Consider the following 45,191-nt stretch of genomic DNA (forward strand, 5'->3'; position numbering starts at 1 on the left):
GATCGAACCCACCGCCGAAGCTTCGTTCGCGGCAATGCGCGAGCGCAGCAGGTTGGGAATGGCGATCGCGGCGATAATCAGGATGATTGCCACCACAATCAGCAGCTCGATCAATGAGAAGCCTTTCTGTTTACGCATGGAGTGTCCCTTTCTTCGCCTTAAATGGTCTCAAATGTCCTGGCGCTGTCACGATAGTAACGGCACGTGGGCTGCCAGAACCTCCGAAAGCGGTGCCTAAGTAGGCTCGGGCGAAAAGGTGCTGATTTCCAAGCCCTTCCAGGTGCCAGATTGGAATTGTAAGGACTGCTTGGGGCGATATGGGACGCCAGGCGTCGGATGTATGACAATTTATGTCACCGAGATACCGCATTTTTGCCACTGGTGGTGCAAGTTGAGACGACAGTGCGCCGCATGAGACGGGTGAAATCTCGGCTACAATGAGCTGACCGCTCCTCATAACTGGAATCGTCCCGGATGTCGTCGCATCAGGCCGCCTTATCCAAGCCGCGTTTCTCCACATCTTTGTTGGTCGGTATTTTGCTGGCGGCCACGTTTCTGGTTTATCTGGGGACGCTGCAGTTTGAGTTTGTCTACGACGACTTGGGGCAAATCGTCGCCAACCCCGCCATCCAGGGCTGGAAGTTTTTTCCGCTGTATTTCCGCGCCAACGTGTGGATGCAGCAGTTCGCGGTGGGAAATTACTATCGGCCGGTTTTCCTGGCGTGGCTGCTGATTAACCACAGCCTGTTCGGGCTGCATGCGCCGTTGTGGCACCTGACGACGGTGCTGGCGCACGTCGGAGTGACGGCGCTGGTGTTCGTGCTGGCGCTGCGGCTGACGAGGCGGCGGCGAATCGCCGCAATGGCCACGCTGCTGTTCGGATTGCACCCGGTGCATTTGGAAGCGGTGGCATGGGTTTCCGGGGGTACGGAGCCCCTGCTGGCGCTGTTCCTGATACCGGCGTTTCTGGCTTATCTGAATTATCGCGAGCGCGGGCGAAGCGCGCACTGGATTCTGGTCTCGCTGGCACTGTACGCACTGGCACTGCTCTCGAAAGAGACGGCGGTGGTACTGCCGGCGCTGGTGATGGCCTACGAATGGCTCTTCGCGGCTGCCGGCGACAAATGGAGGGCACGGCTACGGTCGGCGGCAGTGGCGGCGCTCCCGTTCGTGCTGGTAACAGGGGCGTACCTGGCGGCTCGCAGCCTGGCGCTGCACGGCGTCGCGCACAAGACGGTGGAGCTGCCGGCAAAGATCGCGCTGCTGACGATCCCGTCGGCGCTGTGGGCGTACATCCGGCTGCTGCTGGCGCCGGTGGGCCTGAGCGTGTTTTACGACACGCCTTATGTGACGCACGTCAGCATGAGGTATGTAGGATTACCGCTGATCGGCATCGGAATGGCAATCGGGTTGCTGGTGTGGTGGTGGCGCAAGTCACGATCCGCGGTGGTGGCGTTCGCGTCGGTGTGGCTGGTAACGCCGATTTTGCCGTTGCTGTATCTGTCGGTCCTGCCGATGGGAGATTTCATCCATGATCGCTACCTGTACCTGCCCTCGGTGGGATTTGCGCTGCTGGTCGCGATGGCACTGGCAGAACTGGACGCGGTTAAAGTGCTGGCGCGGCCGGCAGGACAGTTGGTGGCGCTGGCGCTGGGCTTCCTGATGGCCTTCGCCACCGTGGCGCAGAGCGTTCCGTGGGCGAATGACCTGTTGCTCTACTACCACGGCATGGCGGTGGCGCCGAATAACGACCTGCCGCGCAACAAACTGGCGGCGTCGCTGGTGCAGCGCGGCATGTACGCCGAGGGAAGCAAGCTATACCAGGTGGTGCTGGCGAGCGATCCCGACTACTGGTACGCCAACTATCGCATGGGATTCGCGCAGTACAAGCTGGGTCGCTACGCCGAGGCCGAGCGCTATCTGGCGCGCGCCACGCAGTTGCACGGCACCCCCGATGAGTACTATTACCTTGGGTTGGCGCAGATGAAACTGGGACACGATGACGCTGCCGGAAAATCGCTGGCAGAAGCAGTTCGCCTGCAACCGAATGCCCCGGAATACCAGGAAGCACTCGCTACGGTGAAGCGGCAGCATCGATAAAGGAATCGCACACGCATGGCAACGGAAACCACAGAGGCATCGAGGCGAGAACCACAACCTGCAGTCCGGCATGCACCCGTGGCCCCGTGGTGGACAGCCCATTCAGACGGTCTCCTGCTCCGCCTCGCGTTCCTGCTTACTTTTGCGGCCTACGCGCGCACCATCGTCTTTGATTTCGTCTTCGACGACCACCTCCAGATCGCACTGAACCCCTGGGTGCAAGCCTGGCAATTTGTGCCCCATTACTTCACCGGACACGTGTGGAATTTCCAGCAACCCGCCTGGGCGGGGAACTACTACCGGCCATTGTTCCTGTTGTGGATGCGGGTCATGCACGCCGTCTTCGGACTGACGCCCGGGTGGTGGCATCTGATGAGCATCGCCCTGCATTTGGTAGCGACTTGGCTGGTGTACCGTCTGGGACTGCGCTTGCTGGGTTCGCGACGAGCTGCGGCGGTCGCGGCCATGCTGTTCGGCGTTAACCCGGTCCATATCGAGGCGGTGGCGTGGATCTCGGGAAATACCGAAACCCTGGTGGCGATCGCCTGCATGGCGACGTTCCTCGCCTACCTGAACTGGCGGGACGGCGGGACAAAGCGCGCCTGGTGGCTCACCGCCTCGGTGATGTTATACGTGGTATCCGTACTGCTGAAAGAAACCGGGGTGGTTATGCCCGGGGTCATTCTGGCGTACGAAATTCTTGCGCCCGACGAGAACGCCGGCCGGCGAACCCGGTTCAACTTGCGGCGAACGGCGCTGTTATTGGCGCCGTATGCGGTGATCACGCTCGCTTACCTAGGGGCGCGCGGCGCGGTATTGCGCGGGGTGGTCAGCCCCATGCATCACCGCCCGCTGGCATCGGTGGTGCTGACTTGGCCCAAGATTCTATGGTGCTACTTGCAACTCCTGGCTTGGCCGTTCCGGCTCAACGCCTACTATGACGATTTCGACCTGGTGAAGTCGTTCTGGTCGCGTGATTTCGTGTTGCCGACCCTGGGGATCGTGGCGCTGACCGGCGCATTTATCGTGTTGTTCCGGCGCTCGCGGCGCATGCTGTTTGGCGGCGTCGCCATTCTGTTGCCATTGCTGCCCGTCGTGGTCGGCTCAGTCGTATTCCAGATGCACGATTTCATCCACGACCGCTTCCTGTATGTCCCATCGATTGCCCTTGCCTTCATGCTGGCAAGCGCCTTTCTGCCGGGGAAGGCACCGGACAGAGTCGTGGGCAGGAAGTCATCGGCGGGGGCGAGAACTGAGACGAGCGGCTGGCTTGGAACGACGGCGGCAGTCGCTCTCGGCTTGACGCTGACGGTGGCCACCGTCGTGCAAAGTTTGCCCTGGGACAACGATATTGCGCTGTTCACGCACGCCCGGCAACTCGCGCCGCACAACGTGCGCGCCACCGAAGGACTTGCCGAAGCGTACGGCATGGTCGGCGATCTGGACGCCGCGCTGCGCGTCCAACGCGAAGCCACCATCGAGAAGCCCGACTACTGGGCGGGGTTGTGTAACCTCGGCATTTACTACTACCGCGCCGAAAACTATGCCGAAGCAGAACGGACGCTGATGCGCGCCATTGCCGCCTGGCCTCCGGAGATCCAGCCGATGAGCGGCAGCCAGTTTTACTATCTCGGAATGGCCCGCTTAAACATGGGGCACTTCGCCGAGGCGGAGGCCCCGCTTCGTCGCGCCGTCGAGTTGCGACCCGACTCTCCGGGATATCACTTTGGGCTGGGCACAGTGCTGAAACGACTCGGTAAAGTACAGGAAGCGGAGGTGGAGTTCCGCGCCGAAGCGGTGAATCGCAAAAGAATTGACCAACAGATGAAGATCCTGGGATTGAACGCGGTACCGTAGATCAGGCCACCAGCTGATCGCGGGAGATCTTCAGCCCGTTCAGATTGCCCAGCACGGTGACGGCGATAGACTCCGGCTTGAAGAATTCGTTGGCCAGCGCGATCAGTTCCTCCGACGTGACCTTTTCGATGCTGTTCACGATTTCGTCGAGGCCGATGAAGCGGTCGAAGTACATCTCCTGGCGCGCCAGGTTCGACATACGCGCGGTGGACGACTCCAGGCTGAGCATCAGGCTGCCCTTGAGCTGGTCCTTGGCCCGGCGCAGTTCCTCTGCCGGAATCGCTTCCGCCTTCAGGTTCCGGAATTCCTGCACCACCAATTGCACCACCTTGGGCGCCGATTCACGCGAAGTGCCGGCATAAATGGACAGGCACCCGGTATCGCGGTAAGGGTTCAGTTCGCTATAGATCGCGTATGCCAACCCCTGGCGCTCTCGGATGTTCTGGAAAAGGCGCGAGCTCATGCCGCCGCCCAGCAGCGTGCTCAGGATGTAGCCGGCGTAGCGCTGCTGGTGGCCCACGGGATGCGAGGGCACACCAACACAAATCTGCACCTGCTCCAGTGCTTTCTTGTTGCGCATGATGATGCGCGCGGAAACCTTTGGCGTGGCTTGGAGGAAGCCGTTCTTGCCCGCCAGCAGTCCGGAAAACTTTTCCCGCACCAGCTTGACGATTCGCTCGTGGTTCAGGTTGCCGGCGGCGGAGATGATCATGTTGTTGGGGATGAAGAACCGCCGCCAGTAGTTGAATAGCAGTTCCTGCTCGAATCGGCGCACCGTCTCCTTGGTGCCCAGGATGGGCTTGCCCAGGGGTTGGTCCTTCCAGAAATTCTGGGTAAAGATCTCGTGGACGAGGTAGTCGGGGTTGTCCTCGTCCATCTTAATCTCTTCCAGGATCACTCCGCGCTCGCGGGCGATGTCCTTGGTGTCGAAGACGGGGTTGAGCACCAGGTCGCTGAGCACGTCCATGGCGATGGGCAGGTGCTCGTCCAGGACTTTTATGTCGAAGGAAATGCATTCCTTGGCAGTGAAGGCATCGAGGTTGCCACCGATCGAGTCCACCTGCCGGGCAATGTCCTCGGCGGTGCGGGTCTTGGTGCCCTTGAACACCATATGCTCGACGAAGTGGGAGATGCCATTCGACTCCGGGTCTTCATGGCGCGATCCGGTCTTAATCCAAATGCCAATCGATACGGACCGGATGTGCGCCATCTCCTCGGTCAGCACAATCAGACCGTTCGGCAGCATTTCGCGCCGAATGCTACGGAGTTCTTCGACCATGACTTGTCCCACTCAACCTGAACCGCGCCTGGGAACGGCTCGGAGGCCCTAACAAGATTCTTACATACCGCGGGCAGCCGCGTGCACAAACATTCGCCGTGCAGAATCAATCACTTACAGTGATTCGTTGAAGCGATGCCGGGAACCGCCGCCGGCTGCCCCGCAGCGGATAGAATGGGCATATCCGTCTGTCGCTGCCCCTTTTGGATGCAATGAGAGAAGCGCCGCATGACGCACTTTTAGGCCGTGACCTTCAGGAGCTTGCCGCCCTGGCAGTGAATGCCGGCCAGCCTGCCTATCGAGGGCGGCAACTGTTCGACGCTCTATACCGGCAGCGGGTCGAAGCCCTCGACCACATCACGGCGCTGCCGCAGTCTTGGCGTGCGCAACTGGCGGAACAATATGTGGCCGGGATTCCATCCATCGAGAAGAAATTCGTTTCCGTCGACGGTACCGTGCGCTATCTGATTCGCTTCGCCGACGGGCAGAGCGTCGAGACCGTGTGGATGCCGGAAGGCGACGACGGCGAGCAGGGCGACGGCAGCGAGGCCGGCGAGGAGGAACTGCGGGGTGCCGCACCCTTGTCTTGCCCGCCGGAGCCTGTCCCGAAGCGAAGCGAGGGAGCGAGACGGGGCGGGCCCAAACGCGCCACCATCTGCGTTTCCAGCCAGGCGGGCTGCACAGTCAATTGCCAGTTCTGCATGACCGCTCTGCTCGGTCTGCCGAGAAACCTGACCGCGGGCGAAATTGTCGGCCAAATACTGCGGGTCCTGCAGGACCAGAACGTCTCCCTCGAATTCGAGCGGATCAACGTGGTTTTCATGGGCCAGGGCGAGCCTTTCCTCAATTACGACAACTTCATCAAGGCCGTGCGCCTGCTGGTTGCTGGAGTCGGGATCCCGGAATCAAGGATGACGGTCTCCACGGCGGGCATCGTGCCGCGTATCCGGGACTTCGGTGCCGAACTGGTCCGCCCCAAACTTGCCATCTCGCTCAACGCGTCCAATGACGCCCTGCGCGAGCAGGTCATGCCCATCAACCGCAAGTGGGACCTCACGCAACTGATCGCCGCCGCACGCCAGTTCCCGCTGCGACCTCGCGAGCGCCTGACGTTCGAATACGTGCTGCTCAACGGCGTCAACGACAGCGTGCAGAACGCGCGCGAGGTGGTGGAGTTGATTCGTGGGCTCAAGGCTAAGGTCAACCTGATCGCGCTTAACCCCGGACCGGAAATCCCATTCTCGACGCCCGCCGATGAGCGCGTACATACTTTCCAGCAAACGCTGATCCGCGCCGGCACTCCCACCTTTATTCGGCGTCCGCGAGGGCGCGACATCTACGCCGCCTGCGGTCAACTGAAGCGCGCGGAAGTCGTCCAGATTCGCGCATAGTCCCGCACCCCGATGATCCTGGCTCCAGCGCTTCTTTGTCCACCACGCAGCCTGATACGCTGAAGGTATGCCCGCACGCCGCGAGCCGAAAAGCTCGCCCATCAGCCTGCGCGACTACCGTTCCGACGACTTCCGCCGCCTGTGGGAAATCGACCAACAGTGCTTCGCCGGCGGTATCGCCTACTCGCAGTGCGAGCTGGCGCACTACATCGCGCTGCCCGGCGCGTTTGCCATCGTCGCCGAAAGTGCCGGCTCGGGAATGAAAGAGAGCGGGGCAGGGAAGCGGCGCATCGTCGGCTTTTTGGTGGGGCAGAGACTTCCCCGCGGCCTCGGGCACATTGTGACCATCGACGTTGTTCCTGAAGCCCGCCGCGCCGGAGTGGGCTCGCTGCTGATGGACGAATGCGAGCAGCGCCTCCGCAACGCGGGTTGCACCAGCATTTACCTGGAAACTGCGGTGGACAACAACACGGCGCTGCGGTTCTACAAAGCTCGCGACTATTCCGTTTTGAAGACCATCCCGCGATATTACCTGGACAAACTTGACGCTCTGCTGATGGGCAAGAAACTGTGATGAAAGTGCGCCCGTTCTGAATAATCTGGTGCGGGCGATACGCCGAACGTTGTACAAATTCGTAAGCAGCTCCACGATTTCGGCAGACTGGCCGCCGGACACTGAGTACTCTGTTATGAAAGTTGCCATCCAGGGCGAACTCGGCTCCTTCAGCGACGAAGCGGCGCGTACGTTTCTGCCCGGCTCCTCGGTCGTGCCCTGTGTCACCTCGTCTGAGGTGTTCGACCGCCTCGATTCCCACAGCGTCGCCGCGGCGCTGGTTCCCATCGAAAACTCGCTCGCCGGGCCCGTGGCGCAGCACCTTGACCTACTGCTGGCGCGCGATACGTTCATCCAGCGCGAATTCCGGCTACGCATCCGCCACAACCTTATCGCCGCTCCCGGCGTGAAGCTGAAAGACGTCGAGCGCGTCTTTTCCCATCCGGTCGCACTGGAACAGTGCCGCGAGTTCTTTCGCCGCCACTCCCAGGCGCGCCCCGAATCCTTCTACGACACCGCCGGCAGCGTTCGTCACGTCGTCGAGGAGAACCTGCGCAACGCCGCCGCCATCGCCGGCAGCCGCGCCGCCAGCGTGTACAAGGGCCGCATCCTGCAGCGCGGGCTGGAAGACGACAAACAGAACTTCACTCGCTTTTTTCTCGTCGGCCGCACTCGCCGCATGGTGCGCGGCGCCAACAAGACTTCCATCGCCTTCGCGCTGAAGAACGCGCCCGGAGCCCTATTCAAGTCGCTCAGCGTCTTTGCCCTGCGCGATATTGACCTCAGCAAGATCGAATCCCGCCCTCTCCGCGGCCGCTTGTTCGAGTATGTCTTTTTCATTGACTACCAGCGCGGTGACGACGAAGCGGCCCGCAAGGCGCTCGCCCATCTCCAGGAAATAGCCGAATTCGTGAAGGTGCTCGGCATCTATCCCGCGGCGTGAACTGGGTTCGATGGAGTAATCTGCTGGTCGCGAGGTGAGAAATGAAAGCTGCCGTCCTGATGTTTGCGGTGTTGCTCGGCTCCATGTCGTTCGCACAGCAAGCGGAGCAGAAGCCGGAAACTCCCGCCGCCAACCCCGCCGACGTGAAATCCATCGACAGCATCGTCAGCGCGATCTACGACGTGCTCTCCGGACCAGCCGGGCAGAAGCGCGATTGGAACCGCTTCCGTTCGCTGTTCTGGGCGGGCGCGCGCCTGATGCCGCTGGCCGCGACGCCGGCTAAAACCGGCTACGCGGCGCGTCTGCTCAGCGTCGAGGACTATGTCACCCGCACCGAACCTTTTTTCGCCAAGGAGGGCTTCTACGAAAGCGCCGCAGCCAACCGCGTGGAACAGTGGGCGCAGATTGCGCAGGTGTTCAGCACCTACGAGTCGCGCCATGCCAAGGGCGAGAAGCCGTTCGCCCGCGGCATCAACAGCATTCAGCTCTTCAACGACGGTCAGCGCTGGTGGGTGCTCAACATACTGTGGCTCAATGAATCCGAGCAGAATCCGTTGCCGGAGCGCATGCTCGGGCCGCCGGGTGGCAAGCCATAACGCTCCGTGTTGCTTTTTTCCTCCTCAGGCTCATGACCGTGTGTGTGCCGCATGATCACAGGCAAGCCAGTCGTCGCTCTCGTATTTCTGGTGTCGCTGGCGGCGTTCGCCGATCCGCGCCCCTACAATCCCGACCGCGGGCCGCTGCGCGTCCTTACCATTGACGAACTCGTCCTGCACGACTCCGCGCGCGACAAGGATCTGCGGCTGAAGATCTACTATCCCGAAGGCCCGGGCCCGTTTCCCGTCGTCATCTTTTCGCACGGCGCGTTCGCTTCGCGGGAAGCGTATTCCGCCCTCGGTCAATACTGGGCCAGCTACGGTTACGTCAGCATTCATCCTTCGCACGCCGACTCCAGGCAGGACAGCGGCTACCGGGGAACTCTGCGTCAGGTCCTGCTCGACTCCCGTCTGTGGCGCAGCCGCCCGAAAGACATCTCCTTCGTTATTGACTCGCTCGCGCAAATCGAAAGACTCGCGCCCACGCTGAAAGGCAAGCTCGACCGCGCGCGCATCGGCGTCGGCGGTCATTCCTACGGCGCCTACACGGCGGTCGCAATCGGCGGCGCCACCGTGCTGATGCCCGGCGCCAAGGCCCCGCAGAGCTTCGCCGACAAACGGGTACGCGCGATCGTTGCGCTCTCACCGCAGGGCGAGGGCGAAATGGGCCTGACCTCGCGCTCGTGGGAACACATCCGCGTGCCCATGCTGGCGATGTACGGATCGCGCGACTTCGGCACCCAGCGCCGCACTCCGACTTGGCGCAGCCAGCCTTTCAACGGCGCTCCCGAGGGCGACAAGTACGACGTGGAACTCCAGGGCGCCACGCACTTCACCTTCGTCGGCCCCTTCCGCCGCCGCGCGATCGAAACCAATCTGTTTAAGTGCGCCAAGCTGGAGACCATCGCCTTCTGGGACACCTACCTCAAAGACGACGAAGCAGCCCGCGAATACCTCGCCTACGAGGGCCTGAAGACCTTCTGCGGCGCCGACGCCCGCCTGGACCGCAAGTAGCGGATTTGCGCCGGAGCCCATGCTGCGGCTGCAAGCAGTCGGAGAGGCACACAGTCAGGCTTGCCTTTGAGCAATCTGGCCGCGCACGAACGCCCCATCGATGTTGGCGATGATCTGGTCGCGCACCCGGCGGAAAACGCCGAGCCGTTCCTCGTGGGTTCCTTCGGCGGCGGCCGGGTCTTCCAGACTCCAATGGACAAACTTCCAGGTACCAGGAAATATCGGGCAGCGCTCCCTGGCGTTGTCGCAGACCGTAACCACGTAAGCGACGGACTGGCCCAGGAGGCTGACGACGTCCTTGGAAGTCTGGTGGGATATGTCGATGCCGGCCTCACGCATGGCCTCGATCGCCAAAGGATTGAGTCCTTTGGGCTCAATGCCGGCGCTCATGGCCTCGAAGCGATCGCCGGCGACATGACGCAGATAGCCTTCTGCCATCTGGCTGCGCGCTGAATTACCCGTGCACAGGAACAACACCTTCGGCTTCACGAACGCCTCCAAGGCGGATCACTTTCGACGGTGCCTCGCATCACAGCCTAGCATACTAGCATACATGTATACGTGTATGTGAATATCAGTGGTAGAATCACAGCGGAGACTTCGCATGGAAGATTTGGAGCGGTTATTCAAGGGGCTCGCGGATCAGACGAGGCTTAGGATTCTCAACCTGCTTCTCCACGGCGAGCTCTGCGTCTGCGACATCCAGTACGTGCTGGCTTCGCCGCAACCCAACATTTCGCGCCATTTGATTTACCTCAAGCACGCCGGCCTGGTCACGGACCGGCGTGAAGGCGCGCGCATGTATTACCAACTGGCGCAGCCGGCAAAGCGCCTGCACCGCACGCTCTTCGTTTTCCTGCGCCACGCTTTTGCGGCTTGTCCCGAACTGGCGCAGGACTCGCGCCGGCTGAGGAAGGCCATTCAATCCGGCTCGTGTACCGTCGGGGAGTGGCATCCATTTTCGGCTATTTATTCAACTTCTTGATGTAGGAGCTCTCATGAAAATCACCGTGTACGGACCGGGATGTGCGCGCTGCAAGCAGACGGAAAAAATCGTGCGCTTGGCGGTTGAAGCCCCAGGTGTCGAAGCCGAGGTCGAGAAAATTTCCGATTTTCCGGCCATGGCCAAAATCGGCGTGCTTTCCACGCCCGCAGTCGCGTTCGATGGCGTGGTGAAGAGCAGGGGCGCATTCCCACCGAGGACGAAGTCAGAGGCTGGCTGCAAGCGGTTATGAGTTGCCGGTCGTAAGCACGACCCGGAATCGCGCCTTGCCGCTCATCATGCGCTCGTACGCTTCCGCCGCGCGCTCCAGAGGATAGACCTCGGTCATCGGACGCACGCCTGTGAGCGCGCCGAAGGCCAAGGTATCTTGCGAATCCGCCGAGGTGCCCGAGGGCCAGCCCTGAAGCGACTTCCGCCCGCCGATCATCTGCAGGACGTCAACCGCTAGCGGTTCGTCGGCCGCGCCCACGATGACGAACCTCCCGTCCAGGCCGAGACCGGACAGGGCAGCCGTCATAGCGCGTCCGCTGGTCACGGTGGCGAGGATTACTTTCGCTCCGCCCAGTGCCTGCAGCTTCTCGCCGACGTTTTCCTTCTGGCTATCAATGTAGTGATGCGCTCCCAGTTGCCTGGCCAGCGGCCCCTTGTCCTCGCCGCGCGCGATGGCCACCGTGTCGAAACCCATCCTGACCGCAAACTGCACTCCCAGGTGCCCGAGACCCCCCAGCCCGAGGATCGCCACCAGATCGCCGGCGCGGGCGCCGCTGTGACGCAGCGAGTTGAAGGTCGTAATCCCGGCGCACATCATGGGACCGGCATCCACCGGCGAGAACGCTTCGGGAATCGCCGCCAGCGCTTCGAAGGGCACGACCACGTACTCCGCGTATCCGCCGTCGTAAGTAATGCCGGGTATCTGCCCGTTGCGGCAGGTGATGAAATCTCCGCGCCGGCACGATGTGCAGTGGCCGCAATGTCCGCCATGCCAGCCAATGCCGACGCGCTGCCCCGGCTTCCACTCCGGAACATCACGGCCGATGGCGTCGATCAGGCCCGCCATCTCGTGCCCGGGAACGCGCGGGTACTGAATTCCCGGCCACATGCCTGTCTTGGTGAAGGAGTCGCTGTGGCACAGGCCGCACGCCTGCACTTTGACGCGCACCTCCCGCGCCCGCGGCTCCGGCAGCGGACGCTCGACCAATTCGAAGGGACCATCAGGGCGGGGAACCTGCACAGCGCGCATCGTGGCCATCGTTCTCTCCGTTCAACGGCTGCGGTTTGGATTGTTTACCACTGCGGTTTTGGATGCGGCGGCGCCGGAGGAAGTCGCGTATCTGCGACACCGGCAATTTTGATAGGATAGAGGTGGCCGCCGGAGAGGCGGCTTTTTGTAGACCACTCGATTTCCTTCCTATTTGGCGCGGAGAGGTGCGTGAGTGGTTGAAACGATCCGCCTCGAAAGTCGAGGCGCTTGGCGGGCGTGAGGCGCGCAGCGCCGTGAGCCCGTCGCCGAGATCCTGAGCGGGAAGCGAAGGACCTCTACAATTCGAAATGCGATTCCGGTTGCCGCTGCCGGATTCGTGGCGCGGAGAGGTGCGTGAGTGGTTGAAACGATCCGCCTCGAAAGCGGACATACCTTGACGGGTATCGGGGGTTCGAATCCCTCCCTCTCCGCCAGCAAAACAGCTGTTGTGGTGCGGACCCTTCGATTTCCGCCCAAAACAATGCACGCAACAAGAGTAGTCAAGGAAGCCGTTGTGGGCACTACTAGCCGCCCGTGAGTATGCGGTACTGCTCCTCCGTCAGGGGAACCACGGATAGCCTGCCCTGCTTCAGCAGCGGCGAGTCCCGGAACTCCGGGTTGGCCTTGATTTCCGCCAGCGATGTCGCGGTCGCCAACTCCCGCCCGGCCTTGATTGTCACCGCCGGTGTCTTCGGATCGGCTAAATCCACGCTGACCACGGAAGCTGTGCCCACGGTCCGCCGCTCTTCGCCGGTGTGATAAATGATCAGGCCGTCTCCCGGCTTGGTCGCGCGCAGGTTCTTGAGGGCTACCGGATTGGTCACTCCGTCCCAGACAGTTACTTTGTCTCGCTGCAAATCGGCGAAGGAATATTCGGAAGGCTCCGTCTTCAGCAGGTAGTACATAGCGCGATTTAGCCTCGTTGCTCTTGTTTTTCGAGCTCTCATCTGGGATGCGGATGGGGCGCATGCTTGTAGCTTCGTGCTGCCGGCTCAATGGCGCGCGAAATCGTTCCGGACCACCGTGCCGCCCTTCATGACAAAGCGAACGTTCTCCAGCACCTTGACGTCGGCCAGCGGATCGCCCTCAACCGCGATCAGGTCGGCGAAGTGGCCTTTCTCCAGCGTCCCGACCTGGTCACTCCAGCCAAGCAGGTCGGCGGCGTTGATGGTCGCGGCCTGGATAGCATCCAGCGGCTTCATGCCCCACTCCACCATCTTGGCGAACTGCTTCGCGTTGTCGCCGTGAGGATAGACGCCGGCGTCGGTGCCGAAGGCCATCTTCGCTCCCGCCTGAAATGCCTTGCGGAAATTCTCGCGCTGCAGCCGCCCAATCTGCTTTTCTTTCGCGATGGATTCGGGAAGCATGCCGGACTTCTCCCCCATGGCGAGAATGTAGTCGTCGTTGTAGATGTCAAAGACGAGATAGGTCCCATGCTCCTTGGCCAGGCGAATGCCTTCGTCGTCGATCAGACTGGAGTGTTCGATGGAATCAATGCCGGCGCGAATGGCGTCCTTGATCGATTCGGCGCCGTGCGCGTGCGCGGCAACCTTGCGCCCGAGTTTGTGCGCTTCGGCGGCGATGGCCTGCATCTCCTCCAGCGTGTACTGCGGCGCGGCAGCCTGGTCGCCCTTGCTGAGCACGCCGCCGGAGGCGCAGATCTTGATCAGGTCGGCGCCGTACTTGATGACCTCGCGGACTTTCTGGCGCGCCGCCCAGGGACCGTCGGCTACGCCCTCCGCGGTGCGGTGATACTCGAAGGGCAACAGGTTGTCGTCGCAGTGGCCGCCGGTGATGCCCAGCGCCGGGCCGGAGACCAGCATGCGCGGGCCTTCGATATCCCCGGCATTGATGGCGTCGCGCACGGCAACGTCGGTGAAGCCGTCGGCGCCGACGTTGCGCAGAGTGGTGAAGCCGGCGCGCAGCGTAATCCTGGCGTTCTTCACGCCGATGGTGGTTTCGCGCGGAATGGAGATGCCGAGGGCGCGGTAACCGTGCATTGTGGCGTCGCCGGTAATGTGCGTGTGCACGTCAATCAGTCCGGGAAGACAGGTGGCGTTCGGAAGGTCGATCGTTGATGTGCCGGCGGGACCGATCGAGGTGATCAAGCCGGAGCTGTCGAACGAGACCACCTGATTGGTGAGCACGCGACCCGTGCGAACGTCGAGCAGGCGGCCACAGCGGACACTTCCGGGAGTGACCTCCGCGGACGCTGCGCAGGCCAGAAGAAAGAGGAGGAGCGAGGCAAGTTTGATTTTCATAGAAACCCAGATTGTACCTGACGCGGTCGGAAGCGAGGGCGCCTGCGCCACAATGCCGCACCAGCCGACACAGCCCGGCTATCGGCGCGCGCGGAAGAAACTCTGCAGCAGCTCCTGGCAACGGGCGGCGAGCACGCCTGCGGTGACCTCCATGCGGTGGTTGAGTTGAGGATGGTTGAGCACGGGCACGACGGAATGAACCGCGCCGGCTTTAGGATCGTCGGCGCCGTACACCAGCCGCTTGAGGCGGGCGTGCATCAGCGCCCCGGCGCACATGGCGCAAGGCTCGATGGTGACGAACATCTCGCAGTCCAGCAGGCGGTGATTGCCGACGGTGCGGCCGGCTTCGCGCAGGGCGACGATCTCGGCGTGTGCCGTGGGATCGGAATCGCTGAGGTTGCGGTTGAAACCGCGCCCGACAACGCGGCCGTCGCAGACCACCACGGCGCCGACCGGCACCTCGCCTGCAGCCTGCGCGCGAGCGGCTTCGCGCAGGGCCTCCTCCATGCTGAGTTCGTCGGACATTACCTCCATTTGTAAACGGTAATTGGTAATTTGCAATTTGAATTGTTAGCGGAATCTAGGCTCCGGCGGCCTCCCGGTGGCGCGTCACACCTGCGGTGGAGTAGACTGGCGCCGTGGGGCTAAAACAAGTTATAGACAAAGTTCTGATGGTGGACCTCATCAAGGGGCTGAAGGTGACGTTTCGTTACCAGCACCCGAAAGAGGTCTATACCGAGCAGTATCCGCTGCAGCGTCCGCAGGTGGCCGAGCGCTACCGCGGTGCGCCGCGCCTCAACGTCAACCCGGATACGGATGAGACGCTGTGCATTGCCTGCGACCTGTGCGCGCTGGCCTGCCCGGAGCATCTGATCGTGGTCAGCGCTGAGCGCAACCCCAACACGCGTCGCAAAGAGCTCACCAACTTTACCTACGACCTGAGCCGGTGCATGTTCTGCGGCCTGTGCGAGGACGCCTGCCCCACCGATTGCCTGGAACTGACGCAGGATTTCGAACTGGCGAGCTACACCCGCGAGGGCGCCATCTGGGACCGCCAGACGCTGGAGCAGGGCCCGCAACCGGTGAAATACGAAAGATAGATAGATTCCAGTTTCGGTTCGAAGAGGCCGCCCCTGAGAGCGGCCTTTGCTTCGCTTCATTGCAGCACTGAGGCCCGCTGCTAGTGCAATTTAAATTGCACCGTGATCTGCGTCTCAATCTCAACGGGAGTGCCATTCAAGAGGTACGGCCTGTATTGCCACTGCGAAACTGCATCGATGGCTGCTTGTGTTAGCGGTGCTCGGCCTGAAACCACAAAAATGTAGACGAACGTTGTCGATCGGTCTGACTGTCTAGCTACGCCGGTTGCTGCATGGTCATGCAGTGAATGGCTCCCAGACCCCAGATCAGATCGCCGCAGTAGATGGGAATGATTTCGCGATCGGGGAACAGGTCGGCGAGGATGTTGAGCGCGCGGCGATCATTGGGATCGTTGAAGACGGGCACCAGCACGCGGCGGTTGGCGACGTAGAAATTGGCGTAGCTGGCGGGCAAACGTCGCTGGCGAAAAATGACCGGCGCGGGCATGGGGAGTTCGACAATGTTGAGTCCATGTCCGCGCTGGTCAGACATCCCGCGAAGGCTTTCAAGATTCCTTTGCAGCGGCTCGTGATTGGCGTCGTCGCGGTTGCCCTCGACAGCGGTGACAATCGTATCGGGCGAGACGAAGCGGGCGATATCGTCAATGTGGCCGTGCGTGTCGTCGCCGGCGATGCCGCGCTCCAGCCAGAGAACTTTTTCGATCCCAAGATAATCGGCGAAGACGCGCTCCAGGTCACGGCGCGTCAGCCCGGGATTGCGCTGCTGCGTTTCGCTGAGCAGACATTCTTCCGTGGTGAGCAGCAGGCCGCGGCATGGGCTTCGGGCTGCGCCTACGCGACGGCGCGTGTGCCGTAACCGGCCGCCAGACGGGGAACTTGAGCCAGCGCACCATCTGCTCGGAGGCGCGCTGGTCCAGCGGCCAGTCGGGATATTTGGCCCAGCCATTGAACTGGAAATTGACCGCGGTAACGCGATCTCGTTTGTCATTGCGCTTGACGAAGATGGGAGCGAAGTCGCGCGTCCAGCCGCGATTGGTGCGCCAGCGGTGAAAGCGGACGGTATCGCGCAGCGCGTCGGCGCGGTCGAGCACCTCGCGCGCCTTGGCTTCCGCGGCAGCGTCTTCGACAATGATGTCTATGCGCTCCACGCGCGCCAGGTGGCGCACGATTTCGGCATAGACCCAGGGGATCGGCTGAAACTTGCCCGGCCAGTCGGTGCGGTTGTGCGGCCACCCCAGCCAGGTGGAGGCGTGCGGCTCCCATTCGGCAGGCATACGGTAGCCGAGGGCGGCGGGAGTCTCGTTAGACTTCTTCTTTGCCACCATACTTGCAATTCCAACCGTGAAGGACACGAAGAATCACAAAGGTACAGTATTTCCTTCGTGTCCCTTCGTGCCCTTTGTGGTTAAGTTTTTCCTTCAATCGATCATGCGATTCGTGATCGGGGCGTAGCTGTCGATGCGACGGTCGCGGAGGAAGGGCCAGTTGCGGCGCACTTCTTCCAGCTTGCGCAGGCTGACCTCGCCGATCAGGATTTCCTCGCCCTCCGACGATGCTTCGGCAATCACCGTGCCGAATGCGTCGCAGATAAACGAACTGCCCCAGAAGTCCAGGCCGGCGCCGGGAGTCTGCTTGCCTCGGATATTGCCGGTCTCGTGTCCCACGCGATTTACCGCCGCCACGTAAACCCCGTTGGCGATGGCGTGCGCCCGCTGCACGGTGCGCCAGGCATCCTGCTGCGCCGCTCCGTACTGCTCTTTCTCCGCCGGGTGCCAGCCGATGGCTGTGGGATAAAACAGCACGTGCGCGCCGCTGAGCGCGGTCAGGCGCGCGCCTTCTGGATACCACTGATCCCAGCAGATGAGCGTGCCCACGCGTCCCACCTCGGTGTCGAAAGCGCGGTAGCCAAGGTCGCCGGGGGTAAAGTAGAACTTCTCGTAGTACAGGGGATCGTCGGGGATGTGCATCTTGCGGTAGATGCCGGCGAGCTTGCCGTCGGCGTCGAGCACGGCAGCGGTATTGTGATACACGCCCGGCGCGCGTTTCTCGAACAGGGACGCGATGAGAACCACCTTCTGCTGCCGGGCGAGCTGCGACAGGCGCGTCGTGGTCGGGCCGGGGATCGGTTCGGCCAGGTCGAACAGCGACGCGTCCTCGCGCTGGCAAAAATACTGCGTGAGAAACAGCTCCGGCAGGCAGACCACCTGCGCCCCGCGACCGGCCGCGTCGCGCACCATGTCCACGGCGTGCTCAAGGTTCTTCTCCGGGTCGGCAGAGCACGACATCTGGATGAGGCCGACGCGAAACTGGTCGGGAGCGGGCAAGAATCCTCCGCGAAACGGATAAGAATAGCAGAGCGACATTCGCGTTTTGCGATTGCCGGTTTGTGATTTGCGGGACATTGACGCGAACCTGCAAGCGATTTACTTTGGCTGTTTCCCGAATCAGCGATCAGCCGCGTTATGCCTGCGGCGACATTTGTCTTGAGGTGAAGGATTGAAGCGCAAGCCCGGCCACGAAAAAAATGCCCCGGCCAAGCACAAGCAGAAAGATCACGCACCGGAAGGCAGCGGCATTGACCGCCGACTGCACACGCCGGAAGAAGACGACCTGGTCCCGCTGGAGCCGCTCGACCTGGGGCGCATTCGCGGGATTGACGACCTGGTGCGCGCCATGGGGCGCACCGCTTTCACCGCGCGGCAGGTGGGCGAAGCTGCCGACGTCCTGGAAGCGATGGCCCGCGATCAAGACTGCCTCGTCGTCATGACCTTGGCCGGCGCCATGACGGTGGCCAAGCAGGGGCTCATTATCACCGAGCTGATTGACCGCGGCATCGTGCGCGCGCTGGTGTCCACCGGCGCGCTGATGGCGCACGGGCTGGTGGAGGGCATCGGGCGTTCGCATTACGTGTACGACCCCAAGATGAACGACGTGGAGTTGTACGAGGCGGGGTACAACCGGGTGTACGACACGCTGGAGCCGGAGCAGAATCTCGATCAGGTGGAGCGCATCGTCGCGCCCATCCTGGACCAGTGGAACGCCGACGAAACAGTGTGCTCGTGGAAGCTGAACCGCGCCATCGGGGAGCACCTCAGCAAGCACGTGCCGGGGAGGGGAATTCTGAAGTCGGCTTATGAAAAAAATGTTTCGGTGTTTGTGCCCGCGTTCTCCGATTCGGAGCTGGGGCTGGATCTCGCGCTGCACAATCGCATGCGCGTGAAGCAGGGAAGACCGAAGCTGCGCTATGACCCGTTCGAGGATGTGGACAAGTATGCCGATACCATGCTGGCGTCGCCGCGCATGGGTGTGTTCACCATCGGCGGCGGCGTCCCGCGGAATTGGACGCAGCAGTTGGGACCGTACCTGGAATTGCGGCACCGGCGCGGCGGTGAGGATGTTCCGCTGAAGCGTTTTCATTACGGCGTGCGCATCTGCCCCGAGCCGGTGTACTGGGGCGGACTGTCGGGCAGCCCCTACACCGAGGCCGTGTCGTGGGGAAAATTTGTCCCGCCAAAGGAAGGCGGAAAATTTGCCGAGGTCTTCCTGGACGCCACCGTCGGACTGCCGCTGGTGGTCGGCGCGGTGCTAGAGCGGCTGGAGAAACGGTAGGTTGCCCCACCCTTGTCTCGCCTGCTGGCACCTGCCCCGAAGCGCAGCGAGTGAGCGAGACAGGGTGGGGGTTTTCTCAACCGAGCAATTGGCGGGAGCATCCAATCAGCAGCGATGAAAATCGGCGTTTTGGCATTACAGGGCGATTTTGACGCGCACCGGCGGCGGCTGCAGGAGCTGGGCGCAGAAGTTGTCCTGGTTAAAAAACCGGAGCAACTGGACGAGGTGGACGCGCTGGTCATCCCCGGCGGGGAGTCCACCACGTTCCTCAAACTGCTCGGCGAGGCGGGATTTCAGACGCTCAAAGACTTCGTGCGCGTGAAGCCCACGTTCGGCACCTGCGCCGGGGCGATTCTTCTGGCGCACGATGTGGACAACCCGCCGCAGCCCGGTTTGGGCGCGCTCGACGTCAGCATCAAGCGCAACGCCTACGGGCGCCAGGTGGACAGTTCTATCCGTTTAGGCACGTCCAAGCTGGGACCACAGCCTCTCGAAATGGTCTTCATCCGCGCTCCGAAATTCGAAAACCTCGGAGCAAACGTGGATGTCCTTGCCAGGGAAGGGAACGATCCCGTCTTGATCCGGCAGGGAAGCGTGCTGGCCGCGACCTTCCACCCCGAACTTTCCGACGACAAACGCGTGCACCAGTACTTCCTGCAGATGGTGCAAAACGGCGGCCGCTGAATTCTTACATTTCACGGATGAGCGGGCCGGAAATCATCGGCGGCCTGCATCTGTCAACGCCCCCTATCGACGCTCTCATTTATACTCAAAGGGATGTCAGTGGTTCCCGACAAAACGTTCTACCTCGAAACCTTTGGCTGCCAGATGAACGTGCACGACTCCGAAAAGGTGATCGGCACGCTCATTTCCCAGGGCTACCGCCGGGTGGAGACGGTCCAGGATGCCGGCCTCGTCCTGTACAACACCTGCTCCATCCGCGACAAGGCCGAGCAGAAGGTGTTCCATCGCCTGGCCGACTTCAAGGCCCTCCAGAAGCAGGGCAAGAAATTCGGCGTGCTGGGTTGCGTGGCGCAACAGGAGGGCAAGAGGATTTTCCAGCGCGCGCCGCACGTATCGCTGGTGTGCGGCTCGGCTTCGTATCGCAACCTGCCGGAAATGCTGGTGCAGATCGAGGCAGGGAACTCGCGCGTAACCGGCTTGGACGACCGCGAGACCGACCAGACCTTCGAGACCGAGTACACCGCCCGCAGCAACCCCTATCGCGGCTACATCACCATCATCGAGGGCTGCGACAAGTTCTGCGCCTACTGCGTGGTGCCCTTCACCCGCGGCAAGGAGCGCAGCCGGACTTCGGACTCCGTGCTGGCCGAGGCGCGCAAGATGGCCGACCAGGGGTTCACGGAAATCCAGTTGCTCGGACAAAACGTTAATTCTTACCGAGATCCCTATGGAAAAAAGACATTTGCGGAGCTGTTAGCAGCCGTAGGCGAGATCGGCGGAGTGCGCCGGGTGTGGTTTACCACCTCGCATCCCCGCGATTTCGGCAAGGACATCGTGGACGCCATTGCAGCCGTGCCGGCGCTGTGCGACCACGTTCACCTTCCCGTGCAGAGCGGCTCTACCCGAGTGCTCGACCTGATGAAGCGCCTCTATAACCGGGATCAGTACCTGGAACGGATCTCATGGATGAAATCCGCGCGGCGGCGGATCAGCATCACCACCGACATCATTGTCGGGTTCCCGGGCGAGACGGAAAGCGACTTCGCCGAGACCATCGACTTGCTTAACCAGGTTGAGTACGACGGAGTTTTTTCCTTCAAGTATTCGCCGCGTCCCAATACGCCGGCGCTCACCTACATTGACAGCATCCCGGAAGAGGAGAAATCAAGGCGCTTGGCGGTGCTCAACGCGCGGCAGAAGGAAATTTCGGCGGCGCTCAACCAGCGGCACTTGGGCGAAACCCTTGAAGTAATGGTTGAGGGTAGAAACCAGGCTCGTGGCCAGTGGATTGGGCGCACCTCGCAACACAAGGTGCTAAACTTCACCATTAGTGGAGGCGAGGAACCGCGGATCGGCCAATACGTGCCGGTGCGCGTCACGGCAGCATTTCCCAACAGCTTATTGGGGGAGATGACCGTCTAAGGACACGGAGGGCACGATGGAAGTCGAGATGAAAATTCGCGGGCTGATGATGGACCCGGTGACCAACATGCCCATCGTGATCCTCAAGGACGTCGGCGGCGATGCCGTGCTGCCTATCTGGGTCGGGATTTACGAGGCCAATGCCATCGCCCTGGAGATCGAAAAAGTCACCACGCCGCGCCCCATGACCCACGACCTGTTGAAGAACCTGCTGACCGGGCTGGATGCCAGCGTGCGCAAGGTAGTCGTCAACGAACTGCGCGACGACACGTTTTTCGCTATCATCTGGGTCGAGCGCGACGGACAGATCATCAGCATTGACTCGCGCCCGTCCGACGCGCTGGCCCTGGCGCTACGAGTGGATTGCCCCATCTTTGTTGAAGACGAGGTGCTGAAGACCTCGCGTATCGCCAGCGCCGTCTCCGACCGCGTCTCCCAGGAAGAGCTGCGCAAGTGGCTGGAAAACCTGGGGGACGAGGACCTGGGTCGGTACAAAATGTGAACCGGGAATTGGGTAATTTGGTAATTTTGTAATTGAACAACATCGTTCAGGTGGAGTCCTGGCAGCCGGAGCGGGCCGGTTTTCAAATTGCCAAATTACGAAATTGCCAAATTACTAAATGCCTGACCCTACCGAACAGCTCCAGCGCATCTACCTGGCCGGTTTCGAACTCCAAACATTCGATCGCTATCCCAAAGCCGTGGGCGTAGTCCGCGGCGAATGCATTGCGCTGCTGGAGGCCACACCAGAGGGCCTGAAGATGATCGGCACACCGGGATGGCGGATGGGCGAGGTCATGGGCGTGCTGGTGGAGGAAGGCGACCGGCAGGTCTTCCGGGCAAAATCGGAGACCGTGGAGGCCACCCCGGAGCGGCTGGAGGAATTGCGGCGATTTCGGGGGGAGCTAATGGGACTGCTGGCGGCGCATGTCGAAACTCGGCAAACTTGACGCTAAACCGCGGCGCGCGAACTGAATTACTTGTCACCCGAACATCTAATTTCTTGTTACCTTCCTGCAAATAAACCGAAGTTCGCGTCACCAAACCAACGCTACCAGGTAGATCGGCCGGTGAGGCTATCGATCTTTCCGTCGGCCGGCGGCCCGACCAATGCTCGCAGCGGATTCTGTCGGACTGTGGGTGGAATCATCTTATCCAACGGAGAACCTGTGATTCGTAACAAGTCTGGAACATATCTCATCGACTCTCCGTAACAAGTCTAGAGGGTTTCATGAGATCGATGTTCTTCGTTCTGCTGCTTCTTCTGACAGACACCGTGTCGCAAGACTCACCACAGAAAAGAGCCGACACAATCATCTTCGAGCACGTGAATGTCTTATCCACTAAGACTGGCCGAATTCGGAAGAACGCTACCGTAGTCATCCGCGACGGCCGGATCAGCCAAATTCGGTCCCGAGCGCCGCGCATTGCTGAAGCGACCAGGATCGATGGCAAGGGGAAGTTCTTGATGCCGGGACTTGTGGACATGCACGTTCACATTTTCAGCAAGCGAGAGCTGCCCATGTTCCTCGTGAACGGCATTACAAACGTTCGAAATATGTGGGGATTTCCTTTGCATCTGGAGATGCGAAGCAAAGTTGTCTCTGGCGAGTGGATCGGTCCGGAGATCGTCACCACGGGACCAATCCTGGACGGAGATCCGCCGCAGTTGCGAGGCAGCGAGATCATCCGAACCCCTGAAGATGCCAACAAGTCTGTCGACAAGCAGGTAAGCGAAGGATACGACTACATCAAGGTGTACAACCGCTTAAGTCCGGATGCTTACCAAGCGATCTTGGCCGCCGCCCGTGCCAAAGGAGTGAGGGTAATCGGTCACGTTCCGAATGCAGTGCCAGTCGAAGAGGCGCTACGAAATGGTCAGTATTCAATCGAGCACTTGTCGAACTTCCCTCGCTCTGTGGCCAAAGGCGATGCAACGCACGCAGGTTGGGAGAGCGGTTTTGACGAACGAAAGGTCGAAGCAATCGCCAAACGAGTCGCCAGTTCGGGCACTTGGATCACTCCTACTATCCTGGTGATGGACTACCAATACATAACTCCTGCGGAGGCGAGCAGTGTTGTGGAGAGCGAGGGGACTGCCCACGTGCCTCCGTTTGTGCGCAAAATGTGGCCCGCTCTGAAAGACATCGCAGATGGAGACGGTGCGATGCGCGCCTCGGCGCGAGCGAACTATCGATGGGTGTTAATGCGGCTTCGGGCCCACAATGCGCGTTTTCTCGTTGGAACGGATTCAGGGAATCCTTTTGTGATCTCGGGATATAGCTATCCCGATGAGCTGGAGCGGTTGGTCGCGTCGGGCTTCTCGCCACTCGAAGTACTCCGTGCCGCGACTGTGAATGCGGCTGAATCGTTGGGGCGTACCGATTTGGGCGATGTATCCGTGGGCAAGACCGCTGATCTTGTACTGCTTCGGAAGGACCCCTCGAAGGACATTCACTCGATACGAGAAGTTGAGGGCGTTATGGTGAGAGGCAGATGGCTCGCAATTGACGAACTCAGGAAGAGCCTTGGTCCAGCCGACGTAGCGCATTAGAAATGAGCGCTTGTAGAATCGGCGAGAAGCGATAGTGCGCGGCCGGTGCATCGCGCTGCTGGAGGCCACGCCAGAGGGCCTGAAGATGATCGGCACGCCGGGATGGCGGATGGGCGAGGTCATGGGCGTGCTGGTGGAGGAAGGCGACCGGCAGGTCTTCCGGGCAAAATCGGAGACCGTGGAGGCCACTCCGGAGCGGCTGGAGGAATTGCGTCTGTTCCGGGGGGGGTTGGAGGCGCTCCTCTCATCTCCCAACTAGATTTCGCCTCGTCTTACTTTATGAGGTAAAATGTAAGACATGAAGAGGGAAGGAACCGTTACGTCAAAGGGCCAACTGGTCATTCCCGCCGAGCTGCGCCGCAAGCATGGCATTGGAAGCGGCACGCGAGTACGCTTTGAAGAGACGAAGGGCGCGATCATCGTCCGGCCTATCCGCGATGACACGATTTCTCGCCTACGCGGAATTGCCAAGGGGCTCGGGCTTCCGCCAAATGTGGAGCGCGATCCGGACCGCGAGCTGTAATGAGACGCCACGTCCTCGACGCCAATGCGCTATATCGATTGCTAACCGATGACGTCGGCGCTGAGATCGTCGAGCTGGTCTTGGAGGAAGCGCGTCAGAAGAAATACCCGGTTCTGATGTCGGTCATTAACTGGGGCGAGGTGTATTACACGATGGCTCGGACCGTCGGATACAAGAAAGCGGAGTCGATCATGCGCGCGGCGGAGAATCCTCCCATCGTTCTGGTCGAAGTTGATAAGCTCCAAGCCGAGGCCGCGGGGCGCATCCGAGCCGGCTACGGACTGCCATACGCCGACTGTTTTGCCGCCGTGCTGGCCGGGAAGGACGGCGTCCTGGTCACCTCCGACGTGAAGGACTTCAAGAAGGTCCCGTGGGTTAAGACGTTGGCGTTGCCGGCCCATTAAAGGGCCTTAAGGCAGCCGCGCACCCAGGTGGGGCCGCATGGTCATAGGGCTGATTCTTGACTTTACATAATATCCGCTGACGGGACGCGTATTATCGGACGCACACATCTCATCCGTATGCACTGCACATTGCCACCATGCCGTGTACTTGTCAATCGTTACCATCTAGTCACCCATGGGCAGGCGCATCCATCGCACCAGTCTAAACAATCTATCGCCTCACGAGCTTTCCGCTTGACATCATTCGGAATGACTTTCACCGTGCGGAAGTATGAGGGAAACGCGATGAAGGTCAAAGACCTCGGCACCGCAGCCAAGAAGTTCAGCACCAACGCCTCGGCCGGCAGCACCAATTACGCCACGGGCGTGCAGAACAATCAGTCCTGGGCGCAGAACACGGAAGCCGCCGCGCCCACCTGGGCGCAGGGCGTCAGTTCCGCCGCGTCCAACGGGCGCTTCGCCAAGGGCGTGGCCAAGGCCGGCCAGTCCAAGTGGCAGACCAACAGCGTGCAAAAGGGACAAAGCCGCTTCCAGTCGGCAGTGTCCACTCCGGCGGCACAACAGAATTGGCAGACCGGCTTCTCGCCCTACGCCAGCATCATCGCCGGCATCACCAAGCCGCCGAAGGGCGTGCGCGGCAGCCCCGGCAATTATGCCATCGTGCAGACCATCGGCGACGCGCTGCACAAGGCCAAGGTCGGCGCCTAAAGGTACTCTCCCGAAAGGGCGGCGACTGGGGCTATTGCACTTTCGCCGCCCATGCCTCCACGGAGCTGAGAGCAGATGACGCCTCAAGAGCCAGATTTCGAGCCCGGTCACCCCGCGCGGTTTGACTACGATCCCAGCTCGCCGCAAGCGAAGGAATGGGCCCGCACGCATTTCGCGCTGAAGGGCGAGCGCGATTTTCCCGTCGGGCATCCCAAGGCGTTCGACACACCCGGCAACACAAATGCCGTGCCCGTGCTCGCCGGCATTGATCCCGCGCATCCCGAGCTGCAAGAGTTCAGCGGGCGCACTCCCGCACAGGTTGAAGGCTTGAAGCTGTACCAACAATTTGCCGCTCCGCTCGCACAGGAATCGCCCGTGCTGGAGCCTACCGAAGCACCACAGCCACCGCCGCCCATTGAGCGGCCGATCCCACCGGGACAACCGGGGAGTTAACCATGCCGCGTGCACTCGAAGTAATCGCAGGATTCAACACCGCGCCGGGCGCGACCTTGGCCGCTTTGACCATGAGCACCGGGCTCTCCTCTACCATCCGCGGCACGGACACAAACAAAGGCACCTGGTTGCTTTCCTCGTGGTGCTTCAACACCACGGCGGGAGAGTTCAGGATCACGTCGCCTCGGTTGCATGACCAGGCGCAGGGCATCCGCAACCGCGTGACCGCCGCGTTCACGGCGCCGCTGGTTCCTGGACACACCAATGCGGCCTTCGCGCAACGCCTGTACGCACAGGACAATTTGACGCTGCAGCTCTCCGGCGGCGGCGGCGCGGAAATCGACACCGCCGCTCTGCTGATCGGCTATGACGACCTGGCCGGCATCGCGGGCCGCTACATCGACGTTGCCACGCTGCGCAAGGCGGGCGTCAACATCGTGACCGCGGAAGTCACCGTGACCGCAGTTGCCACCGGAAATTTCGGTGGAGCGGTGGCGATCAACAGCTCGTTCGACAACCTGATCGCCAACACGGATTACGCCGTACTTGGCGGAATGACCGACACCCGCGGCAACGTGGTGGGCATCACGGCAGTCGATTTCGGCAACCTCCGAGTCGGCTTCCCGGCGGAGCCCACGCTGCGCGACGAAACGCAGAATTGGTTCATGCAGTTGAGCACCGCGTTCAACGCCCCGTACATCCCGGTGTTCAACTCCGCCAACAAAACCACCACGCTGGTGGATGTGCAGACGAACAACGCGGGCGGCACCTACATCATCAACCTGGCGCTGGTGCAGTTGGCGCCGGGCTCGGTGCCGGCGTACAGCAGCCCGACCAGCGCGGGACAGCAGCCGGGCGCGTAACGAAGTTTCCTCCGCCACAGGGTAGCGAAGGACGGGGCAGCGGCTGATCGGCTGCTGCCCCGTTCCACGAAAGAGAGCATGGGATCGGGCCTAATACCTCCGGGACAGCCGCAGCCGATGCAGGACGGCGAGTTTGAAAGCCTGAGCCAGCCTTCGCGGATCAGCTTTACGCTGGCCAAACTACAACCGCCAAGCGATCTCTACATCACGCGCGACGATCAGATCGTGGTGCGCGCCATCGGCACCGTTGCCAGCGAAAGCATTCACGTAACGGGACGCCTGCTAACACTGGATGGAGTGGTAGTGCCGTTCGCGGTTGACGTTGTGGCGCCCATCGCAAGTACCTCCGTGACACGACTGATCTCCGGCGTGGAGGGTTTTCTGCTGTCCCTCACCGCCATAGCTACGCAAGCCACCACTCGTGGCGGTGCGTACGTGCGGGTCTGGCTCAACCGTGGCGCCGCCGCACTCACTAACTGTCAACAGTTGCTGCTCTCCGATTACGTGACCAACGTGCTGCCGACGTCCTGGCCGTCCGGCATTCCGCAGGACACGACTTCGGGATTTGGACTCATGCTATCGCTGGCCGGCACGAGTCCTGCCGCGGGCGCGGATTTTACCGGCGCAAATGGTTCGCTTGTTCGGTGGCGGTTGCAATCCCTGAGCGCGATCCTCACCACTAGCGTTGCGGTCGCTAACCGCAACATCGAATTTGCGCTCACCGACGCGGGCGGACTTACCGTGTTTCGCGCGGGCGCAACCGCAAGCGTCCCGGCGAGCACGACGGCGCACGTTACCTGCACACCGGGCGGCACTCAGGTGAGCGTCGTCGGAAGCACGCTAATGATCCCGTTGCCCGCGCTGGTGATGATGCCGCTGAACTACGGGTTCAAGACGATCACCACGAATCTTCAGGCAGCCGACCAGTGGAGCGCGATTCAAATGGTCGTGGAGCAATGGTTCGATGGCCTCTAACGAAAGCGGCAACGGCAACGGCAACGGAGCGGCGCACGCGGCGCACACCGCGTCTCTGCATATCGAGATGGACTTGTGCACCCACACCCTCAAGGTGAACGCGCAGACGCCGAATCTGGATTGCGCGTTGTCCATGCTGGCGGCGACGACCAGGGCAATCGAGGCGCAGCTTCGGCAGCAACAGGCTTTGGAGTTCGCCGCGCGGCAACAGCGCGCGGCACAGGACGCACAAATCAGCGCCATGGTGCGCGGAGGCAAGGTGTAACTTATGGGCGTTCGATTCGCTACCGTCGCATCAACCGCTATCGTTGCGAGCCCGGGCGCAGCCGCGGAGACGATCATCTGCACCACCCCGCCAATCAACCTGTTCGCGGACAACGCCCTCGTCTCGATATGGTGGTGGTTCAACATGACGCTGCAGGCCACCGTCTCTACCGTCGCCTTCAAGCTGCGGCGCGGTCCTACGACGTCTGATACGCAGATCAACAGAACCGCGGCGTTCACATGGGCGGGCGGCTCCACTTGCTTCTATTCCGGCTGCTATGTGGACACTCCCGGCGTGGTGGCCGAGCAGCAGTATTGCATCACGGTGACGTGCAACAGCGCGGGCGGCGCGTCTCTGGTCAACGATGTTTGTCTGGCTTGCATGGTGCTGTAGCACCGGCAAGAGTTGTGAGGTGATTTGTGGGTATCCTGTCGAAGATTTCGGGCATTCTTTCCTTGCTGCCGTACCTGGTGGCCGGGGTCAACACACTTCATTCGGGCGCCAGCGGCGCCGATAAGAAAACGGCGGTGATGCAGTTGGCGGCGGTGGCGTTGCAAGGCGTGGACATTGCCCTACCGGGCGCCGCGCCAGCTATCGAGCTGGCAGCGCCGCACATCTCGACCGCGGTGGATGCCTTCGTGGGCATCTTCAACGCGTTTGGAATCTTCGGCCACAAGACGCCGCCCGCACCGGCGCCCGCGGCCGGCTAGACGTTGTGGCGGTAAACAGGGAAAACCTGCAGACGGCGCACCTGGCCCCTGGGCTCGACGCAGGGCACCAAATTACAAGAGAGTACCGCCGCCACAGCAACTTTGTACGAGAGGACAGACCGTGAAGCTACTCAACGTGATCTTCGGGCTCATCGTATTTTTCTACTGGCCGCTTGGGATGCTGGCGCAGGCGCCGGTCCTGAATGCCGTCATGCCGGCCTGCATCGCGTTGCCGCAGTCCGATCCGCCCGTGTTGACGATCACCGGCAGCGGCTTTCAGCCCACGGCGCGGGTGCAGGTGAACAAAGTCAAGCGGGTCACCGAGTACACCGATGCGCAGCACCTGGAGACTCAGTTGCTGCCGCGCGATGTCGCCCATCCCGGCAAGCTGACAGTGCGCGTGTATAACCCAAAGCCGCTGAAGCCCTCGAACGCGGTGCGCGTGCAAGTGGTCGCCTCCACTAAGAACGGCAATATGTCGTTTACCGACACATCGCGCAAGCCGCGCGTGAAGGTGGCGGTTATCCCGATAGTCTGGCATGTGGAAGCATGCCCAAGCCCATGATGTTCCACCTCACTTTCCAAGAGTGGTGGGCTTTGCACTGGGTCATGTTTGGCGTGCTGGTCTGGCAACTGGCCACGGTGAAAGCTGAGGTCGCAGATTTGCGCCGCCACTTCGGAGTCCCCGCCAGAAAGCGCCGCTTCTGGAGGAAAGACTAAGGCCAGATCGAGATCCTCCGATGGCTTCCCCGCAGCTCATCCCGCGCCTTGACCCGTCGAAACCGATATTCACTCCCACCACGCCCGATTTCACGGGCACGGCACAGCAGCAGCTCGGAGACCTGGGCACGGGTAACGATGGCTTCGACGCGCTCTTTGCGTTGCCGGCCGGCGCAATCGACCTGGACACGGCCGCGCTTAACGAGTTCGATCCCATGCTGGCCGCGATGGACTTCGACGCGGGCGCCTTTGCCTCGGTGTACCACACGCCGGTTGACGGCGCGCTGCCCGGCTTCTTGAGCGACGGCGAGGCGCTGAACGCGGCGGTACAGAATCCGGGCGAGGTGCAGGACGTCCCGGTGCCTACCACGCCACCAGTGACCCCGCCTTCGGAAACCGGCAGCGACGTGAACCAGCACGTCTACAGGACGTTCCCTTATGGCGAGCCGGGGCAGATCGTCACCATTGACCCGTTGCCGCTTGGTGGACCGACTGGCAGCCCACCACAGCCATTCCCCGGGCCGAAGCCGCCGCCGATTCCCGTTGGACCGCCAGAAAGTCAGTGAGGTGAACCATGGACGATAACCTATCCGTACACGATATAACCGTGCAGGACCAGATCAGACTCGCCAGCGGTAAGAGCGGCGCCGTCAAGCATGTGGTGTTCTACGTTGGCGCGCACGGCCCGTTCATGCACGATTTCAGCGCGCCGCTGAACACGACGGCGGACATCCAGGCGTACATCCAACAGACGGTCGCGGACCTCCGCGGCATCGTGCAGAGACAGTACTGATGGGCGATTTCTTCAACTCGATATTCGACTTCATGGGCGACGCGGTTGTGGGCGCCCTGGAGAGCTTCGTCGTCTGGCTGTACCAGCTCGTGATCGTGATTGCGCAGGCGCTGTATCAGATCGTCATTGCCATCGGGAATTTCTTCTGGTCGATTGCCAAGTCAGTGGCGGGATTCTTTGACCGGCTGTGGAACGGGTTCTTCAAGGGCATCTTCCAGAGCGTGTGGAACGCGGTGAAGGCCGCATCGGCATGGTTGGAAGCGCACCTGCGGCCGATCATCGACTTTCTGAAGAAGCTGCGGAAGCTGTACCAGATTTGGTACAACACCTACATCCGGCCCATCCTGCTGCTGATCCAGCACGTGCGGCAGTACCTGCAGATTCTGAGCTTGCTGCACATCTCGATTGCGCAGAAGCTCGACGCTTACCTTGCGCAACTGCAGGCCAAGATCGTGCAGAGCTTCGCCACCATCGTGGCCACGCTGAACGCAGCCATTGACGTGCTGAACGCGCTGGCCGATCCCAGTTACCTGATTCGCAAGCCGGCGCTGCTGCTGTCCATCCGGCGTCAGTTGCCGGCGCTGATACACGCGGTCACCGGCCGGCCGCCTGGTTACTGGTTTCCAAGTCCACAAGGAGCGGCGGGCGGACCGTTCTCGCCGCCCAAGATGCCCTTTAACTTCTCCGATCCGTCACAGAATCCGCCCACCAGCTCGTACCTCGGCTATGACGACGGAATCGGGAACGTGAGCCCGTTTCTTGACGGGTTTCAGTTCGCGGACGGCGCGGTGGACGCGACGGCGCCGCTGGACTACTTCAATGACGACCTGTACTCGGTAGTCCAGTGTCCGGGCGGCGATCCCTCTAAGTGTCTGCTGGCATCGTGGGGCGTCAGTGCCTAGCAATCCCATTGACCCGTCGCAACTCTCTGCAGACGCCATCGCACGGGCCAAGGCCGCTGCCAACGCCACGGGCGACACGATTACTAACGTCACCACAGACATCCGTCTAGCGCGTGAGCACGCTGCAGCGGCAATCAAGGACATTCTGAAGTCGGGCGGCATCTTTAAGACGGTTGTGGATGCGGGCTTCAGCCTTGCCAGCAGCATACTCGCCGGCTTCTTTTCCTTGATCTCCGCGTTCAGGCACGAAGCGGCGGAGACGTTCGACGACACCACGGCCGAGGTGCTGAACGAGTTTCTAGGGACTGAGTTCACGGGCTCACAGATTGCGGCGGGCTCGGGAACGGACGTAATGCTTACCAAGGCGGGCACGGTCGGAAATCTGGTGCTCAATCGACTGGAGCAAGAGTTCACAGGCGGCGGTCCCGTCACGATGGAGAGCGGCGCGAAAGGCGCCCGCACGTTCGCCGGATACGGCGTGAACTTCGCGGTGCAGAACGCGCTTGTGTCGCTGCTCGGCGCCTGCATCCCCGAGACGCGCCTTGACGACATCCGGGAGCTTGGCGTTGAAGTGGCGGGCAATCTAGGCTTGGGGCGGTTGATGAATCGCGCGCTGCGGCCGCTGGTGGAGAACACCATCACCAAGCCCTATAACAGGCAACTGCAGCGCAAGTACCAGATGGACTTGCTCAGTGCCGCCGAGCTGGCGACGGCGGTGCTCGCGGATCGCATGGAAGGCGATACCGCGATGGAGCTGCTTAAGCAGCACGGCTTCAGCGACGATCAGATAACCGAGCTGCTGGAGCAAAAGACGCCGCGGCTGCACACGGAAGAATGGGCCTTGTTGGACGCGATGAAGGTTACCCCGCTTGAAGTGGGGCTGATGCACGACAAGGCAGTGGGGACGCCGCAGAACATCATTGACCTGCGGCTGCAGGTTCTAACTCACAAGCGCCTGCAGCACCACAAGGACCGCATACTGAACGCCGTGCTCTCCCAGATCAACGAAGGCTTTCTTCCAGCCGCCGCGCTGGACCCTTGGTTGACACGCTTGAACGTTCCCGACGATGAACAAGACTTGTGGCGGTTGGCCGCGGGCGTTGAAGCGGAGCGGACGCGCAAGAGGATCTCGCACGCGGAGATGCTGTTCTTGTTCGAGGCTTCACAGGTGACGCAAGAGGATGTGCGGCTGTGGGCGATCTCCGAGGGTTACAGCTCCGACGACATAGAGCGGCTACTGGTGTTCTTTGAATTGAAAGCTACCGAAGCCGCGCAAAAGACCACGGGTGGCGCCGCGGCGGCCGCTGGACATCTCCACAAGGAACACGTGGCCTTTATGACCGACCTGATCACCGGCTGGTGGGGGAGATCTCCGACAACAGCGGAGCTTGACTACTGGGTGACGATGCTCGATACCAAGGAACGTACCAAGGCCGACGTCAAGAACGAGCTGAAGACGCTGGACACTAGTGGGCCGGCCATGCCTTAGGCTTTGCGTGCTTCTTGGCCGGCTGCGGTGACCGCGGCGCCGGCTGCACGACTGACGCAGGCGTTAGTTCGTGGCGTTGCTTGTAGGTCGCGCACCCGTACCACATAAACACGCCGCCCATCAGCACAACGCCTATCACCACAGCCAACACGGACTGCACTGCTTTAGCAAGGCGATCAGGTTGCTCGCCGCGGCCGGCAATGTAGAGCAGCGCGCCTACCGCGATTGCGCCCAGGCCGTGCATGAAAAAGACAACCGTGAAGCAGAGGATAAGACCGACGACGATGAACAGCAGCCCTAGGATTCTCATACAACCCTCCTTGGCCGTGCTAACACGCTCTGGTGCTCACGGCATGGGCCTGTAGTACTTCATTCAGCAGAGTCAGCGTCTGGCGCCGCATTCCGATCCGGCCGAGGACTCGGGCCAGCTCGCCGGCGCACTTCTCGCACGCGTGGATCGCCGGAACGGTACGCTGTGACCTGGTGCGCCGCGTTCCGTATCCCGAAATCAGCACGGTAAACGTTACCACGGCTCTGGGCGCCTTCTCGCAACAATCGCAAAATGGGCGGCTCATACCCTTCCCGAATCGGCAACGAGCGTGCTAACACGGTCCTGTGAAGCCCTGAGGTGATTCATGCGGAGTGTTCCACTTTAGTTCGACAAAAACCGCGCTGACTTTAACCAGGTCCTTTGACCACTTTTACCCGTCCGAGCGCGCCGCTCGGTGCGCATGTGCTGATTCTAAAGAGTTTGCAACTCATCTACACTATACCCCGGCACTTCCCGCTGTTGCCGCTCCACTTTTACCCCGCAGGCGCGGTGTTTTTCCCACTTGCAGCCCGCGTTTTTTGCCCGTTTAGACTTCCCACTTTACCTCCCGGCCCTGCCGTTTTCTCCCACCTCTAGGCACCAGTCACAACATGCACGGTTACGCCGGCCGCCGCCGCTGTTTCCATCACGCCAACCTCGGTGCGCGCGCACACCAGCAGCAACTTCGGCTTCGGCAGTTGCGGATTCTCCGCCGCCCACACCGCCCCGTACAATGCCAGTTGCTGTACCCCGAGCGCCCATGCCTTCTGCTTCAGCTCCACGAGCGTTGCCTGCGTCCCATTCCACGCGATAGCATCCAGGCGCAGTTGCGACGACATCATCGCCGTCTTACGCACGTAATCAGGGTAACCAGGCCCAAGGTCGCGCGACGGTCCAATCCGCACGTTGTACTCGAACTGATCGTATGCACCCTCGAACTCCCGCAGCCAACGCCGCATCACTTCAGCCTCGCGCGGTCGCATCCCGGGGAATTTAGACCGCTCAGACTGCGGGGGCAGGGAAGGGCTACTCATGCAGTACCCTCAGACTCTCTCCGCTACGCCGATCGGCGTATCAGCACCCTCTTGAAAGGGTAGGCTTTGTGGCTGCACCAGCCAGCGGTTGTACTTCATGGCTGGACCCCTGGAGAAGTAAGGCAGCGGCTTTTCTTTGTCCCTGCTCACGCGGAAGAACTGCAGACAGCGCACCTGGCACGTATCCCCAACACGTACCAGCCATGCCCGCTCAGGTCTGATGTAGCGATCGGCAGCGATCCAGATTGTGTGGAACCACACCACGCGAGATCTCGCAACCCAAGCAGCACCCCTCAGCAGCGCATTCTTCTCTTGCTGGTTCAGCCTGAAGTATGGCGGGTCGATGATTACGACGTCGAACGCATTGCGCTTGAACGGTGGCAGCCACGCATCGCCGATCACGTCCGGCTTAACGCGAGGGTCTATGTCTAGCCTGACCCCGAAGTCGGCAAGCCCGCCGAATAGATGGAGGACTGTCAGTCCTGCGCACTCGGCAATTAGCAGCTTGCGCACTGCCGGCGGAAACGACCAGCCATTCTTGCGCTTCGTTCGCGCGTTGGGGCACCACAGTACGTCAATGGGGTAGGATGGCGCCACTACTGCCACTCTCCCGTTCTCATCTGCACCGCGAGTCTCTGCGCCCGCGCACCCACCTGATCGGCCCATGTGGATTTCAGCATGGCATCGGCCGCGGCCTCATAGTCGCCGGCCTGCACGTTCGTCAGCGTGACGGCAAACTCCAGCAGCCCGTGCACGCCCATGTTGTAGGCCATGTTTACGAGCACCGCCTGCCGTACCAGGTCGAGCTTCAGCACCCACGGCAGCGCGGCGACCAGTTCACGGTAGCGCGTGTACACCCGCAGATGCAGCACCGTCCCCGCTTCCGTCTGCGACAGCCCGTCACTCTCCAGGTTAAATCCGTATCCGACGGTGAGTACCCCGCGTCCATCGCGGTACGGAAATTGCCGAAAGCCTTCGTCGCGCCTCAACTGGTTACATATCAGCGTGGTGCTCATCACGCCCAGCGGCATCGTCTCCGTCGCCATCACCGCTCCTTTCGCCACTCCACCACATACCCACGGCCGTTGCAGCCGCTGCAGATGGTCACTTGCGCTACACCTGCCGCTGCTGCCCGCATCCCTGTGCTATTGCAGCCCACGCACGTGCGCTGATGCTTGCGCCACCCAGGCAGCGCCGTTATCCGCCGCCCTACCACCACCACCTTGCCTAGCTTCGGCACCGTCACGCCTCCTTCGCCTCGTGCGCGGCCTTCAGCATCTGCTGCACTAGTTCCCACTCCCAGCGGTGCAACCACAACTGCACCATGTTCTGCGGATCTTTGTAACCGCCGCACCAGTCGCAAACGATGCCCGCAATGTGCTCTCCGGCGCCGTTCCCGTTCGCCGGCTCAACTGGATTCGGATTGGCAACCACATTCGGAGCGACGGTGTTGCGCACCAGCCATTCATGCAGCTTGTGCGCCGGAATGTGATCCGCGATGGCGTAGTGCAGCCCCAAGTCTCGCCAGCTTTTCTCCTTGCAACGGTTCAGCACCTTCGCCTGGCTGAAGTTGATTTGCCGCATCCCCAGCGCGTTCAGCACGTCGGGATCGCCTCGCAGCAGGTCTATGCGGTCGTTCACCCAGCCTTCCGAGCGCCGTACCATCGCACACAGTTCGTCGAGCGACTTCCCATGCTTCTGCGCCAGCTCGCCCAACCACACCGCGATCTCGGCGTCGGTGTTGTCCTCGCGGAGTAGGTTGCATTTCAGCTTCACCGACTCGGGCGGCGGATCGTCTGCCCCGTGCACGATACATCGCATTGTGACCAATCCCAGACGCCTGTGAGCCAGCAGGCGCCTGTGACCGTCCACCACCTCGAAACGATCCGCGACCTGTCGCACGATCACCGGATAGTACAGGCCGTTGTCGCGGATGTCGGACGCCAGCTCGTCAAGCGCAACGTCGTCGATCTCGGCTCGCAGAGCGGTCTCCGGCTCGTCGATCAGCCGCAGTTCGATGTCTTGAATCTCGGTCATTAGGCCGCTTTCCCCGCTACCAGTTCCGCCGCCACGTTGTAGATTTTCAGCCATGCCAGCCGGTCACCCTGAAACATTGTGCCGTCGCCTCTGCGGTGCGCCGCCAAGTGGCAACGCGCCCGCCACAGCACGTGCAGCGCGTCACGGCGGGTTTTGGGCCATCTCTCGCCCGCTTGCACGTTCACGTCTAGTTTCACCGTTCGTCTGCGTCGTGGCCTTGCCATACTGTTGCACCTCGATTCCGAAGCGGTCCCTGATTTCTTCCTGCTCGATTTCATCCGCGTACTTGACGAAACTCATGTTGTACCCCGCGGGCTTCAGCATCCCGCGGAGCATCTCTCGTCGCTTGTGCGCCGCCTGCATGATCCGATTCGACGGCGGCAAGGCGATCAGCATGTGGGTGTTGGAAATAAGGCGCTGCAACCGCGCCGGCTTCACCCACAGCTTCACTTCGTCCGCCGGCAGTTGATCTTCGAGCTTGCCCTTCACGTGCAGCCAGATTTTCAACGCCTTGTCGGGTGCGTTCGTTGGCGGTTGAGCTTCGGCGCTGGTGGATCTCGAGCTCGAGGTTGTCGCGCCGTCAGGCGTGATAATTCCTATATCTGTATTTATAATTCCTACTTCATCCTTATTGCGCGGGGCGCCTTGCGACCCTTCTGCTACCCTTTTCGGCTCGATTTGCGACCCTTCTGCGACCCTTTCCGGCGGAGAAAAAAGGGGCGCATTTTGCAACCCTTTTGCCTTCTCCTGCAGTAACTGACGCATCCGGTCGGGATCGTCCAGGAACAGGAACACGTAGCTGCACAACTTGCCGCGTCCCTGACGTTCAGGTTTTCGCTGTTCAACCAGGCAATGCTCCTGCATGTACCCCAGATCGCGGCGCGTTGTGTCCTCGGATGCGAGCGACAGGCGGGACAGCGTTGCCATTGACGGCCATGCAGCCCGCACCTCGGAGTTGTGGAAATTGGACAACACAAGTAGCAAGCACTTCTGGCCGCGCGTTAACTCCGCCCCGTCGGGGCACTCAGTCAGCGCGTTGACGTAGTTGTTAGCCTCCCAGCTCATGTACGCCGTGCTTGTCTCGCGTGAGGGACCATCGTGTAACTACTGGGCAATGCCTTGCTCCCACAGGTTCGCGGCACTAAGTCCCAATCCGCGCCGCAGCCTTCACACCTGACCACAAGTTTGTTAGGGTCGCTAGCGACGTAGATAAACCACGTTCGACCTTCGCAGCACCCGCAGCTATAGACGGTCACCTGTGAGTCACTTGACATGAGGGTAGAGGCTGCGATTGTGCGCGAAGGCAATGCCGTGCACCGCGATCCCCACGATGGGCAGCGCCATCCACAGCTTGTCCCGCCTGAGTTTCTTTGTCTCGAACGAGAGCAGCGTCAAGCCGCCGAACGTCACCCCGCACACCAGGCCCACGCGCCGCGGCGACGGGTGCGCGCCCATCAGCGGACTTTGCTCATGGAATTGCGGGCCGGCTTGTATCAGGTGATTGGTGGAAACGCAGTCGGCCGCCGTTGCCGCCGCGTTCGCCAGCGTGAGCGCAAGGAAACTCTTGTTCACAGAGACGCCGTGACGTGTTTCAGTTAGGCGGAGATCCGTTCCCGTCGCAGCGTCTCGCTGCGCACCATGCGTCACGGCGCCTCTATCAACCGCCGACGGCGCGGCGGGCAGTTCTTGCGAGCGTGCTAGCACCGCGCACAGAAACAGGGCGATGCCGACAAACACAAATAGCAGCAGAACGCCCACAATGCGCATCTCTCGCCGCTGCTGCGCCGCCCAAAGGTCACGCCTATTGTTCGAGTTCATGTCGCCTCACGATCCTTGCGCTGGCCGCTAGCCCCCGGCCGTGTTGACACCCTGATAAACTGCCGCTGAATCAGCGCCGCCATTTGCTGCGCCGACGCCTCTATCTGGCTCGGGCTCACTTCGCGCGAATCCTGCACCCGGACCCGGTTGTGTGCGTCTCGTACTCGAATCGTCAGTTTCACCGTCGCCATTGCGCGGCACCCCCTTGGGAAGTTCGAGCGGCCGAAACACCAGATGATCGCCTTCGATGGTCACGTACAGCAGATCGCCAACGCGCCACTTAATCTGGCGCAGGATGAACGCGGGAATAATCGCGCAACGCGAGTTACCCCACTTGTGGACACACACCACGTTGCGGCTCATGCTGCCCTCTGTAGCGCGGGAATTGCCGCCGGCTTATGGCATTTACCAACGGCTGCGCCTGGAAACGTCGCCTCAGGCGTGTCGGACATCGGGGGAGAAGCGTGAAAGGCTTGCGTGACCAGGTGGAGCGCGTCACGGTAACCGTCAACCGCGCACCTGCCCGCGTGGCGCGCGGGACGCCAGCCAGCACCCGCGCGCCACTGCAGGTAGGCCGCAACAGAGTGAAACCAGTCCAGCGAGCTGCGGCCGTCTATGAAATTCCGATGGAGTGGAAGCCGGTAGGCTTTGGCGCGCCTGCAGCCGGCGCAGAGCTGAGAGGGGGTGTTGGGCTGATTCATGGCGCCGGATACCACGAGGAGTGGCGGCGCCATGCGCCCATCTGGAATCAGTCCTGAAACCGGAACAAGCTGCAGCAGACGCGCCAATCGAGCCACCTTGGTGCGTCCCGCGCGGGCTTTACATAATATCCGTTATCGGACATTACGCCTTCGGCCCGGCCAGATCCCCTGCGCAGCCTTATAACCCTAGTCATCCGGTTGGTAGGACGCCGCCGCGTTTCTGCGAAGGTCAGCGCTGCGGCGCACTCCTGATCATCAAAAGTCTTTTCGACATCACCGGTGGTAACTTTGGCTCCCTGAATTCCTAGCTAACCTCAAGCACCACTACCCAACCAACACTACCTTAGGATGGAACAGCGTCCCCGCCACCCGGCTTGCGATCGCGATCAGCTCTGCCTGGCCGGCAAACACCTTCACCAGCCGCGCCCGCGACATTTCCGGCAAATTGACCGCTTGGCCGTGGCGGATGCGGTTGGCGTTGTTGTCGTCGGCGGTGACGCATGGAAACGCCGGCAGGATGCGCCGCAAGTGGATCATCAGCCTTTCAGGCTCCTCGTCGGCTACTGCCTGCTGCAACTGTTCCAGGGTGCAGCAATCTCCTTCGGTGAATTCGCCGACGCCGGTGCGCCGCAAACCGGCTAGATGTGCTCCCACCCCAAGTTGCTGCCCCATCTCGTGCGCCACCGACCTCATGTAGGTTCCCGACGAGACGCGTGCGCGAAAGCCGGCCAGTTCCCCTTCCAAGCTCAGAATTTCAAATTCCTTGATCTCCACCCGCACCGGCTCCAGCGTCACTTCCTGCTTCTTGCGCGCCAGCTTGTAGGCCGGGACGCCCTGGATTTTCTTGGCTGAGAAGGGCGGCGGCATCTGCTCGATTTCGCCCCGAAATTTCGCCGCGAGCTCGCGTAATACTTCAAGTGTTACTTGTACTGTCTGCGGGGGCCCGGCGGGCTCACCCTCGGCGTCGTAGGTATCGGTGGCGAAGCCAAAGCGGATCCGACCCTCATAAACCTTCTCCGCATGGTTATAGAACTGCGCCAAGCGGGTGAATTTTCCCAGCACCAGCGGCAGCAACCCGGTGGCCATGGGGTCGAGTGTGCCCAAGTGGCCGACCGAGCGCTCCTGCAACAGGCGGCGCGCGCGGCTGACAACGTCGTGAGAGGTCATGCCCGCCGGCTTGTCGATAACCAGTATCCCGTTCATTAGCTCTCTGCTATCGTGAAGGCGGAGCGGCGGTCCGGTCAACCGGAGTCCGCCGCACAGTTCGATGATCCCCCTCAAGGACGACGCCCCGCGCTACAGCACGCCTTACGTGAACTATTTCATCGTTGCGCTGAACGTGCTGGCGTTCCTCTTCGAGTTGGCGCTGCCTCGCCTGAACCGCGAAGTTTTCATTATGCAGTTCGGTTTCGTCCCGGCACGCTTGACGGCGCTGCTGCATGGCGAACACTCGGTTCGGGCGCTGGGGGTGCTGCTGCCGGTCAACGAATCCGCGGTTCTAACCGTTATCACCGCCATGTTCCTGCATGCCTCGTGGCTGCACCTGCTGGGCAATATGTGGTTTCTGTGGATTTTCGGCGACAACATCGAAGACCACCTTGGCCATTTCAAGTACCTGGTTTTTTACCTGTGTTCCGGCTTCGCCGCGGCGCTGCTGCACACCTTTTTCAATCCCGGGTCGCCGGTGCCCAGCGTGGGGGCCAGCGGAGCGATCGCCGGCGTGATGGGTGCGTACTTCGTGCTGTTCCCTTCGGCCCGAGTGCTGACCCTGGTTCCCTTCCTGTTTGTCTTTTTTCTGTGGCTGCCGGCCTGGATCATCCTGGGATATTGGTTTGTCATCCAGTTCCTCAGCGGGGCGGCTACCTCCATCGCCTACTCCAGCCAGACCGGTGGCGGCATCGCATTCTGGGCGCACGTCGGGGGATTCGTCGGCGGCATCGCCATGATCAAGCTCTTCCCTTCCCAGCGCCGCCGCCGCTTCCGCTACGACGCATAGGCAAGCTCTTAGCTATTGGCTCTTAGCTCTTAGTCGGGCCGGTTTGGCCAAGAGCTAAAAGCTAAGAGCTAGAAGCTCGAATTACAAATCCCCCGCCACCGGCCCGATCTTCAACTCTTCCACAGCGGCATTTTCCGGCAGCGCAATCGCGCTGACCAGCGCCCGCGCCACCGTGTCCGGCGACATCATCTTTTCGCGCGGCGCCTCCGGCATGAACTGGTCCCAGATATCGGTCGCCGTAGGGCCGGGCAAAAGCGAGATAACGCGAATGCCGCGCCCGCGAACCTCCTCGCGCAGCGTGTCGGTGAATCCGAGCGCCCCATGTTTGGAGGCGCAATAGGCGGACTCGCCGGCGAATACGCTGCGCGCCGCGACCGACAAGTTGTTAACGATCACCCCGCCTTTGCCCATCAGCGGCAGCGCCGCCCGTGTGCACAGGAACATCCCGGTCAGGTTGGTGTCGAGCACTTCGCGCCAGGTCTCCAAGGGCATCTCGACGACGTTGCGCAGCGCGTGCGACCTGCCGGCATTGTTGATGAGAATGTCGAGGCGGTTGAATTCTTTCCGTACCAACCGAAACAACCCGCGCACATCTTTTTCGCTGCCAACATCGCACGCGGAACCGAAGAACCCGAGCTGAATCTTGCTGAAATCCGGATCGCCCGGGGTGCTTGCATCAAGCTCCGGGGCGAGACGGCCCTCGCGGCGCAAGCGTTCGCTGTTTCGCTCTGCCTCTTCCTGCACAGCGCCAATGAGCTGTTTCAGCGCGGCGTCCAACGTCGCTTCCGACCGTCCTGCTATTACGACCGAGCATCCCTTGGCCGCCAGCGCCTTCGCAATCGCCAACCCGATGCCGCGGCTGGCGCCGGTGACGACGGCGACCTTCCCTGCGAGCGGATTGCCATCAGATGTTTGATTTGGATTGCCTCGCTTCATTGAAGTTAGAATCTCACACGACAGCGACGAAATAGCCGGTCACATCCGACCGGCCTACAAAGAATGTGACTCCGACTGAAACTGAAACTCGAAACTGTTCAAAAGCTCCCGTTCCCCGCCTTCGCCCGGATGAGCGACAGGAACTCTTCCCGCGTCTCGTGCTCGTCGCGAAAGGCGCCGAACATGGCGGAAGTCACGGCGGCAGAATGCTGCTTTTCGACGCCGCGCATCATCATGCACAAGTGCCGCGCCTCGACCACTACGCCCACTCCTTGCGGCTCGACCACGCGCTGGATGGTTTCCGCAATCTGCGTCGTCAGCCGCTCCTGCACCTGCAGGCGGCGCGAGAAGATGTCCACCAGGCGCGGCAACTTGCTCAGCCCAATCACCTTGCCGTTGGGCACGTAGGCAATGTGCACCTTGCCGAAAAACGGCAGCAGATGGTGCTCGCACAGGCTGAACATCTCGATGTCCTTCACGATCACCATCTCGTCGTAATTGACCGTGAACAGCGCGCCTTTGAGCATGGTCTCGGCGTCTTCGTGGTAGCCCTTGGTGAGATATTCCATCGCTCGCTGCGCGCGTTCCGGCGTGCGCTGCAACCCTTCACGGTCGGGGTCTTCGCCGAAACGCACCAGCATTCCGCGCACCAGGTCGGCGTAGCTGGCGCCGGCCAACGTAGGAGCTTCCACAACATGCGACATAGTTCCCTTTTTCGTGCTAATGACGCACCTCGGCTCCTCCGGCATACTCGAAGGAGTTCATCATCGTCTCTTCTATTCTCACCTTTTCCAGATGGGCGTGGGCGAAGCCGCGCCGCACAATTTCGAAGATCTCGGTGCACAAGTTCTCGGTCGTCGGCACGCGCCGGCTGAATTCCGGCCGCGTGTTCAGGTTCACGTGCTCGTAGCGCGCCAGGATTTCGCGGGCCACGAAACCGTCCAGGTCGGCCAGGTTGCAGACCATCCCCGTGCCGGCGTCCACCGGCCCGCTGACCGTCACCTCCAGCGCGTAGTTGTGCCCGTGACCATACGGGTTGTTGCACTTGCCGTAGGTGGCGCGGTTCTCTTCCTCAGACATCTGCTCGCTGTGCAGCCGGTGCGAGGCGGAAAACCAGTAGCGCCTGGTCAGGTGGGCCTTCATTTCTCCCCGTAACAATCCACAAACAAGTCGGGCGTCTCGTACACCCGGACGCGGTGCAGTTGTGCCACCTTCATCTTCGGCTGCAGGCGCTCCCAGATGGCGATCGCCAGGTTTTCCGTGGTCGGAATGCGGTCGCGGAATTCCGGCACTTCCTTGTTGAGGAAGCGGTGGTCGAGCGCGCTCAGCACCTCGCGCTCCAGCGTATCTTTTAATTCTTTCAGGTCGACCACGAAACCGGAGCGCGGGTTGACCTCGCCCTTCACCGTGACTTCCAGCGTGTAATTGTGGCCGTGGCCGTTGGGGTTGTTGCACTTGCCGAAGATGCGCTGGTTCTCCTCCGGCGAGAATTCCGGGTTGTGATAATAGTGCGCCGCGGAAAATTCGCACTTGCGCGTCAGGTAAACCATGCTCTCTTTCTCGAAAAACGTCGTTGGCCGTTAGTCGTTGGTCGTTCGCCAATTCCCTTCTTTGTCGTGAACCACCGGCGACTCCCGGCCCGATCTGCTGTTGCAGGCTTCGCCCTCGTATTGTCGCATTTCCGGCGGTTCTGTCGTAGGACGATATGTCCGGCTTTTCCACGACACCTGCTTCCTCCACTTGTATTGGAGTTGCGAGCGCAGCAGAAGTAACACGAACGGCGGCAGTCCAAGCGGTGACAGCATTGTTGCCAGCGGCCGAAAATGCGCTCTCCGCACCCGGCGAAGAAACAGAATTCATGTCGGCGTCGCGACCGCCAAGCCCGCCCCGAGCAGGACATAGTTCCGGCTCGCCAGGCCCGCGATGGCCGCCACAATTCCGCCAGCGGCAGCTAAGAATTCGATGCCCCGCACGGCTGCAAGTCGCAAGGTCCGCGGAAACAGCAGCGCCAGGTTCTTGGTCCACCCGTCACGCAGGTCGCGCCAGGTGCGATACATGCGGGTACGCACCGCGTCGCCACCGAAACGGAAGCGCAATTTTCGCCCGCTGGCTTTGACCGCCCGCGCCAGCGCCACATCCTCCAGCAACGTATGCCTGACCGCCGCATGACCACCGACCGCCTCGTACGCTTCGCGCGTGATCAGCAGGTACTGTCCATTCGCCGCCGCTACCGGCGACGCTGGATCGCAAACTTCCTTCGGCCGATAGGTCGCCGCCAGTTCGGCGTAGATCACCGGCATCACCGCGTTTTCCAGAAACCCGTGAACCTCCTGCGCCGGCGAATAGGAGAGCAGCGCGACGCCGTGCTCGCGCGCCTCCCGCAGGCTGCGCGCCAGCGATCCGGGAAGGTGAACCGTGTCGGCGTCGGTAAACAGCAGCCACTCGCCGCGCGTCGCGTTGGCGCCCGCCTGCGCCGCATTGCACTTACCCGAGCAACCTTCGGGAAGCGGGCCGGCGTCGATCACGCGCACGCCCTCAAGCGAAGCAGCAATTTCGCGCGTCCGGTCGGCGGAGTCGTCATCGACCACGATGATTTCAAAATCCACTCCAGTTTGCGCCAGCAGCGAATCGAGGCAGGCGCCCAGGCAGGGCTCTTCATTGCGCGCCGGCACGATTACCGATACGACGGGAACGGTGGCTTTGCCGACGGCCGCAGTCATATCCAGCCACGCAAGGGACAAGTGGTCCGGGGTACCCCCCTTCCCCCCATCCGATCTTTTAGAATCAAGATGTTAGGGAGGATTCGCCGCCAGATCTTTGAGGACAAATGGTTTATCGGCAAAATATTGAAAACAAACCTTCCAGAAGAACTTTAAGCCGCGGGAGGAAGGCTCCGGCGGCTCAATGCAGGGTGCTAAAAACCACTATTATTATAACCCGCAGGTCAAGCAATTTTGTCACACACCCGTGTGACGTTGGAAGGCACACTCCGTTGCCCGGTGTCGTATCATAAAAACGTGAAGCGGCTTTGCATCTTTGTCGTCGGCCTTCTCTTGCTCCTGACCGGTTGCTACAGCGGCACGCGCCCGCCGCGCATTGGCGAATCCGCGCCCGACTTTTCCGTCCAAGACTCCACTCGCACGGTTGCGCTGCACGATTACAGGGGCAAGGTGGTGGTGCTGAATTTCTGGGCGACGTGGTGCCCGCCGTGCGTGGAGGAGATGCCGTCACTGGTGCAAATGCAGTCGCGGCTGAAGGACAAGGGCGTGACCGTGCTGGCCATCAGCCTGGATGTGGACGAAAACGCCTATAACAAGTTCCTCAAGGACCACAACGTGGAGCTGCTCGCGGTCCGCGATCCCAACCAGAAGTCGAACACCCTCTACGGGACCTTCAAATATCCCGAGACCTACATCATTGATCGCGATGGCAAGGTGCGGCGCAAGTTCATCGGGCCGATCGATTGGACCCAGCCGGAGATCGTGTCGTATCTCAGCCGGATGTAGCGGTGGATTTGTTCTCGTCTGCAAATGAAAAACTAGAAAACACAGAGACGCAGAGTCACAGAGATGACATGTTTACCGTTTCCCGATTTGTAACTTACGATATCGGCTGTTATCACTCGTTGATGGGCGATAATGCAGTGGGCGTTCATCGGGCTTAATTAAATTCCAGCCGAATGTGCGCTTCGAGAGGATTTAGGTTCTGGTAGAGTGACAGCCAACATGAACCTATAATGGTCCCGATCTTTGATGGACAGCCAAATTTCTCCTGCGCTTCAGCAGACCCCAACTCCCGTCCGGAACTTGCCTAACAGCCCGTGGTGCAAGTCTGGATTCGTGAGCGGAAAGTACTGAAGTATCCACAGGCATAGTTCGTAGAATGTCGCGCATGTCGATGGGGACGCGCAAGCAGCGGGAGAAGCAAGAGGACATCTGGATTGCGCAC

At 61.3% G+C, this 45,191-nt stretch carries 56 protein-coding genes, 1 tRNA gene and 3 pseudogenes; 35 read left to right on the forward strand and 25 right to left on the reverse strand.

The window, feature by feature from the left end:
- Positions 1-138, reverse strand: a 138-nt coding sequence (locus LAN64_16445; protein ID MBZ5569426.1) for a prepilin-type N-terminal cleavage/methylation domain-containing protein, incomplete at its 3' end; no start/stop codon positions are given.
- A gap of 336 nt (positions 139-474) precedes the next feature.
- Between LAN64_16445 and LAN64_16450 the strand changes: the two genes are divergently transcribed.
- On the forward strand, positions 475-2,100 hold the full coding sequence (locus LAN64_16450) for a tetratricopeptide repeat protein (protein ID MBZ5569427.1): 1,626 nt from the start codon (positions 475-477) through the stop codon (positions 2,098-2,100).
- A gap of 78 nt (positions 2,101-2,178) precedes the next feature.
- On the forward strand, positions 2,179-3,957 hold the full coding sequence (locus LAN64_16455) for a tetratricopeptide repeat protein (protein MBZ5569428.1): 1,779 nt from the start codon (positions 2,179-2,181) through the stop codon (positions 3,955-3,957).
- Between the two features lies 1 nt (position 3,958).
- Here the strand turns inward: LAN64_16455 and LAN64_16460 are convergent, their stop codons facing one another.
- Complete coding sequence (locus LAN64_16460; protein ID MBZ5569429.1) at positions 3,959-5,236, reverse strand: insulinase family protein; 1,278 nt, start codon at positions 5,234-5,236, stop codon at positions 3,959-3,961.
- A gap of 212 nt (positions 5,237-5,448) precedes the next feature.
- Between LAN64_16460 and rlmN the strand changes: the two genes are divergently transcribed.
- From rlmN to LAN64_16485, 5 genes are all read left to right on the forward strand, one after another.
- The gene (rlmN, locus tag LAN64_16465) at positions 5,449-6,627 is read left to right on the forward strand and encodes a 23S rRNA (adenine(2503)-C(2))-methyltransferase RlmN (protein MBZ5569430.1); all 1,179 of its coding nucleotides are present in this window, start codon (positions 5,449-5,451) and stop codon (positions 6,625-6,627) included.
- Between the two features lie 67 nt (positions 6,628-6,694).
- Positions 6,695-7,201 carry a GNAT family N-acetyltransferase gene (locus LAN64_16470; protein MBZ5569431.1) on the forward strand — a complete coding sequence of 169 codons (507 nt, stop codon included), beginning with the start codon at positions 6,695-6,697 and terminating at the stop codon, positions 7,199-7,201.
- A 115-nt stretch (positions 7,202-7,316) separates the two neighbouring features.
- The gene (gene pheA / locus LAN64_16475) at positions 7,317-8,123 is read left to right on the forward strand and encodes a prephenate dehydratase (protein MBZ5569432.1); all 807 of its coding nucleotides are present in this window, start codon (positions 7,317-7,319) and stop codon (positions 8,121-8,123) included.
- Positions 8,124-8,164: 41 nt separating this feature from the next.
- Entirely contained in the window at positions 8,165-8,719 is a 555-nt protein-coding gene (locus LAN64_16480; GenBank protein MBZ5569433.1) for a hypothetical protein, read from the forward strand.
- A 51-nt stretch (positions 8,720-8,770) separates the two neighbouring features.
- Positions 8,771-9,733 (forward strand): alpha/beta fold hydrolase, encoded by a 963-nt coding sequence (locus LAN64_16485; protein ID MBZ5569434.1) that lies wholly within the window; start codon positions 8,771-8,773, stop codon positions 9,731-9,733.
- Positions 9,734-9,787: 54 nt separating this feature from the next.
- Here the strand turns inward: LAN64_16485 and LAN64_16490 are convergent, their stop codons facing one another.
- Positions 9,788-10,222 (reverse strand): arsenate reductase ArsC, encoded by a 435-nt coding sequence (locus tag LAN64_16490; GenBank protein MBZ5569435.1) that lies wholly within the window; start codon positions 10,220-10,222, stop codon positions 9,788-9,790.
- A 115-nt stretch (positions 10,223-10,337) separates the two neighbouring features.
- Here LAN64_16490 and LAN64_16495 point away from each other — a divergent pair, with 115 nt between their 5' ends.
- Positions 10,338-10,718 carry a metalloregulator ArsR/SmtB family transcription factor gene (locus LAN64_16495; protein MBZ5569436.1) on the forward strand — a complete coding sequence of 127 codons (381 nt, stop codon included), beginning with the start codon at positions 10,338-10,340 and terminating at the stop codon, positions 10,716-10,718.
- 13 nt (positions 10,719-10,731) lie between these two features.
- A pseudogene (locus LAN64_16500) lies at positions 10,732-10,982 on the forward strand (thioredoxin family protein).
- Here LAN64_16500 and LAN64_16505 read toward each other — a convergent pair.
- Positions 10,963-11,985: an alcohol dehydrogenase gene (locus LAN64_16505; protein ID MBZ5569437.1), complete on the reverse strand. Its 1,023-nt coding sequence runs from the start codon at positions 11,983-11,985 to the stop codon at positions 10,963-10,965. The pseudogene LAN64_16500 and the gene LAN64_16505 overlap by 20 nt on opposite strands.
- A gap of 335 nt (positions 11,986-12,320) precedes the next feature.
- Between LAN64_16505 and LAN64_16510 the strand changes: the two genes are divergently transcribed.
- A tRNA-Ser gene (locus tag LAN64_16510) sits at positions 12,321-12,410 on the forward strand.
- Positions 12,411-12,500: 90 nt separating this feature from the next.
- On the opposite strand, the gene LAN64_16515 is transcribed toward LAN64_16510, so the two are convergent.
- The 3 genes from LAN64_16515 to tadA form a co-directional block, all read right to left on the reverse strand.
- Positions 12,501-12,881 (reverse strand): EVE domain-containing protein, encoded by a 381-nt coding sequence (locus LAN64_16515; GenBank protein MBZ5569438.1) that lies wholly within the window; start codon positions 12,879-12,881, stop codon positions 12,501-12,503.
- A gap of 87 nt (positions 12,882-12,968) precedes the next feature.
- Complete coding sequence (locus LAN64_16520) at positions 12,969-14,237, reverse strand: amidohydrolase family protein (protein ID MBZ5569439.1); 1,269 nt, start codon at positions 14,235-14,237, stop codon at positions 12,969-12,971.
- Between the two features lie 78 nt (positions 14,238-14,315).
- Complete coding sequence (tadA, locus tag LAN64_16525) at positions 14,316-14,762, reverse strand: tRNA adenosine(34) deaminase TadA (GenBank protein MBZ5569440.1); 447 nt, start codon at positions 14,760-14,762, stop codon at positions 14,316-14,318.
- Between the two features lie 146 nt (positions 14,763-14,908).
- On the opposite strand from tadA, the gene LAN64_16530 reads away from it, so the two are divergent.
- Positions 14,909-15,337 carry an NADH-quinone oxidoreductase subunit I gene (locus LAN64_16530; GenBank protein ID MBZ5569441.1) on the forward strand — a complete coding sequence of 143 codons (429 nt, stop codon included), beginning with the start codon at positions 14,909-14,911 and terminating at the stop codon, positions 15,335-15,337.
- An 80-nt stretch (positions 15,338-15,417) separates the two neighbouring features.
- On the opposite strand, the gene LAN64_16535 is transcribed toward LAN64_16530, so the two are convergent.
- The 3 genes and pseudogenes from LAN64_16535 to LAN64_16545 all read right to left on the reverse strand — a co-directional run bounded on the left by LAN64_16535 (position 15,418) and on the right by LAN64_16545 (position 17,700).
- Positions 15,418-15,657, reverse strand: a complete 240-nt coding sequence (locus tag LAN64_16535) for an energy transducer TonB (protein ID MBZ5569442.1) — start codon at positions 15,655-15,657, stop codon at positions 15,418-15,420.
- A pseudogene (locus tag LAN64_16540) lies at positions 15,594-16,662 on the reverse strand (agmatine deiminase family protein). Before LAN64_16540 ends, LAN64_16535 begins: the two are co-directional and overlap by 64 nt.
- Positions 16,663-16,755: 93 nt before the next feature.
- Positions 16,756-17,700 (reverse strand): carbon-nitrogen hydrolase, encoded by a 945-nt coding sequence (locus LAN64_16545; protein MBZ5569443.1) that lies wholly within the window; start codon positions 17,698-17,700, stop codon positions 16,756-16,758.
- A 310-nt stretch (positions 17,701-18,010) separates the two neighbouring features.
- On the opposite strand from LAN64_16545, the gene LAN64_16550 reads away from it, so the two are divergent.
- From LAN64_16550 to LAN64_16650, 21 genes are all read left to right on the forward strand, one after another.
- Positions 18,011-18,946 carry a deoxyhypusine synthase family protein gene (locus LAN64_16550; protein ID MBZ5569444.1) on the forward strand — a complete coding sequence of 312 codons (936 nt, stop codon included), beginning with the start codon at positions 18,011-18,013 and terminating at the stop codon, positions 18,944-18,946.
- A gap of 114 nt (positions 18,947-19,060) precedes the next feature.
- Positions 19,061-19,630, forward strand: coding sequence for a pyridoxal 5'-phosphate synthase glutaminase subunit PdxT (gene pdxT / locus LAN64_16555; GenBank protein ID MBZ5569445.1), 570 nt, complete (start codon positions 19,061-19,063; stop codon positions 19,628-19,630).
- Between the two features lie 93 nt (positions 19,631-19,723).
- On the forward strand, positions 19,724-21,052 hold the full coding sequence (miaB, locus tag LAN64_16560; protein ID MBZ5569446.1) for a tRNA (N6-isopentenyl adenosine(37)-C2)-methylthiotransferase MiaB: 1,329 nt from the start codon (positions 19,724-19,726) through the stop codon (positions 21,050-21,052).
- Positions 21,053-21,068: 16 nt separating this feature from the next.
- Positions 21,069-21,554, forward strand: coding sequence for a bifunctional nuclease family protein (locus LAN64_16565; protein MBZ5569447.1), 486 nt, complete (start codon positions 21,069-21,071; stop codon positions 21,552-21,554).
- 118 nt (positions 21,555-21,672) lie between these two features.
- Entirely contained in the window at positions 21,673-22,002 is a 330-nt protein-coding gene (locus LAN64_16570; GenBank protein MBZ5569448.1) for a hypothetical protein, read from the forward strand.
- 281 nt (positions 22,003-22,283) lie between these two features.
- Positions 22,284-23,606: an amidohydrolase family protein gene (locus tag LAN64_16575; protein ID MBZ5569449.1), complete on the forward strand. Its 1,323-nt coding sequence runs from the start codon at positions 22,284-22,286 to the stop codon at positions 23,604-23,606.
- A 34-nt stretch (positions 23,607-23,640) separates the two neighbouring features.
- The gene (locus LAN64_16580) at positions 23,641-23,865 is read left to right on the forward strand and encodes a hypothetical protein (protein ID MBZ5569450.1); all 225 of its coding nucleotides are present in this window, start codon (positions 23,641-23,643) and stop codon (positions 23,863-23,865) included.
- 39 nt (positions 23,866-23,904) lie between these two features.
- Entirely contained in the window at positions 23,905-24,129 is a 225-nt protein-coding gene (locus tag LAN64_16585) for an AbrB/MazE/SpoVT family DNA-binding domain-containing protein (GenBank protein ID MBZ5569451.1), read from the forward strand.
- On the forward strand, positions 24,129-24,533 hold the full coding sequence (locus tag LAN64_16590; GenBank protein MBZ5569452.1) for a type II toxin-antitoxin system VapC family toxin: 405 nt from the start codon (positions 24,129-24,131) through the stop codon (positions 24,531-24,533). The genes LAN64_16585 and LAN64_16590 overlap by 1 nt, the downstream gene beginning before the upstream one ends.
- 285 nt (positions 24,534-24,818) lie before the next feature.
- Positions 24,819-25,241 (forward strand): hypothetical protein, encoded by a 423-nt coding sequence (locus tag LAN64_16595; protein ID MBZ5569453.1) that lies wholly within the window; start codon positions 24,819-24,821, stop codon positions 25,239-25,241.
- 75 nt (positions 25,242-25,316) lie between these two features.
- Positions 25,317-25,694, forward strand: a complete 378-nt coding sequence (locus tag LAN64_16600; GenBank protein ID MBZ5569454.1) for a hypothetical protein — start codon at positions 25,317-25,319, stop codon at positions 25,692-25,694.
- A gap of 2 nt (positions 25,695-25,696) precedes the next feature.
- Positions 25,697-26,557, forward strand: a complete 861-nt coding sequence (locus LAN64_16605; GenBank protein MBZ5569455.1) for a hypothetical protein — start codon at positions 25,697-25,699, stop codon at positions 26,555-26,557.
- A 78-nt stretch (positions 26,558-26,635) separates the two neighbouring features.
- A complete protein-coding gene (locus LAN64_16610; protein MBZ5569456.1) occupies positions 26,636-27,532 on the forward strand; it encodes a hypothetical protein in 897 nt (298 codons plus the stop codon).
- Positions 27,522-27,797, forward strand: a complete 276-nt coding sequence (locus tag LAN64_16615; GenBank protein ID MBZ5569457.1) for a hypothetical protein — start codon at positions 27,522-27,524, stop codon at positions 27,795-27,797. The genes LAN64_16610 and LAN64_16615 overlap by 11 nt, the downstream gene beginning before the upstream one ends.
- A 3-nt stretch (positions 27,798-27,800) precedes the next feature.
- Entirely contained in the window at positions 27,801-28,190 is a 390-nt protein-coding gene (locus tag LAN64_16620; protein ID MBZ5569458.1) for a hypothetical protein, read from the forward strand.
- A gap of 26 nt (positions 28,191-28,216) precedes the next feature.
- Positions 28,217-28,507, forward strand: coding sequence for a hypothetical protein (locus LAN64_16625; GenBank protein MBZ5569459.1), 291 nt, complete (start codon positions 28,217-28,219; stop codon positions 28,505-28,507).
- 121 nt (positions 28,508-28,628) lie between these two features.
- Complete coding sequence (locus tag LAN64_16630) at positions 28,629-29,072, forward strand: hypothetical protein (protein ID MBZ5569460.1); 444 nt, start codon at positions 28,629-28,631, stop codon at positions 29,070-29,072.
- A 175-nt stretch (positions 29,073-29,247) separates the two neighbouring features.
- Positions 29,248-29,793 (forward strand): hypothetical protein, encoded by a 546-nt coding sequence (locus LAN64_16635; protein MBZ5569461.1) that lies wholly within the window; start codon positions 29,248-29,250, stop codon positions 29,791-29,793.
- Between the two features lie 8 nt (positions 29,794-29,801).
- Positions 29,802-30,020 carry a hypothetical protein gene (locus LAN64_16640; protein ID MBZ5569462.1) on the forward strand — a complete coding sequence of 73 codons (219 nt, stop codon included), beginning with the start codon at positions 29,802-29,804 and terminating at the stop codon, positions 30,018-30,020.
- On the forward strand, positions 30,020-30,922 hold the full coding sequence (locus LAN64_16645; GenBank protein MBZ5569463.1) for a hypothetical protein: 903 nt from the start codon (positions 30,020-30,022) through the stop codon (positions 30,920-30,922). Before LAN64_16640 ends, LAN64_16645 begins: the two co-directional genes overlap by 1 nt.
- Positions 30,915-32,411, forward strand: a complete 1,497-nt coding sequence (locus LAN64_16650) for a hypothetical protein (protein MBZ5569464.1) — start codon at positions 30,915-30,917, stop codon at positions 32,409-32,411. The genes LAN64_16645 and LAN64_16650 overlap by 8 nt, the downstream gene beginning before the upstream one ends.
- Here LAN64_16650 and LAN64_16655 read toward each other — a convergent pair.
- From LAN64_16655 to LAN64_16695, 9 genes are all read right to left on the reverse strand, one after another.
- Positions 32,389-32,721 carry a hypothetical protein gene (locus LAN64_16655; GenBank protein ID MBZ5569465.1) on the reverse strand — a complete coding sequence of 111 codons (333 nt, stop codon included), beginning with the start codon at positions 32,719-32,721 and terminating at the stop codon, positions 32,389-32,391. The genes LAN64_16650 and LAN64_16655 overlap by 23 nt on opposite strands.
- A gap of 593 nt (positions 32,722-33,314) precedes the next feature.
- Positions 33,315-33,680: a hypothetical protein gene (locus tag LAN64_16660; GenBank protein ID MBZ5569466.1), complete on the reverse strand. Its 366-nt coding sequence runs from the start codon at positions 33,678-33,680 to the stop codon at positions 33,315-33,317.
- Positions 33,681-33,764: 84 nt separating this feature from the next.
- Positions 33,765-34,352: a hypothetical protein gene (locus LAN64_16665; GenBank protein MBZ5569467.1), complete on the reverse strand. Its 588-nt coding sequence runs from the start codon at positions 34,350-34,352 to the stop codon at positions 33,765-33,767.
- A complete protein-coding gene (locus LAN64_16670; protein ID MBZ5569468.1) occupies positions 34,352-34,771 on the reverse strand; it encodes a glycoside hydrolase family protein in 420 nt (139 codons plus the stop codon). The genes LAN64_16665 and LAN64_16670 overlap by 1 nt, the downstream gene beginning before the upstream one ends.
- A gap of 226 nt (positions 34,772-34,997) precedes the next feature.
- Positions 34,998-35,792, reverse strand: coding sequence for a ParB/RepB/Spo0J family partition protein (locus LAN64_16675; protein MBZ5569469.1), 795 nt, complete (start codon positions 35,790-35,792; stop codon positions 34,998-35,000).
- Complete coding sequence (locus LAN64_16680; GenBank protein ID MBZ5569470.1) at positions 35,792-35,977, reverse strand: hypothetical protein; 186 nt, start codon at positions 35,975-35,977, stop codon at positions 35,792-35,794. The genes LAN64_16675 and LAN64_16680 overlap by 1 nt, the downstream gene beginning before the upstream one ends.
- Complete coding sequence (locus tag LAN64_16685; protein ID MBZ5569471.1) at positions 35,934-36,857, reverse strand: hypothetical protein; 924 nt, start codon at positions 36,855-36,857, stop codon at positions 35,934-35,936. The genes LAN64_16680 and LAN64_16685 overlap by 44 nt, the downstream gene beginning before the upstream one ends.
- Positions 36,858-37,055: 198 nt before the next feature.
- Positions 37,056-37,610, reverse strand: a complete 555-nt coding sequence (locus LAN64_16690) for a hypothetical protein (protein MBZ5569472.1) — start codon at positions 37,608-37,610, stop codon at positions 37,056-37,058.
- 27 nt (positions 37,611-37,637) lie between these two features.
- Positions 37,638-37,973 (reverse strand): AbrB/MazE/SpoVT family DNA-binding domain-containing protein, encoded by a 336-nt coding sequence (locus tag LAN64_16695; GenBank protein MBZ5569473.1) that lies wholly within the window; start codon positions 37,971-37,973, stop codon positions 37,638-37,640.
- A 101-nt stretch (positions 37,974-38,074) separates the two neighbouring features.
- Here LAN64_16695 and LAN64_16700 point away from each other — a divergent pair, with 101 nt between their 5' ends.
- Positions 38,075-38,368, forward strand: a complete 294-nt coding sequence (locus tag LAN64_16700) for a hypothetical protein (GenBank protein MBZ5569474.1) — start codon at positions 38,075-38,077, stop codon at positions 38,366-38,368.
- A 267-nt stretch (positions 38,369-38,635) separates the two neighbouring features.
- On the opposite strand, the gene truB is transcribed toward LAN64_16700, so the two are convergent.
- Positions 38,636-39,514: a tRNA pseudouridine(55) synthase TruB gene (gene truB / locus LAN64_16705; protein MBZ5569475.1), complete on the reverse strand. Its 879-nt coding sequence runs from the start codon at positions 39,512-39,514 to the stop codon at positions 38,636-38,638.
- Between the two features lie 64 nt (positions 39,515-39,578).
- On the opposite strand from truB, the gene LAN64_16710 reads away from it, so the two are divergent.
- Positions 39,579-40,307, forward strand: a complete 729-nt coding sequence (locus LAN64_16710) for a rhomboid family intramembrane serine protease (protein MBZ5569476.1) — start codon at positions 39,579-39,581, stop codon at positions 40,305-40,307.
- A gap of 81 nt (positions 40,308-40,388) precedes the next feature.
- Here the strand turns inward: LAN64_16710 and LAN64_16715 are convergent, their stop codons facing one another.
- From LAN64_16715 to LAN64_16735, 5 genes and pseudogenes are all read right to left on the reverse strand, one after another.
- Positions 40,389-41,243: an SDR family oxidoreductase gene (locus tag LAN64_16715; protein MBZ5569477.1), complete on the reverse strand. Its 855-nt coding sequence runs from the start codon at positions 41,241-41,243 to the stop codon at positions 40,389-40,391.
- A 98-nt stretch (positions 41,244-41,341) separates the two neighbouring features.
- Positions 41,342-41,947: a GTP cyclohydrolase I FolE gene (gene folE, locus LAN64_16720; protein ID MBZ5569478.1), complete on the reverse strand. Its 606-nt coding sequence runs from the start codon at positions 41,945-41,947 to the stop codon at positions 41,342-41,344.
- A 16-nt stretch (positions 41,948-41,963) separates the two neighbouring features.
- Positions 41,964-42,386 carry a 6-carboxytetrahydropterin synthase gene (locus tag LAN64_16725; GenBank protein MBZ5569479.1) on the reverse strand — a complete coding sequence of 141 codons (423 nt, stop codon included), beginning with the start codon at positions 42,384-42,386 and terminating at the stop codon, positions 41,964-41,966.
- Complete coding sequence (locus tag LAN64_16730) at positions 42,383-42,793, reverse strand: 6-carboxytetrahydropterin synthase (protein ID MBZ5569480.1); 411 nt, start codon at positions 42,791-42,793, stop codon at positions 42,383-42,385. The genes LAN64_16725 and LAN64_16730 overlap by 4 nt, the downstream gene beginning before the upstream one ends.
- A 30-nt stretch (positions 42,794-42,823) precedes the next feature.
- A pseudogene (locus LAN64_16735) lies at positions 42,824-43,963 on the reverse strand (glycosyltransferase family 2 protein).
- Positions 43,964-44,302: 339 nt separating this feature from the next.
- On the opposite strand from LAN64_16735, the gene LAN64_16740 reads away from it, so the two are divergent.
- Positions 44,303-44,749 carry a TlpA family protein disulfide reductase gene (locus LAN64_16740; protein MBZ5569481.1) on the forward strand — a complete coding sequence of 149 codons (447 nt, stop codon included), beginning with the start codon at positions 44,303-44,305 and terminating at the stop codon, positions 44,747-44,749.
- Positions 44,750-45,191: the final 442 nt, after the last annotated feature.

The sequence above is a fragment of the Terriglobia bacterium genome (genome assembly GCA_020073185.1).
Taxonomy (GTDB): Bacteria; Acidobacteriota; Terriglobia; order Terriglobales; family Acidobacteriaceae; genus JAIQGF01.

Coding starts and splice junctions, on each gene's coding strand:
- LAN64_16450 (MBZ5569427.1), top strand. CDS start 475: ATGTCGTCGCATCAGGCCGCCTTATCCAAGCCGCGTTTCTCCACATCT.
- LAN64_16460 (MBZ5569429.1), bottom strand. CDS start 5,236: ATGGTCGAAGAACTCCGTAGCATTCGGCGCGAAATGCTGCCGAACGGT.
- rlmN (MBZ5569430.1), top strand. CDS start 5,449: ATGAGAGAAGCGCCGCATGACGCACTTTTAGGCCGTGACCTTCAGGAG.
- LAN64_16470 (MBZ5569431.1), top strand. CDS start 6,695: ATGCCCGCACGCCGCGAGCCGAAAAGCTCGCCCATCAGCCTGCGCGAC.
- pheA (MBZ5569432.1), top strand. CDS start 7,317: ATGAAAGTTGCCATCCAGGGCGAACTCGGCTCCTTCAGCGACGAAGCG.
- LAN64_16480 (MBZ5569433.1), top strand. CDS start 8,165: ATGAAAGCTGCCGTCCTGATGTTTGCGGTGTTGCTCGGCTCCATGTCG.
- LAN64_16485 (MBZ5569434.1), top strand. CDS start 8,771: ATGATCACAGGCAAGCCAGTCGTCGCTCTCGTATTTCTGGTGTCGCTG.
- LAN64_16495 (MBZ5569436.1), top strand. CDS start 10,338: ATGGAAGATTTGGAGCGGTTATTCAAGGGGCTCGCGGATCAGACGAGG.
- LAN64_16505 (MBZ5569437.1), bottom strand. CDS start 11,985: ATGGCCACGATGCGCGCTGTGCAGGTTCCCCGCCCTGATGGTCCCTTC.
- LAN64_16515 (MBZ5569438.1), bottom strand. CDS start 12,881: ATGTACTACCTGCTGAAGACGGAGCCTTCCGAATATTCCTTCGCCGAT.
- LAN64_16520 (MBZ5569439.1), bottom strand. CDS start 14,237: ATGAAAATCAAACTTGCCTCGCTCCTCCTCTTTCTTCTGGCCTGCGCA.
- tadA (MBZ5569440.1), bottom strand. CDS start 14,762: ATGTCCGACGAACTCAGCATGGAGGAGGCCCTGCGCGAAGCCGCTCGC.
- LAN64_16530 (MBZ5569441.1), top strand. CDS start 14,909: ATGGTGGACCTCATCAAGGGGCTGAAGGTGACGTTTCGTTACCAGCAC.
- LAN64_16545 (MBZ5569443.1), bottom strand. CDS start 17,700: ATGTCGCTCTGCTATTCTTATCCGTTTCGCGGAGGATTCTTGCCCGCT.
- LAN64_16550 (MBZ5569444.1), top strand. CDS start 18,011: ATGGGGCGCACCGCTTTCACCGCGCGGCAGGTGGGCGAAGCTGCCGAC.
- pdxT (MBZ5569445.1), top strand. CDS start 19,061: ATGAAAATCGGCGTTTTGGCATTACAGGGCGATTTTGACGCGCACCGG.
- miaB (MBZ5569446.1), top strand. CDS start 19,724: ATGTCAGTGGTTCCCGACAAAACGTTCTACCTCGAAACCTTTGGCTGC.
- LAN64_16565 (MBZ5569447.1), top strand. CDS start 21,069: ATGGAAGTCGAGATGAAAATTCGCGGGCTGATGATGGACCCGGTGACC.
- LAN64_16570 (MBZ5569448.1), top strand. CDS start 21,673: ATGCCTGACCCTACCGAACAGCTCCAGCGCATCTACCTGGCCGGTTTC.
- LAN64_16575 (MBZ5569449.1), top strand. CDS start 22,284: ATGAGATCGATGTTCTTCGTTCTGCTGCTTCTTCTGACAGACACCGTG.
- LAN64_16585 (MBZ5569451.1), top strand. CDS start 23,905: ATGAAGAGGGAAGGAACCGTTACGTCAAAGGGCCAACTGGTCATTCCC.
- LAN64_16590 (MBZ5569452.1), top strand. CDS start 24,129: ATGAGACGCCACGTCCTCGACGCCAATGCGCTATATCGATTGCTAACC.
- LAN64_16595 (MBZ5569453.1), top strand. CDS start 24,819: ATGAAGGTCAAAGACCTCGGCACCGCAGCCAAGAAGTTCAGCACCAAC.
- LAN64_16600 (MBZ5569454.1), top strand. CDS start 25,317: ATGACGCCTCAAGAGCCAGATTTCGAGCCCGGTCACCCCGCGCGGTTT.
- LAN64_16605 (MBZ5569455.1), top strand. CDS start 25,697: ATGCCGCGTGCACTCGAAGTAATCGCAGGATTCAACACCGCGCCGGGC.
- LAN64_16610 (MBZ5569456.1), top strand. CDS start 26,636: ATGGGATCGGGCCTAATACCTCCGGGACAGCCGCAGCCGATGCAGGAC.
- LAN64_16615 (MBZ5569457.1), top strand. CDS start 27,522: ATGGCCTCTAACGAAAGCGGCAACGGCAACGGCAACGGAGCGGCGCAC.
- LAN64_16620 (MBZ5569458.1), top strand. CDS start 27,801: ATGGGCGTTCGATTCGCTACCGTCGCATCAACCGCTATCGTTGCGAGC.
- LAN64_16635 (MBZ5569461.1), top strand. CDS start 29,248: ATGGCTTCCCCGCAGCTCATCCCGCGCCTTGACCCGTCGAAACCGATA.
- LAN64_16640 (MBZ5569462.1), top strand. CDS start 29,802: ATGGACGATAACCTATCCGTACACGATATAACCGTGCAGGACCAGATC.
- LAN64_16645 (MBZ5569463.1), top strand. CDS start 30,020: ATGGGCGATTTCTTCAACTCGATATTCGACTTCATGGGCGACGCGGTT.
- LAN64_16655 (MBZ5569465.1), bottom strand. CDS start 32,721: ATGAGAATCCTAGGGCTGCTGTTCATCGTCGTCGGTCTTATCCTCTGC.
- LAN64_16660 (MBZ5569466.1), bottom strand. CDS start 33,680: ATGCGGCGTTGGCTGCGGGAGTTCGAGGGTGCATACGATCAGTTCGAG.
- LAN64_16670 (MBZ5569468.1), bottom strand. CDS start 34,771: ATGAGCACCACGCTGATATGTAACCAGTTGAGGCGCGACGAAGGCTTT.
- LAN64_16675 (MBZ5569469.1), bottom strand. CDS start 35,792: ATGACCGAGATTCAAGACATCGAACTGCGGCTGATCGACGAGCCGGAG.
- LAN64_16685 (MBZ5569471.1), bottom strand. CDS start 36,857: ATGAGCTGGGAGGCTAACAACTACGTCAACGCGCTGACTGAGTGCCCC.
- LAN64_16690 (MBZ5569472.1), bottom strand. CDS start 37,610: ATGAACTCGAACAATAGGCGTGACCTTTGGGCGGCGCAGCAGCGGCGA.
- LAN64_16695 (MBZ5569473.1), bottom strand. CDS start 37,973: ATGAGCCGCAACGTGGTGTGTGTCCACAAGTGGGGTAACTCGCGTTGC.
- truB (MBZ5569475.1), bottom strand. CDS start 39,514: ATGAACGGGATACTGGTTATCGACAAGCCGGCGGGCATGACCTCTCAC.
- LAN64_16710 (MBZ5569476.1), top strand. CDS start 39,579: ATGATCCCCCTCAAGGACGACGCCCCGCGCTACAGCACGCCTTACGTG.
- LAN64_16715 (MBZ5569477.1), bottom strand. CDS start 41,243: ATGAAGCGAGGCAATCCAAATCAAACATCTGATGGCAATCCGCTCGCA.
- folE (MBZ5569478.1), bottom strand. CDS start 41,947: ATGTCGCATGTTGTGGAAGCTCCTACGTTGGCCGGCGCCAGCTACGCC.
- LAN64_16725 (MBZ5569479.1), bottom strand. CDS start 42,386: ATGAAGGCCCACCTGACCAGGCGCTACTGGTTTTCCGCCTCGCACCGG.
- LAN64_16730 (MBZ5569480.1), bottom strand. CDS start 42,793: ATGGTTTACCTGACGCGCAAGTGCGAATTTTCCGCGGCGCACTATTAT.